The sequence below is a fragment of the Streptomyces sp. NPDC093252 genome (assembly GCF_040683675.1).
Taxonomy (GTDB): domain Bacteria; phylum Actinomycetota; class Actinomycetes; order Streptomycetales; family Streptomycetaceae; genus Streptomyces.
Window position 1 is genome coordinate 339,501 of record NZ_JBFBEM010000003.1, and the last position, 56,716, is coordinate 396,216.

43 protein-coding genes and 12 pseudogenes (2 of these 55 only partly in view) are annotated in these 56,716 nt (G+C 73.4%); 21 read left to right on the top strand and 34 right to left on the bottom strand.

The features are described 5' to 3' along the window. From AB0O01_RS07530 to AB0O01_RS07540, 3 genes are all read right to left on the bottom strand, one after another. A protein-coding gene (locus AB0O01_RS07530; RefSeq protein WP_365311538.1) for a hypothetical protein crosses the window boundary here: on the bottom strand, positions 1-53 show its 5' portion. 79 nt of this gene lie to the left of the window's left edge; 53 of the gene's 132 nt are visible here — the first part of the coding sequence; its start codon is at positions 51-53; its stop codon lies beyond the left edge, outside the window. Between the two features lie 211 nt (positions 54-264). Beyond that, the gene (locus tag AB0O01_RS07535; RefSeq protein ID WP_365311539.1) at positions 265-456 is read right to left on the bottom strand and encodes a hypothetical protein; all 192 of its coding nucleotides are present in this window, start codon (positions 454-456) and stop codon (positions 265-267) included. Between the two features lie 218 nt (positions 457-674). Next, complete coding sequence (locus tag AB0O01_RS07540) at positions 675-3,560, bottom strand: BTAD domain-containing putative transcriptional regulator (RefSeq protein ID WP_365311540.1); 2,886 nt, start codon at positions 3,558-3,560, stop codon at positions 675-677. Between the two features lie 632 nt (positions 3,561-4,192). Here AB0O01_RS07540 and AB0O01_RS07545 point away from each other — a divergent pair. After that, positions 4,193-5,190, top strand: a pseudogene (locus tag AB0O01_RS07545) (hypothetical protein); the annotation flags it as partial. Further along, positions 5,189-5,371: pseudogene (locus tag AB0O01_RS07550) on the top strand (aldehyde dehydrogenase family protein); the annotation flags it as partial. The pseudogenes AB0O01_RS07545 and AB0O01_RS07550, both read left to right, overlap by 2 nt. Here the strand turns inward: AB0O01_RS07550 and AB0O01_RS07555 are convergent. Together AB0O01_RS07555 and AB0O01_RS07560 are read right to left on the bottom strand one after the other, a co-directional pair. After that, a complete protein-coding gene (locus AB0O01_RS07555; RefSeq protein WP_365311541.1) occupies positions 5,299-5,961 on the bottom strand; it encodes a DUF6415 family natural product biosynthesis protein in 663 nt (220 codons plus the stop codon). The pseudogene AB0O01_RS07550 and the gene AB0O01_RS07555 overlap by 73 nt on opposite strands. Positions 5,962-6,087: 126 nt before the next feature. Further along, positions 6,088-7,329 (bottom strand): helix-turn-helix domain-containing protein, encoded by a 1,242-nt coding sequence (locus AB0O01_RS07560; RefSeq protein ID WP_365311542.1) that lies wholly within the window; start codon positions 7,327-7,329, stop codon positions 6,088-6,090. 353 nt (positions 7,330-7,682) lie between these two features. Between AB0O01_RS07560 and AB0O01_RS07565 the strand changes: the two genes are divergently transcribed. Next, on the top strand, positions 7,683-8,108 hold the full coding sequence (locus AB0O01_RS07565; protein ID WP_365311543.1) for a pyridoxamine 5'-phosphate oxidase family protein: 426 nt from the start codon (positions 7,683-7,685) through the stop codon (positions 8,106-8,108). Positions 8,109-8,166: 58 nt separating this feature from the next. Beyond that, the gene (locus tag AB0O01_RS07570) at positions 8,167-8,913 is read left to right on the top strand and encodes a pyridoxal 5'-phosphate synthase (protein ID WP_365311544.1); all 747 of its coding nucleotides are present in this window, start codon (positions 8,167-8,169) and stop codon (positions 8,911-8,913) included. A 96-nt stretch (positions 8,914-9,009) separates the two neighbouring features. Here AB0O01_RS07570 and AB0O01_RS07575 read toward each other — a convergent pair. Then, positions 9,010-9,126: pseudogene (locus AB0O01_RS07575) on the bottom strand (DoxX family protein); the annotation flags it as partial. A gap of 569 nt (positions 9,127-9,695) precedes the next feature. Between AB0O01_RS07575 and AB0O01_RS07580 the strand changes: the two are divergent. The 5 genes and pseudogenes from AB0O01_RS07580 to AB0O01_RS07600 all read left to right on the top strand — a co-directional run. Beyond that, on the top strand, positions 9,696-10,841 hold the full coding sequence (locus tag AB0O01_RS07580; protein WP_365311783.1) for an NAD(P)/FAD-dependent oxidoreductase: 1,146 nt from the start codon (positions 9,696-9,698) through the stop codon (positions 10,839-10,841). Positions 10,842-10,918: 77 nt separating this feature from the next. Further along, positions 10,919-11,184 (top strand): annotated as a pseudogene (locus AB0O01_RS07585) (CoA-binding protein); the annotation flags it as partial. A 230-nt stretch (positions 11,185-11,414) separates the two neighbouring features. Next, positions 11,415-12,485 carry an NADP-dependent oxidoreductase gene (locus AB0O01_RS07590; protein WP_365311545.1) on the top strand — a complete coding sequence of 357 codons (1,071 nt, stop codon included), beginning with the start codon at positions 11,415-11,417 and terminating at the stop codon, positions 12,483-12,485. Between the two features lie 70 nt (positions 12,486-12,555). Then, positions 12,556-12,747 (top strand): annotated as a pseudogene (locus AB0O01_RS07595) (MerR family transcriptional regulator); the annotation flags it as partial. A 285-nt stretch (positions 12,748-13,032) separates the two neighbouring features. Further along, positions 13,033-13,209: pseudogene (locus tag AB0O01_RS07600) on the top strand (flavin reductase family protein); the annotation flags it as partial. Between the two features lie 22 nt (positions 13,210-13,231). On the opposite strand, the gene AB0O01_RS07605 reads toward AB0O01_RS07600, so the two are convergent. Then, complete coding sequence (locus tag AB0O01_RS07605; protein ID WP_365311546.1) at positions 13,232-14,245, bottom strand: questin oxidase family protein; 1,014 nt, start codon at positions 14,243-14,245, stop codon at positions 13,232-13,234. Positions 14,246-14,418: 173 nt separating this feature from the next. Next, positions 14,419-15,834 carry an MFS transporter gene (locus AB0O01_RS07610; protein WP_365311547.1) on the bottom strand — a complete coding sequence of 472 codons (1,416 nt, stop codon included), beginning with the start codon at positions 15,832-15,834 and terminating at the stop codon, positions 14,419-14,421. Between the two features lie 44 nt (positions 15,835-15,878). On the opposite strand from AB0O01_RS07610, the gene AB0O01_RS07615 reads away from it, so the two are divergent. Beyond that, entirely contained in the window at positions 15,879-16,934 is a 1,056-nt protein-coding gene (locus tag AB0O01_RS07615) for a helix-turn-helix domain-containing protein (protein ID WP_365311548.1), read from the top strand. A 37-nt stretch (positions 16,935-16,971) separates the two neighbouring features. On the opposite strand, the pseudogene AB0O01_RS07620 reads toward AB0O01_RS07615, so the two are convergent. Together AB0O01_RS07620 and AB0O01_RS07625 are read right to left on the bottom strand one after the other, a co-directional pair. Continuing rightward, positions 16,972-17,561: pseudogene (locus AB0O01_RS07620) on the bottom strand (acyl-CoA dehydrogenase family protein); the annotation flags it as partial. A gap of 213 nt (positions 17,562-17,774) precedes the next feature. Continuing rightward, positions 17,775-18,405, bottom strand: a pseudogene (locus AB0O01_RS07625) (hypothetical protein). A 160-nt stretch (positions 18,406-18,565) separates the two neighbouring features. Between AB0O01_RS07625 and AB0O01_RS07630 the strand changes: the two are divergent. Next, positions 18,566-18,924, top strand: a pseudogene (locus tag AB0O01_RS07630) (cyclase family protein); the annotation flags it as partial. Between the two features lie 612 nt (positions 18,925-19,536). Here the strand turns inward: AB0O01_RS07630 and AB0O01_RS07635 are convergent. From AB0O01_RS07635 to AB0O01_RS07645, 3 genes and pseudogenes are all read right to left on the bottom strand, one after another. Next, on the bottom strand, positions 19,537-20,046 hold the full coding sequence (locus tag AB0O01_RS07635; RefSeq protein ID WP_365311549.1) for an ATP-binding protein: 510 nt from the start codon (positions 20,044-20,046) through the stop codon (positions 19,537-19,539). 479 nt (positions 20,047-20,525) lie between these two features. Further along, positions 20,526-21,440 (bottom strand): annotated as a pseudogene (locus AB0O01_RS07640) (acyl-CoA dehydrogenase family protein). A gap of 73 nt (positions 21,441-21,513) precedes the next feature. Beyond that, positions 21,514-22,382 (bottom strand): annotated as a pseudogene (locus tag AB0O01_RS07645) (acyl-CoA dehydrogenase family protein). A gap of 59 nt (positions 22,383-22,441) precedes the next feature. Between AB0O01_RS07645 and AB0O01_RS07650 the strand changes: the two are divergent. Continuing rightward, a pseudogene (locus tag AB0O01_RS07650) lies at positions 22,442-22,660 on the top strand (cyclohexanecarboxylate-CoA ligase); the annotation flags it as partial. Between the two features lie 513 nt (positions 22,661-23,173). Here AB0O01_RS07650 and AB0O01_RS07655 read toward each other — a convergent pair. Together AB0O01_RS07655 and AB0O01_RS07660 are read right to left on the bottom strand one after the other, a co-directional pair. Continuing rightward, positions 23,174-23,686: an EF-hand domain-containing protein gene (locus tag AB0O01_RS07655; protein WP_365311550.1), complete on the bottom strand. Its 513-nt coding sequence runs from the start codon at positions 23,684-23,686 to the stop codon at positions 23,174-23,176. A gap of 146 nt (positions 23,687-23,832) precedes the next feature. Continuing rightward, positions 23,833-24,258: an STAS domain-containing protein gene (locus AB0O01_RS07660; RefSeq protein WP_365311551.1), complete on the bottom strand. Its 426-nt coding sequence runs from the start codon at positions 24,256-24,258 to the stop codon at positions 23,833-23,835. 367 nt (positions 24,259-24,625) lie between these two features. Between AB0O01_RS07660 and AB0O01_RS07665 the strand changes: the two genes are divergently transcribed. Together AB0O01_RS07665 and AB0O01_RS07670 are read left to right on the top strand one after the other, a co-directional pair. Then, positions 24,626-25,261: a sigma-70 family RNA polymerase sigma factor gene (locus tag AB0O01_RS07665; protein ID WP_365311552.1), complete on the top strand. Its 636-nt coding sequence runs from the start codon at positions 24,626-24,628 to the stop codon at positions 25,259-25,261. Between the two features lie 197 nt (positions 25,262-25,458). After that, the gene (locus AB0O01_RS07670; RefSeq protein ID WP_365311784.1) at positions 25,459-26,664 is read left to right on the top strand and encodes a zf-HC2 domain-containing protein; all 1,206 of its coding nucleotides are present in this window, start codon (positions 25,459-25,461) and stop codon (positions 26,662-26,664) included. Between the two features lie 134 nt (positions 26,665-26,798). Here the strand turns inward: AB0O01_RS07670 and purU are convergent, their stop codons facing one another. Continuing rightward, entirely contained in the window at positions 26,799-27,701 is a 903-nt protein-coding gene (gene purU / locus AB0O01_RS07675) for a formyltetrahydrofolate deformylase (RefSeq protein ID WP_365311553.1), read from the bottom strand. A 61-nt stretch (positions 27,702-27,762) separates the two neighbouring features. Next, positions 27,763-28,263 carry a hypothetical protein gene (locus tag AB0O01_RS07680; protein ID WP_365311554.1) on the bottom strand — a complete coding sequence of 167 codons (501 nt, stop codon included), beginning with the start codon at positions 28,261-28,263 and terminating at the stop codon, positions 27,763-27,765. Positions 28,264-28,605: 342 nt separating this feature from the next. Between AB0O01_RS07680 and AB0O01_RS07685 the strand changes: the two genes are divergently transcribed. Further along, a complete protein-coding gene (locus AB0O01_RS07685) occupies positions 28,606-29,883 on the top strand; it encodes an ABC transporter substrate-binding protein (RefSeq protein ID WP_365311555.1) in 1,278 nt (425 codons plus the stop codon). A 99-nt stretch (positions 29,884-29,982) separates the two neighbouring features. Here the strand turns inward: AB0O01_RS07685 and AB0O01_RS07690 are convergent, their stop codons facing one another. Then, entirely contained in the window at positions 29,983-31,821 is a 1,839-nt protein-coding gene (locus AB0O01_RS07690; protein ID WP_365311556.1) for a hypothetical protein, read from the bottom strand. 200 nt (positions 31,822-32,021) lie between these two features. After that, complete coding sequence (locus AB0O01_RS07695; RefSeq protein WP_365311557.1) at positions 32,022-33,407, bottom strand: transcriptional regulator; 1,386 nt, start codon at positions 33,405-33,407, stop codon at positions 32,022-32,024. Between the two features lie 368 nt (positions 33,408-33,775). Between AB0O01_RS07695 and AB0O01_RS07700 the strand changes: the two genes are divergently transcribed. The 3 genes from AB0O01_RS07700 (at position 33,776) to AB0O01_RS07710 (ending at position 36,964) form a co-directional block, all read left to right on the top strand. Further along, positions 33,776-34,429: a bifunctional DNA primase/polymerase gene (locus AB0O01_RS07700; RefSeq protein ID WP_365311785.1), complete on the top strand. Its 654-nt coding sequence runs from the start codon at positions 33,776-33,778 to the stop codon at positions 34,427-34,429. A gap of 172 nt (positions 34,430-34,601) precedes the next feature. Then, positions 34,602-35,372 carry an ABC transporter ATP-binding protein gene (locus tag AB0O01_RS07705; RefSeq protein WP_365311558.1) on the top strand — a complete coding sequence of 257 codons (771 nt, stop codon included), beginning with the start codon at positions 34,602-34,604 and terminating at the stop codon, positions 35,370-35,372. Then, a complete protein-coding gene (locus AB0O01_RS07710) occupies positions 35,369-36,964 on the top strand; it encodes a transporter (protein ID WP_365311559.1) in 1,596 nt (531 codons plus the stop codon). The genes AB0O01_RS07705 and AB0O01_RS07710 overlap by 4 nt, the downstream gene beginning before the upstream one ends. Before the next feature lie 294 nt (positions 36,965-37,258). Here AB0O01_RS07710 and AB0O01_RS07715 read toward each other — a convergent pair whose 3' ends face one another. Together AB0O01_RS07715 and AB0O01_RS07720 are read right to left on the bottom strand one after the other, a co-directional pair. After that, positions 37,259-38,137, bottom strand: a complete 879-nt coding sequence (locus AB0O01_RS07715) for an alpha/beta hydrolase (RefSeq protein ID WP_365311560.1) — start codon at positions 38,135-38,137, stop codon at positions 37,259-37,261. A gap of 616 nt (positions 38,138-38,753) precedes the next feature. Then, entirely contained in the window at positions 38,754-39,446 is a 693-nt protein-coding gene (locus AB0O01_RS07720; RefSeq protein WP_365311561.1) for a metal-dependent transcriptional regulator, read from the bottom strand. Positions 39,447-39,694: 248 nt separating this feature from the next. On the opposite strand from AB0O01_RS07720, the gene AB0O01_RS07725 reads away from it, so the two are divergent. After that, complete coding sequence (locus tag AB0O01_RS07725; protein ID WP_365311562.1) at positions 39,695-40,450, top strand: SIS domain-containing protein; 756 nt, start codon at positions 39,695-39,697, stop codon at positions 40,448-40,450. A 342-nt stretch (positions 40,451-40,792) separates the two neighbouring features. On the opposite strand, the gene AB0O01_RS07730 is transcribed toward AB0O01_RS07725, so the two are convergent. The 3 genes from AB0O01_RS07730 to AB0O01_RS07740 form a co-directional block, all read right to left on the bottom strand. Then, on the bottom strand, positions 40,793-42,277 hold the full coding sequence (locus AB0O01_RS07730) for a PAS domain-containing protein (protein WP_365311563.1): 1,485 nt from the start codon (positions 42,275-42,277) through the stop codon (positions 40,793-40,795). Positions 42,278-42,423: 146 nt separating this feature from the next. Next, the gene (locus tag AB0O01_RS07735) at positions 42,424-43,332 is read right to left on the bottom strand and encodes a GNAT family N-acetyltransferase (protein ID WP_365311564.1); all 909 of its coding nucleotides are present in this window, start codon (positions 43,330-43,332) and stop codon (positions 42,424-42,426) included. Between the two features lie 335 nt (positions 43,333-43,667). After that, complete coding sequence (locus AB0O01_RS07740) at positions 43,668-44,804, bottom strand: citrate synthase 2 (protein WP_365311565.1); 1,137 nt, start codon at positions 44,802-44,804, stop codon at positions 43,668-43,670. Positions 44,805-45,187: 383 nt separating this feature from the next. On the opposite strand from AB0O01_RS07740, the gene pdxH reads away from it, so the two are divergent. Next, a complete protein-coding gene (gene pdxH / locus AB0O01_RS07745) occupies positions 45,188-45,865 on the top strand; it encodes a pyridoxamine 5'-phosphate oxidase (RefSeq protein WP_365311786.1) in 678 nt (225 codons plus the stop codon). 10 nt (positions 45,866-45,875) lie between these two features. Here pdxH and AB0O01_RS07750 read toward each other — a convergent pair whose 3' ends face one another. The 5 genes from AB0O01_RS07750 to AB0O01_RS07770 all read right to left on the bottom strand — a co-directional run bounded on the left by AB0O01_RS07750 (position 45,876) and on the right by AB0O01_RS07770 (position 49,156). Next, entirely contained in the window at positions 45,876-46,163 is a 288-nt protein-coding gene (locus AB0O01_RS07750) for a hypothetical protein (RefSeq protein ID WP_365311566.1), read from the bottom strand. A 243-nt stretch (positions 46,164-46,406) separates the two neighbouring features. Beyond that, a complete protein-coding gene (locus tag AB0O01_RS07755; protein WP_365311787.1) occupies positions 46,407-47,024 on the bottom strand; it encodes a TetR/AcrR family transcriptional regulator in 618 nt (205 codons plus the stop codon). Positions 47,025-47,133: 109 nt separating this feature from the next. Continuing rightward, positions 47,134-47,877 (bottom strand): enoyl-CoA hydratase family protein, encoded by a 744-nt coding sequence (locus AB0O01_RS07760; RefSeq protein WP_365311567.1) that lies wholly within the window; start codon positions 47,875-47,877, stop codon positions 47,134-47,136. 143 nt (positions 47,878-48,020) lie between these two features. Continuing rightward, complete coding sequence (locus AB0O01_RS07765) at positions 48,021-48,239, bottom strand: DUF397 domain-containing protein (protein ID WP_365311568.1); 219 nt, start codon at positions 48,237-48,239, stop codon at positions 48,021-48,023. Further along, complete coding sequence (locus AB0O01_RS07770; RefSeq protein WP_365311569.1) at positions 48,236-49,156, bottom strand: helix-turn-helix transcriptional regulator; 921 nt, start codon at positions 49,154-49,156, stop codon at positions 48,236-48,238. Before AB0O01_RS07770 ends, AB0O01_RS07765 begins: the two co-directional genes overlap by 4 nt. Positions 49,157-49,335: 179 nt before the next feature. Here AB0O01_RS07770 and AB0O01_RS07775 point away from each other — a divergent pair, with 179 nt between their 5' ends. Continuing rightward, positions 49,336-49,773, top strand: coding sequence for an ATP-binding protein (locus AB0O01_RS07775; protein WP_365311570.1), 438 nt, complete (start codon positions 49,336-49,338; stop codon positions 49,771-49,773). Between the two features lie 63 nt (positions 49,774-49,836). Here AB0O01_RS07775 and AB0O01_RS07780 read toward each other — a convergent pair whose 3' ends face one another. The 5 genes from AB0O01_RS07780 to AB0O01_RS07800 all read right to left on the bottom strand — a co-directional run. Next, a complete protein-coding gene (locus AB0O01_RS07780) occupies positions 49,837-51,057 on the bottom strand; it encodes an acyl-CoA dehydrogenase family protein (RefSeq protein WP_365311571.1) in 1,221 nt (406 codons plus the stop codon). A 79-nt stretch (positions 51,058-51,136) separates the two neighbouring features. Then, entirely contained in the window at positions 51,137-52,999 is a 1,863-nt protein-coding gene (locus AB0O01_RS07785; protein ID WP_365311572.1) for a biotin carboxylase N-terminal domain-containing protein, read from the bottom strand. A gap of 29 nt (positions 53,000-53,028) precedes the next feature. After that, positions 53,029-54,627, bottom strand: a complete 1,599-nt coding sequence (locus tag AB0O01_RS07790; protein ID WP_365311573.1) for a carboxyl transferase domain-containing protein — start codon at positions 54,625-54,627, stop codon at positions 53,029-53,031. Positions 54,628-54,673: 46 nt separating this feature from the next. Then, positions 54,674-56,395 (bottom strand): acyclic terpene utilization AtuA family protein, encoded by a 1,722-nt coding sequence (locus tag AB0O01_RS07795; protein WP_365311788.1) that lies wholly within the window; start codon positions 56,393-56,395, stop codon positions 54,674-54,676. Between the two features lie 140 nt (positions 56,396-56,535). Then, positions 56,536-56,716, bottom strand: the 3' portion of a protein-coding gene (locus AB0O01_RS07800) for a TIGR03084 family metal-binding protein (RefSeq protein ID WP_365311574.1). 623 nt of this gene lie beyond the right edge of the window; only the last 181 of its 804 coding nucleotides appear in the window; its start codon lies beyond the right edge, outside the window — the gene reads right to left on this strand; it ends in the stop codon at positions 56,536-56,538.

Below are 56,716 nucleotides of genomic sequence, written 5' to 3' on the forward strand. Positions count from 1 at the left end.
GTGATGCCCAGGACGAACACCAGGGCGGCGAGGAACTTCTTGGTCCGGCTCACTGCGCGACTCCTCGTTTCTCGTTTCCTCGTTGATGTACGGCGGCGGCCGTGCGGCGGATGCACGTCACGCTAACCGCGGGCGGTCGCCTTCCGCGCGGTGCGCGCGGGTTCCCGCCAGGATGTGGCCGGGGCCGGGGTCTTGACGGACCGGACCCGGGCCGCGGCGGCGCCCCCTCCCTGCCGCCGCGGCCGTCCCCGTAGAAGTGGTGGTCTACTTGCCGTCGCGGGTGAGGTCCAGGGCCGGCGGGGCGGGCATCTGGTTGTCCTTGGTGACCAGCGGCTCGTCGCCCTTGGGCGGCGACGGCATCTGGTTGTCCTTGGGGACGATCAGCTCGTCCGCCGCGGGCGGAACCGGAACCTGGGTCTCCGGCGGAGTGGTGGGTGTGGCCTTCTGCTCGCTCATCGGTTGTACTCCTCTGCAAGAACGAGGGCGTTGTGACGAACGTCCGCCCGGCGATTCCCCCGAAGGACCGCCGGGCGGACGCCCGGAGCCGCACACTACCCACGCAGCTCCCCGTCCGGCCGTCTGCCCCCCGACGCGACGACCCGACGGATATGAGCATGTCGGGCCGGGATAAACGAACGCTGAACGCCCCTACAGGGGGACGGTGTCCGACCCGGTCAGGCCGCCGCTGCGGGGGTCAGCAGGGCGCGCACCTGGTCGGCCTCGACGGCGCCGTTCTCCTCGAACAGCCGCAGTGCCTCGCGCCAGCAGACCTGGGCGCGGTCCACCTGGCCGAGCGCCTCCAGGGCCCGGCCCAGCAGGGTGAGGACATGGCCCCGCATCCGGTCGCCGCCGATGCAGCCGATGGCCAGGGACTGTTCGGCGTGCTGGGCGGCGGGGGCCGGGCGGCGGGCGGCGAGGTGCGCCTCGGCGATCCGGAAGTGCGTGGTGCCCTCCCACAGCCGCTGGCGGTGGTGGACGAAGACGGTCAGGGCATCGCCGAACTGGCCGAGCGCGTCCGCCGGGCGGCCCGCGGCGGTCAGCGCCATGCCCAGCGCGTAGTGCCCGTTGGCCAGCCGCATGGTCCGGCCCAGCTCAGACAGCAGGGCCAGCCCGTACTGGGCGATCTCCACGGCCCTGGCGATGTCACCCATGGACAGATGGGCGCGGGAGAGGTTGAACAGGGTCGTGGCCTCCCCGGCCCGGTTCCCGGCCGTGCTGTAGCCGCGGATCGCCTGCTCGAAGAAGATCTCGCCGTCCCGGTAGCGGTGCTGGTGCAGGGCGATCAGGCCCCGGTCGTTGGCCGCCCAGCTCCCGGCCGCGAGGTCCCCGGCCTCGGCGGCGCGCTCCATGGCGAGCCGGGCCTCCTCCCCGGCCTGCTGGATCCGGCCGGAGACGAGCAGGGCGTTGGTGAGCGTGGTGCGGGCGCGGCCCTCGGCGCGGATGTCCCCGGCGGTCTGCGCCGCCTCGCAGGCCGCCACCGCCGTCGCCTCGTACTGGCGGGCGTTGGCGCCCGACTCGGTCAGGTCCTTGGCCGCCCACAGCAGATCGACCGCGCGGCGCAGTCTGCCGGTGACGACCGACTGCCGGACGCAGGCCAGCAGGCACTCGCCCTCGGCGTACAGCCAGTCCAGGGCGGCGCCCGCGGTCTCGAAGCGCAGCCCCGCGTGCTCGGTGGGTTCGAGGTGGTCGACCAGCAGGTCCCCGGGCCGCTCGATCGCGTACACCCCCGCCGCCGTCGCCAGATAGAAGTCCAGCACCCGCGACATCGCCGCCGCCCGCTCGCCGGGCGGCTGTTCGTCGCGTTCCGCGCAGGCGCGGGCGTACAGGCGGACGAGGTCGTGGAAGCGGTAGCGCCCGGGTGCCGCCGACTCCAGCAGGGACGTGTCCACCAGGGACTCCAGCAGGTCCTCGGTGTCGTGGGCGGGCAGGTCGAGGACGGCCGCGGCGGCGGCCAGGGAGATGTCGGGGCCGTCGGCGAGGCCCAGCAGACGGAAGGCGCGGGCCTGGGCGGGCTCCAACTGGCCGTAGCCGAGTTCGAAGGTGGCCTCCACCGCCAGGTCACCGGCCTGGAGTTCGTCCAGCCTGCGGCGTTCGTCGGCGAGCTTGGCCGCCAGCACCGACACCGTCCAGGTGCGCCGGGCGGCCAGCCGGGACGCGGCGATGCGGATCGCCAGCGGCAGGAACCCGCACGCGGCGACCACGTCGAGCGCCGCCTCCCGCTCGGAGCGCACCCGCTCCGCGCCGACGATCTTCGTGAACAGGGCCAGCGCCTCGTCCGGGGACATCACGTCCAGGTCGACCAGGTGCGCGCCCGCGAGGTCCACCATCCGGATCCGGGAGGTGACCAGCGCCGCGCAGCCCTCCGTGCCCGGCAGCAGCGGTCTGACCTGGGCCGCGTCCCGGGCGTTGTCCAGCAGGACCAGCACCCGGCGCCCGTCCAGCAGGGAGCGGTAGAGCGCGGCGCGCTCCGGGAGGGTGTCCGGGATCGCGGCGTCCGCCCGGCCGAGCGCGCGCAGGAACGCGCCCAGCACCGCCTCCGGTTCGGCCGGGCGGGGGCCGGTGCCCTGGAGGTCGATGTAGAGCTGGCCGTCGGGGAAGGCGGTGCGGGAGCGGTGGGCCACGTGCACGGCGAGGGTGGTCTTGCCGACGCCGCCGATCCCGGCGACCGCGGAGAGCGCCATCACCCGGCCCTGAGCCGAGGCGAGCACCTCGCTCAGCTCCTGGACGAACCCGGTGCGCCCGGTGAAGTCCGGGACCGTCGCCGGGAGCTGTGCCGGGCGCACCGCCGCCACCGTGGGCCGCACCTCCGGTGCCGACGGCTCGGCGAGCGCCGGGTCGGCGCGCAGGATGCGCTCCTGGAGTTCCGCGAGCCCGGCCCGGGGGTCGACGCCGAGTTCCTCGCGCAGCAGGCGGCGGGTGTCGGCGTAGACGGCGAGCGCCTCGGCCTGGCGTCCGCTGCGGTACAGGGCCAGCATCAGCAGTTCGCGCAGCCGTTCGCGCAGGGGGTGGGCGGCGGTGAGCGCGGTCAGTTCGGAGACCGCCTCGGCGTGGCAGCCCTGTTCCAGGTCCATGTCGAGGCGGGATTCGAGGAGTTGCAGCCGCCACTCCTCCAGGCGGACCCGCTGGGCGTCGGCGTAGGGGCCGGGCACCCCGGCCAGCGGCTCGCCGTCCCACAGGGCGAGGGCCCGGCCGAGCGCCTCCCGGGCCCGGCCCAGGTCGCCGGAGCCGCGCGCCTTCTCGGCGTCGCCCGCCAGTTCCTGGGCGACCGCCAGATCGAGGGTGCCGCCGCCTGCCGTATCGAGGGTGCCGCCACCTGCCGTCCGGATCGCGTAGCCGCCGGACTCGCTGACCAGCGCGCCCGCGTCGAGGACCTTGCGCAGCCGCGAGGCGTAGGTCCGCAGCGCGGCCAGCGCCTGCGGCGGGGGCTCCTCACCCCACAGCGCGTCGATCAGCTCGGCGGCGGTCGCGGTCCGGCCCTCGCGCAGCAGCAGCGCGGCCAGCAGCGCCCGCTGCTGCGGGGAGCCGGTGGGCAGCGGTTCCCCGCCGCGCCAGGCCCGCACCGGCCCGAGCACCCCGAAGCGCAGACCGGGTCCCCGCCCACGGTCCCCGAAGCCCACCGGAACGCCCGGACTTCCCGGAACGCCCGGGACTCTCCGATCTCCCGGACCCCCCGGACCTGCCGGATCTCCTGGACCTCCCGGATCTCCTGGACCTGCCGGACCTGCCGGATCTCCCGGGTTCCCCGAGCCGCCCGGGTGCGCGTCCGCGCGTCCGCCGGATCCCGCTCCGCCCGCGTCCGGACGCCGCTGTGCCGGCACCCGCGGCGGTACCCCGTCCATCGCCCGTCCCCCTAGACATCCTGAACACCCCTGTCAGTTTGCCCTGCGCGGGGCGCATGCGTCAGCTCTGCGAGACGGCGCTCACAACCCGGCACGCGGTATATCACAAGTCCCTCACATCCTCTTCGCCCCTTTGCGCCCAATTCCGGCTCCACCCACCGCCCCACACAGACATGATCCCGAACACCCGCTCCAGATACACCCGCCCGATCCGGGCACATCCACCCGAACCCGCGCACCTGACGGACCGTCAGTCGAGGCAGACGCTGGTCCCTCCCGCCCCGCAAGATCCTCCCCAAGCCGTACGGGAGGTCCCACCCGGCGATGCGGTGTGCGGCCGGTTCGCCGCCGTCGAACCGGTCCCGCGCCAGTTCCTGGCGAGCGCACGGGCCCGGGAGGCGGGCGGCCGGATCGTCGCCCTCACCATGCCGATCCTCACGCCCATGAACATGTCCCTGGGCGCGTTCTGCGCGCTGAACCCGATCCCCGGCTGGGGCGAGATCCTCGCGCTGCCCGCCCCCGAGCGCGTCGGCGGACTGCGGGACGCGCGGGTCCGGGCGGAACTGCCGCGCCGGGCGGACGCGAAGGAGGCGGGGGTGGTGTTCCGCCGCCTGGCGGACTTCGGCCGGTATGTCATCGGCGCCACCTACAGCGCGGCCAACAAGGGTCCGAAGAGGGCGAGTTGGTGATCGGCGCCCTCTCGCTCGCCCTGCCCCGGCCGGGTCGTGGCGGACATCGCCCGCGAGCGCGGCGCCCCGGACCCCTTCGCCTGCCTGGTGGAGATCTGCGCGCGCGACGGCCTGCGGACGGTGCTGTGGCCGATGCCGACCGACGACGACCCGGCGTCCCGGGCGCTGCGCGCCGAGACCTGGCGCCACGAGGATGTCCTGCTGGGCGACTCGGACGCGGGCGCGCGTCTGGACCGCAGGTGTGGGCCCCGTACACGACCCGTTTCCTGGGCGACTGCCTGCGCGGCAGGCGTCTGGTGGGCCTGGAGCAGGCGGTGCGGATGCTCACCGGCGACCCCGACCGGCTCTTCGGCCCGCGCGACCGCGGCCGGATCGAACGGGGCGGGATCGAGCGGGGCGGGATCGGGCGGGGCCGGATCGAGCGGGGCGGGATCGGGCGGGGCCGGATCGAGCGGGGCTACCACGCCGACCCGGTCCTCTTCGACCCCGGGCGGATCGAGGCGGGCCCGGCGACGCTGGTCCACGATCTGCCGGGCGGCGGCCCGCGCCTGGACTCCCGGGCGCTCGGGGTGCGGGCGGTGTGGGTCAGCGGGGTGGAGGCGATCCGCGACGAGCGGGTGAGCGGGGCGGTAGGGGGCCGGGTGCTGCGCTCGGGCCGGAATGCGGGTCGTACGGGAGGGGGTCTTCGGCCCGGTGGTGTGCGTGCTCTCCTTCGGGGACGAGGAGGAGGGCATCGCCCTCGCGAGCGACTCCGAGTATGGCCTGATCGACTACGTCTGGTCGCCGGACCCGGCCCGCGCGTTCAGGGTGGCGCGACGGCTGCGGGCGGGAGGGGTGGGGGTGTGGCTGAGGGTGGGGTGCGGGTCTGAAGGGGGGTGGGGTGTGGGGCGTGGGTAGGGGTGGGGGATTGCTGGTGTGGTGAGGGTGTCGTAGTGGTCGCAGAGGGCCATGACGGAGTGGGCGAGGCGTTGGACGCGGGTCAGTTCTCGGGTGGGTTCGGTGGGGTGTGGGGGTTCATTGAGTCGGCCCCGCGCGGTGGTGATGGTGGTGAGGGCGAGGGTGGCGGGGATGTCGTCGGGAGGGAAGGAGAGGGCGAGGTGTTCGGTGGGTGGGATGAGGGCGGTGAGGTAGGTGGGGAAGTCGCGTGCGAAACGGTGGGTGGTGGCGTTGCGGGGGAGGGTGGTGCGGTCGAGGAGCCAGGAGGCGTAGGCGCGCATGATGGCGGTGGAGGAGGGGAGGGGGGAGGGTTCGGTGACGGGGTGGTGGCGGTGGAGGGGGCAGGCGCAGGGGGCGAGTTGGGGGCCGCGGATGTCGGGTGGGGGTTCGTAGCCGTGGGGGACGATGACGGTGGTTGTGGGGGTGGTGGCGGTGCCGTCGGGGGTGACGGTGTAGACCTCGATGGTCATTTTGGCGCTGGGGGTGTTCGTCGTCATGTGGGCGTTCCCTTGCTGCTGCAGGGGGGTGGGGCCCCGGGCCGTCGCTGGAGGCGGTCGCCCGGGGCGTGCTGCTGCCCCGCAATGGAAGCGTCCGGACACGCGGAGTGACAGGGACGTGACGTCCTAGTTTGTCGACGTTGTTGGGTGCCGCTGCGCGTCGAGGCCCAGGAACTCCGCCAACGCCCGCAGCCCCGGCGGATGGTTGGGAAGCGCCCAGAGGTCGCGGACGATGGCCACGGCGAGGGTGTGGTGCCGCATCCAGGTCGGGGCGGCCCGGCGGAGCGATGCGAGCGCCCTCACCGCGCCCGCCGCGTCGCCGAGGTCGGTGTGGGCGCGGGCCACGTCGAGCAGGAGCCAGGTGCGCCAGGACGGCGGGACGTCCTTGTCCAGCCGCATGCCCTTCGCCAGGTCCAGGGCGTCCTGCGGATGTCCGTACTGAACGGCCAGCCGGACCCGCTCGATCCGCACGGACGCCGGGCTGAACACACTGACCATGCGGTGGTCGCCGCCCTGCGGCAACCCCGCCACCCGGGCGGCCTCGGTCTCGGCGTGCGCCATCAGCGCGTTGGCCCGGTCGTAGTCGTTGCCGCGCGCGGCGGACGTGGCGGCGGACATGGTGAGCGCGCCCCAGACCTTGAGGCCGTCGGCGGTGGTGGTGTGCCCGTCGTCCCTGATGCGGTCGGCGGCGTGGAGGGCGATGCCGAGGGCGTCGTCGAGGCGCCCCTGCCGCTGGTAGGTCCAGGCGACGGAGTTGACGATCATCGGTGTCAGCAGAGGGTCGGCGGCGCGGCCCGCTGCCTGTATCGCCCGCTCCAGGCTGATGAGCGCGAGATCGGTCTTGCCCATCCGTACGGCCACATGACCGGCCAGTTGCAGGGCCTTGCCCAGCGCCGCGAACCCGGCCGCCCTGTCGTCGTCGCCCGGCGAGGCGGCGGCCGTGCGCGCGTCGGCGATCAGATCCGGCAGGGCCTTCATCACGGTGTCGAACTCGGCGGAGTGGTACTGCGTCCAGCCGTCCGCGATCCGCTCGCGCAGGGTGTCCGGCGAGAAGCCGGGCCCCGGCGGCTCGGGCTCGGGCCCCCAGAGCACCGGCATGACGGCCCGGCGCACGGCCACGAACCGCGGGCCGTCGTTCTCCCCGGTCGAGCCGAGGGCGGGCGGGTCGCCCAGAAGCGTGGTCAGCTCCACGCCGAGACCGTTCGCCAGCGCGTGCAGGGTGGGCAGCCGGGCCGAGTGCTTACGGCCCTGTTCGAGCTGTCGGATCACATCGACGGACACCTCTGACCGCTCGGCCAGTTCCTCCTGCGTGAGGGAGGCCAGGCGGCGCAGGCGTCGGAGGGTTCGTCCCAGGTCTTCGGTCGCCACGGGGTCACGGTACGCCGCCGGGGCCTTCGCCTGACCGGGTCGGGGTCTCCCCTCACCGGGGCGGGGTGGGGTCCGGGGTCCTGGCACGGGTGCCAGCCGAGGTGTGCGGGATCGAGGCCCCGCCCGGTCCCCGCCGCCCTTCGGCCACCGTCACCCAACCGGACCACGCTGACCGGCCCCGGACGAAACACCTGACGGACGATGACTGTTGTGAACGGCAGGACATCGACGAGCAATGCCCAGCCGTGGCCGGCAGTGGCCGGCAGCTACCGGCAGTGGCCGACGACGACGGCCGATGACGGCCGACGACGACAAGCAATGACGAGCGCTGAGCCGTTGGAGGCGATCCGCAGATGGCCCTGAGCCATGAAGAGCGTGAACAGTTCCTCGCAGAACCCCATATCGCCGCGCTGGCGGTCGACGCGGGCACCGGCCGCGCCCCACTCACCGTACCGATCTGGTACAGCTACACCCCCGGCGGCGACCTCTGGGTCCTGACCGGCCGGAACTCCCGCAAGCACCAGCTCATCAAGGCCGCCGGACGCTTCTCGCTACTGGTCGACCAAGTGACCCCCACGGTCCGCTACGTCTCCGTCGAGGGCCCCGTCGTGGCGGAGACCCCGGCGACGATCGACCAGCTCCGCGAGATGTCGGCCCGCTACCTCCCGCCGGAGAAGGTGGAGGAGTACGTCGACTTCTCGTGGAAGAACCACGGCGAGGCGGTCGTCCTGACACTGCGCCCGGAACGGTGGGTGTCGTCGGACCTGAGGTCGCTGTAGGGGCGCGGGGCGATCAGGAGGCGCGTGGAGGGGGCGGCCCGCAGCGCATACTCCCCCCATGCAGCCCCGCGATCTCCACGAACCCCAGAACCCCCACGAACCCCAGGAACCCCAGAATCCCCAGGAACCCCCGGATCTCCACGAACTCCTGAAATCCCTCCGGGTCTGGGCCCCGGAGCACACCACACTCCCCCCGTTCACCCCGGACACCGCCCCGGCGACCCCGCTCCCCCTCTTCGCGTCCTGGCTCGCGGAGGCCGTGGCGGCGGGCCAGCCGGAGCCGCACACCATGTCCCTGGCCACGTCGGACGCCGACGGACACCCGGACATCCGTACCGTCATGCTGCACGGCGCGGACCCGGACGGCTGGTCCTTCGCGACGCACGCCACCAGCCGCAAGGGCCGTCAGCTCGCCGCCACTCCGTACGCCGCCCTCGGTTTCTACTGGTCCGCGCTGGGCCGCCAGGTGCGGGTGCGGGGCCCGGTGGAGGCCGCCCCGGCGGCGCAGAGCCAGGCGGATCTGCACGCCCGGTCGACCGGCGCACTGGCGGCGGCACTGACGGGCGGGCAGAGCGAGACGCTCGGGTCGCTGGCGGAACTGGCGCTGCGCTCGGCCCAGTCATGGAAGCGTGCACGGGCCACACCGGACGCACCCGCGCCGAGCTGGACCCTCTACCGGCTCCACCCGGACGAGGTGGAGTTCTTCCAGGGCGACGCGGACCGCCGCCACGTCCGCCTGCGGTACCGGAGAGAGCAGCAGCGGGACGAGGGAGAAGGCTGGACCAAGGAGCTGCTGTGGCCGTAACCCCACCTCCGACAACAGCGCCGAACCCACCGCATTCCTCACCCCTCACCCCTCACCCCTCACCCCTCCCCCATCCACCACCCGAAACACCGGCACCCCCTCGGCCCACGCCTTCTTGTCCTTGCGCCGCCAGCTCTCCAGCCACCACACCCCGAGCCCGATCCGCAGCACGGCCTGCCACTCCGCCCCGCCGAACCAGATCGTCTCGACCATCCGCCCGCCCCCACACGTCATCTGACGGTACGTCAATTCAGCCCATCCCCGGGCCGTCCGCGAGGACGTCAGCACCAACCCCTCTCCTTTCACCCGGCATTTCCGGACAACGAACCAGCACCCCTCCCTCACAAATCACGCATGCGTGACCAACCCGCAATCAATTCCGGTCTTGACCGAGACCAATCAACCCCAGGGGTGATTACGCTCCGACCATGGCCGACCCCACAGCGCCCCCGACCGCAACTCCCGACCCCGCGCCGCCCACCGTGCCGGAGACGGACCCGACCCCATCCCAGCCCCAGAACCGGGAAGGGACCACGGCCGGGAACAGGAACCCGGCGAGGGACACGGCCAAGGACCAGGACCGGGGCCAAGGCCGGGAGCAGGGCCTGAAGCAGGAGCGGGAACAGGCCGAGGAAGGCCCGCAGGACGCCAGGCCCGCCGAACCCACCAAGACCACCAAGACCGCCGAGCCCACAAAACCCACGAAGCCCACAAGGCCCGCAAGGCCCACCGCCAGCCCGGAGGGCCCGCCCACCCCCGCCCCCAGCCACCCCACCCACCCCATCTACATCATCGGCGCCGGCCCCGCCGGACTCGCCGCCGCCCACGCGCTGCGCTCCCGGGGACTGCGGGCCGTCGTGCTGGAGCGCGCCGACCGGGTCGGCGCCTCCTGGCGCGGCCACTACGAACGGCTCCACCTGCACACCACCCGCCGCCTCTCCGCCCTGCCGGACCTGCCGATGCCCCGCCGGTTCGGCCGCTGGGTCTCGCGCGACAACGTCGTGCGCTACCTGGAGAAGTACGCCGAACACCACGAACTGGAGATCGTCACCGGCGTCGAGGTCTCCCGCGTCGAACCCGCCCCCGACGGCACCGGCTGGCTGCTGCGCGCCACCGGCGGGCGGGAACTGACCGGCGCCGCCGTCGTCGTCGCCACCGGCCTCAACCACACGCCCCGCCTCCCCGACTGGCCCGGCCGCGACTCCTTCACCGGCGACCTGCTGCACGCCGCCGCCTACCGCGCCCCCGCCCCCTACGCCGGGCACGACGTCCTCGTCGTCGGGGTCGGCAACACCGGTGCCGAGATCGCCGTCGACCTGGTGGAGGGCGGCGCCGCCCGGGTCCGGCTCTCGGTGCGCACCGCGCCGCACATCGTCCGCCGCTCCACCGCCGGCTGGGCCGCCCAGTACACCGGCCTTTGGGTCCGACGGCTGCCCGTCGGCCTGGTCGACCGGCTCGCCCGCGTGCTCGCCCGGGTCAGCGTCCCCGACCTCGCGGCCCGGGGTCTGCCCCGTCCCGATACCGGCCTCTACAGCCGGGTGCGCGAGGGCGCGATCCCGGTACAGGACGTCGGCATCATCGACGCCGTCCGCACGGGCCGGGTCGAGGTGGTCGCCGCCGTGACGGAGTTCGACGGCGCCGATGTCCTGCTCGCCGACGGCAGCCGGATCACCCCGGACACCGTCGTCGCCGCCACCGGCTACACCGGCGCCCTGGAGCGGCTGGTCGGTCACCTGGACGTCCTGGACGACCGGGGCGGCCCCGTCACCCACGGCCCCCGCACCCCCGCCAACGCCCCCGGCCTCTACTTCACCGGCTTCTCCCTTCCCCTCAGCGGAACCATCCGCGAAGTCGGTCTCGACGCCCAGAAGATCGCCCGGTCGATCGCTGGCCAGAAGGGGCTCCGGGTGTCCCGAGTGGTGGGGTAGGGCCACCACGGGTAGGGCACCCCCGGGGTAGGCCACCCCGCCCCCGTCACCGCACCTCCCCCTCTCCGCACCTTCCCCTCCCCTGCTCCCTTTCCGTCACCGATCTGCCCGAACCGGTCGGCCTCGCCGCCCTGCTGGTCTCCGACCCCCTTCCCCTGGTGCCCGAACTCGCCCAGGCCGAGGTGCGGTTCGCCGACGCCTTCGCCTCCGGGTTCGCCGAGACCGGCGCGGACGGCGCCGCCGCCCAGGAACGGCTGGCCAGTCAGGACACCAGGGCCGCCCGCTCTACGCCCTCCAGGAGCTGGGCGTACGCCTCTCGCACTGGGCACCCACCGGCAACGAGCCGGCATCTCACCCTCCACCGCCCCGAATCCCTCAATGCCATCATCCCTGACCTGCGGGAACAGCTCATCGAGCGGCTGGCGAAGGCGTCCGCCGACCCGCCGCCCGTGGAGGGGACTTGACCCTGACGTGTGGGTCAGGGGCTAGCGTCGGCCCATTCCGAACGCGGCCCTTCGCCGGGCATCGCCTCTCCTTCCCCACCCCTCCCCACCCCTCCACAGGAGCCCACCCATGACCACGCGCCCCTCCCGTACCGGCCGCGAGGTACGGCTCGCCACCGTGCCCAGCGGACTGCCCGAGCCGACCGACCTCACCATCACCGAGGTCCCGCTGCCCGAGCCCGCCCCGGGCGAGATCCTCGTACGCAATCACCAGTTCCTGGTGTTCGGCGGTCTGCGCACGCTGCTGGGCGGGGACGCGAAGGACACCCCCGTACCCACACTGCGGCCCGGTGACACGCTCTTCGGGCCCGCTCTCGGCGAGGTGGCCGAGGCGCCCGCGGGCAGTGCGGTGCGCCCCGGCACCCTGGTCTCCCATCCGCTGGGCTGGCGCGAGTACGCCGTCGTCCCGGAGGCGGACTGTGTGGTCGTCGACCCGGCGCATCCCGACCCGGTGGCCGGGCTCGCCTCCGGGTCCACCGCCTATGGGGCGCTGACCCGGCTGGCACGGGTCCGCGAGGGGGATGTCGTGCTGGTCACCGGGGCAGCCGGTGGCGTGGGGTCGCTGGCGGGGCAGATCGCGCGGCTGCTGGGCGCCGCACGGGTGATCGGCACCACCGGTTCTCCGGCCAAGGCCGGGCGGCTGGTGGAGGAGTTGGGCTACGACGCCGTGGTGACGGCCGGTTCCTGGCGCGGGGCGGCGGCCGGCGAGGAACCCGGGGCCTTCGGGGCGCGCCTGGCGGAGGCCGCCCCGGACGGCATCGACGTCCTGCTCGACAACGTGGGCGGCCCCCAGCTCACCGCGGCGGTGGCGGCGGCCCGGCGGGGTGCCCGGTTCGCGCTGGTGGGGGCCCTGTCGGGGCAGTTCGCGGCGGACGGTTCGGGGGCCGCCGCCCCGTCCGAGATCGACGCGTTCCAAGTGATCGTGAAGGGGATGACGGTCCGGGGGTACACCGGTGTCGATCACCCGGAGATGGAGGCGGAGTGGGCCGGGCGGCTGGCCGGCTGGCTGCGGTCCGGCCGGATCCGGGTCCCCCTGACCCGGGTTCCGGGCATGGACGGGGCCCCGCGCGCGTTGCGGGAGATGATCGACGGACGGCATTTCGGCACGGTCGTCGTGGAACTGCCGAAGTCGTCCCCCTGACGCCGGGCGGTGTCGCTCGCCGGGCAGGGGCGACCGGTGGGCGGCCGAGGTCACGGAGGAGGGATCGACCATGCGGATCGGCGACGCGGCGGCGGCCGTCGGAACGACACCCAGGGCACTGCGGTTCTACGAGCAGCGCGGACTGCTGCCACCCCCGCGCCGCACGCATTCCGGGCAGCGGCACTACGGGCCCGACGAACTCGCCCTGCTGCGGGTCATCCGGGATCTGCTGGCCCATGGGCTCACCGTGGAGGACGTCCGCGCCCTGGCCGACCGGCTGCCGCTGCTGGCGGCCGACCCGCCGGTCCGCTGCGTCCCCCCGCCGCCGACCGCCCCGGCCCCGCGCACCAAGGCCGGGCTGGTGGTGCAGCGCCGCCTGGCCGCGCTGAACGCCGAGATCGACCGCCTCACCCGCGTACGGGACGCCCTGCTCGCGAGCTGTGCGATGACCCCGCGGGACGACGGCCCACCGGCCGACGGGCCCGCCCGCACAGGAGCCGGAGTGAGGGCGCCGAGTTCCGGCGGGTGCTCGGGAACTTCGCGACCGGCGTGACCGTTCTCGGGCTCCCCGCGCCTTGGGGGCGCGCTCGCGTGGATCGACTGCGCGGTGCACTCCGTCCACCCGGGCGGCGACCATCTGATCGTGGCCGGGCGGGTGGAGGCCCTGGGGACGGGCCCGGGGGCGCCGGAGGCGGAGCCGCCGCTGTTCCACCGGGGCAGGTTCCGCCAAACGCCGACCTGGGAGATCAGCCCCCCAACGGCACGCTCATCTCCACCGACCGCAGCGCCGCCGTCAGCGCGCGTTCGTCGCCCACGTCCAGGGCGGTGTCCGTCAGCTTGATGACATGCTCGTCGCCGTGCGCGAGAGCCCGCTCGAAGACCTCCTCGGCGGTGAAGGTGCCGGGCGGGGTCCAGTCGGCCGGCGCGGCGGGACCGTACATCGCCGTGACCGCCGCCGAGGCCGTCCAGGCGGCCCGCAGGCTCGGCACCCACAGGGCGCGGGGCAGCGCGGGCAGGGTGCGCAGGACGGCGTTGGGGGCGGTGGCCGCGTGGACCAGCATCGTCGGCTCACCGTGGCCATGGGTGGCGTACCGGTGGGTGGCCGCCCGGACCAGTTCGGTCAGCCGGAGCCGGGCCTCGTCCGGGTCCGTCACGGTCGCCGCCCACCCGGGCACACCGGTCACCCGGCCCAGCCGTACGTCGAACCCGCCGTGCTGCACCCCGATCGGCCGTACGGCGTCCAGCGCGGCCAGGGCGCTCGCCCCGCCCGGGAGGGGGGCGAGACCCTCCACGGGGTGGTGGCGGGCGGCCCAGTAGGCGAGGGCGTGGGCCAGTTCGGCGCGGCGGGGCGCGGTGTCCTCGGTGGTGAGCAGGGTGCGGACGGCGTGGCCGACCCGGATCACGGGGTGGGTGGCGCCGCCGTACAGACCGGGCAGCAGCCGGGGCCACCAGGTGATGAGCACCTCGCGCCAGGGCCGGTCGGCGAGTTCCCGGTCGAAGTGGTCGGTCCAGTCGGCGGCGCGGCGGATGTCGCCCAGCGCTTCCCGCCAGTTGGCGCCGGTGACGGGCTCCACGCGCGCGGGCGGGTCCTCCAGCTTGTCGGCGTAGCGGTCGAGCCAGCGGTGGACCGCGCCCGCCTGTCCGTGCGCGGCGAGGGCCTCCACGGCCATCGGCGCGTGGTTGCTGAGCCAGCCGAGCCGCTCGGGGCCGGTGCGGTGCAGCCGTTGCAGTGCCTCGTCGAGGATCCCGGTCGTGTCCATGGCTGCGACGGTAGGCGCCCGCGCCGGCCGGCGTAACGGGCTGCGGCCCTAGGTGCCGGGTCCTAGGTCGGGTCCACGGGCCCTCCGGGGGACCCGGCAGGGAACCACGGGGACCTCCCCCGGGACTCAGGCCAGGACCACGACCCGACCGTGCCCGCGGGCCCTCCCGGGGCTCAGGCCAGGACCGCGTCCGTCACGCCCCGGCGCCGGATGACCAGCACCATGAGCGCCGCCGCCGCGCACAGCGCGCCCGACGCGTACCAGACCATGTCGTAGGAGCCGAAGACATCGCGGGCGACGCCCCCCAGGAAGGCGATGAGCGCGGCGCCCACCTGGTGGGCGGCCAGGACCCAGCCGAAGACGATGGCGCTGTCCTCGCCGTAGTGCTCACGGCACAGCGCCAGGGTGGGCGGCACGGTGGCGACCCAGTCGAGGCCGTAGAAGACGATGAAGAAGATCATCGGCGGGTGGACGCTCGGGGCGAGCAGCATGGGCAGGAAGAGCAGCGAGACTCCGCGCAGGGCGTAGTAGACGGCGAGCAGGCGGCGGGCCTCGAAGCGGTCGGTGAACCAGCCGGAGGCGATCGTTCCGACGACGTCGAAGACCCCGATGACGGCGAGCAGCGAGGCCGCCGCCGTGATGGGCATGCCGTGGTCGTGGGCGGCGGGCACGAAGTGCGTCTGGATCAGGCCGTTGGTGGACGCCCCGCAGATCGCGAAGGAGCCCGCCAGCAGCCAGAACGGGCCGGTCCGCGCGGCCGAGACGAGCACGGTGACCGCCCGCCGGGCCGCCCCGGGCACCGGTGGCGGCTTCGGGACGAACTCCCGCGCCCCGTACGGCTTCAGGCCCACGTCGGCCGGGTGGTCGCGCAGCAGCAGCCAGACGAAGGGCACGACGGCGAGCGCGGCAAGGGCGACGGTGACCGCCGCCGGGCGCCAGTCGTGGTGCTCGACGAGCCAGGACAGGACCGGCAGGAAGATCAGTTGCCCGGAGGCGGAGGCGGCGGTCAGGATGCCGGTGACCAGACCGCGCCGGGTCGTGAACCAGCGGTTGGTGACGGTCGCCGCGAAGGCCAGCGCCATGGAGCCGCTGCCGAGCCCGACCAGCAGCCCCCAGCAGAGCAGCAGTTGCCACGCCGACTCCATCCACACGGTGAGCCCGGAGCCGAGCGAGATGATCACCAGGGCGACCGCGACGACCCGGCGGATGCCGAACCGGTCCATCAGCGCGGCGGCGAAGGGCGCGGTGAGGCCGTAGAGCGCCAGGTTGATGGAGACGGCCGCGCTGATCGTGCCGCGCGACCAGCCGTACTCCTGGTGCAGCGGATCGATCAGCAGGCCCGGCAGGGAGCGGAAGGCGGCGGCGCCGATGATCGTCACGAAGGTGACGGCGGCGACGAACCACGCCCGGTGGATCCGCCGCCGACGCCGGACGGAACCGGGCCCCTGGGCGGCACCAATGTCCTGCGCCGCACCGGCGTCCTGCGCGGCACCGGTGGCCTTCGCCGCGCCGGGCTCCTCCTCGCCCGGACCGGTGGCCGTGGCATCGCTTGTCTGGGTCACGTCCCCCAGCATCCGGCCGGCGATCATCCCGCTCCACTGGCCCGAAGGACAGCCTTCGCTAGGATCGGGCCATGCCCCCCGACCGCACGACGACACCCCCTTCCGCGCCCCCGCCGCCGCCCCCGTATCGGCCCCCTGGTGCCCCGTTCCGCCCGCACCGGATCGTCGTGCTGGCGCTGGACGGGCTGCTCCCCTTCGAGCTGGGCATCCCGCACCGGATCTTCGGCCGCCCGCGCGACCCGCTGGGCCGCCCGCTGTACGAGGTCGTCACCTGCTCCGTCCGCCCCCCGGGCCCCGTCCGCACGGACGCCGATTTCGCCATCCAGGTGCCTCACGGCCCGCAGGCCCTGGCCACCGCCGACACGGTGATCGTCCCGGCGTCGTACGAACTCGGACCGGTCTACGAACGCGGCGAGCTGACCCCCGCGCTCACCGCCGCCCTCGCCCTGATCCGCCCCGGTACCCGCCTCGCGTCCATCTGCACCGGGGTCTATGTGCTCGCCGCCGCGGGCTACCTGGACGGCCGTCCGGCCACCACGCACTGGTCCGACGCGGACCGCTTCCAGCGGATGTTCCCGGCGGTCGGGGTGGACGCCGATGTGCTGTTCATCGACGACGGGGACGTGCTGACCTCGGCGGGAGTGGCGGCCGGGATCGATCTGTGCCTGCACATGGTGCGCCGCGACCACGGTACGGCCGTCGCCAACGAAGTCGCCCGCAGGACCGTCGTACCGCCGCACCGCCACGGCGGGCAGGCGCAGTACATCGAGCGCCCGGTGCCCGATCCGCAGCAGTCGTCCACGACGGCCGCCCGCGCGTGGGCGCTGGACCGCCTCCATGAGCCGCTCCAGCTCCGGGACATGGCGGCCCAGGAGGCCATGTCGGTACGGACCTTCACCCGCCGCTTCCGCGAGGAGGTCGGCGTCAGCCCCGGCCGGTGGCTCACCCAGCAGCGCGTCGAGCGCGCCCGCCATCTCCTGGAGTCCACCGGCCTCTCCGTGGACCAGGTGGCCCGGGACGCCGGTTTCGGCACCGCCCAGTCCATGCGCCAGCACCTCCAGACCGCGCTCGGGGTGACCCCGACGGCCTACCGGCGGACATTCCGGACGGAGACGGGGGCCCTATAGGGGGCCCTGTAGGGGGCCCTGTAAAGGGGCGTTCGCCCGCGGGTGCCCCGCGCACCTCCACGGCCAGTTCGCCGAGCCGCTGGTGCCAGCCGCCCCACAGCAGCTTGGCGACGCTGGGGACGCCCGCGTCGGCCGCCCCGCCGAGGGTGCGCAGCGCGTATCAGCGCATGGTCCGCAGTGCGGCCCACTGAGGGGTCAGCCGTGCCCGGAGGACGGGGTCGGCGGCGGCGCCCGAGGCGAGGGCCGCGCGGACCACCTCCGCCGGCTCCCGAGCGAGGCCGATCTGCTGGGCGAGGGGCGACGCGCCCCGTTCGAGGCCGAGCAGGCTCATGGCGACCCGCCAGCCGTCGCCCGCGCGTCCGACGAGATGGTCCCCGCGCGCGTGGGCGCCGTCGAACCGGACCTCGTTGAAGTCGCCGGCACCGGTCAGTTGGCGGATCGGGCGGACCTCGATCCGGCCCGGCTGGTCCATGGGCACCAGCGGGAACCCGGGGCCGTGGTGGCGCCGTGAGCCGGGCTCGGTACGGGCCGGGACGAAGCACCAGTCGGCCCCATGGGCGAGGGAGGTCCAGATCTCCTCCCCGGTGCCCGGTAACCGTCGCCGTCGCGCTCCGCCCTGGTACGGACGCGCCTCGTCCTCCTGCGCGAACCCGAACTCCACGATGCCCTCCCGAAATACGCCTGGTGAACGTGAACGGAGAACCGGCACCCACGCGGGACCCGGCTCCACCCCGAACCGGCATCCCCGGACCCGGCACCCATACGCGGGACCCGGCTCCGGCTCCCCCGAACCCGGCACCCGCGCGCGAGCGCCCGCCCCGCCCCGCTCTGCCCCGCCCCTCACACGTTCGGCCGTGCCCCCTCCCGGGCCGCCCGTGCCATCTGCTCCCCCCGCTCCAGCATCGGCATCGGATCCGTGCCGACCGTCCCCGGCAGCAGGTCGGCGATCCGCTGCGGCGTCCAGGAGCCCTGCGCGGCATAGGCGGCCCACAGCTCCCGGGGCTGCGCCCATACGGCGATCTTGGGTCCAGCGACGGTGTAGACCTGCCCGGTGATCCGCTGCTCCCGTGCCCGGTCGGAGAGCAGCTAGACCACGAACGCGGCCACGTCCTCCGGTTCGCCGATCCCTGCCGGCTCCACGGGCACGTTCGCCGATATCCGGGTGCGGGCCGCGGGGGGACGGCGTTGGCGGTCACGCCGTACTTGTGCAGGCCCAGGGCGGCGCTGCGGACCAGCGAGATGACCCCGAGATGTCGTCGGCGACGGCGACTGCCTCCCCGCCGGCCGCCTCGATCTCCTCGACGACGCCGTCCGCGATCCCGCTCACCGGCGCGGTGCCGTCGGTGGCGACACCGTGGTCGTTGACGACCACCCGCGCCCCCTGGGCCGCCGCCCCGAGCGCCACGGCACGGCCGAGGTCCCGCCCGGCGCCGGTCACGAGGACGGCCTTGCCTGCCAAGAAGCTCCCCACGCCCGGCCCCTTCTCGCAGGATCTGACGACCCGTGAGATTTCATGACCCGTCAGACGCACGGAGACAAGCCCCAGGGAGGCACGGAAGTCACTGCCGGACGCGTTCCACGAGATCGCCAGGCGCGTGAACAATTGGGGGCGCTGGGGAGCGGACGGCGACGTTCTCATCCGCACCGGCCGGATCCGGCTCCTGCCGGCCGGGGACCGGCCCGCCTGCGGATCTCCGTCGCCGGGGCTGTCGATCCGCACCCGGCGTGGTTCGACGCCTAGGGTGCGGCGGCGGTCGCCAATGACACGCTGACCTTCGAGATCTTCCCGCCGGAGATCGAGGACCTGTGGCTGCCCGTGCACGCCCTGCATCTGGTCGAGATGGGGATGCTCCAGGGCCAGAACTGGAATCCGGAGCAGTTGTCCACAGCCTGTGGAGAAACCGGGCGCTCCGAGATGCCTCTGTCGGCGATGCCCGAACCGTTCACCGGTGCGACGGGAACTCCGGTGGCACCGACGGCCGTTCTCTGAACATCCGGCCGTGATCGGCCCCGGATCCGCAGCTTGACCCGAGAACAGAGAGCCACAGCCACCATCACGGCCGGCCGCCGCCCCCACCCCGGCTGCGGCCTACGGCCCGGCCAAGGGCCGGACGGCAGCGCGCACCCCTTGCCGACCGCACCCGGGCGGGAAGGACCCGACCCTGCCCGAGCGCGGCACCACGCGCCGCCGTCCGGCTTCCGGCGCTCCCGCCCCAGCCCCTCGAAGCCCTGAGGGAACGGCGCCGAATTCACGACCCACACTCGCCGAGGGCTCCCGTCACCGAAACCCCCGCCGTCCCCTCACGGCGAATCGCTGTCCACAAGCGTGATCAAACGGACACGGGACGTCAACACCCGATCGTTGGTTTATTACTTGCGCCCGTTTCGCAGCGGGCGCGCATGGGAGCACATACAGGCGCACGACCCCCCGCACAGACACACGGGACCACCCACCAGGAACCAACCAGCAGGGACCCCACCAGGGACCGACCGCCTGGCACCCCCACCAGGGATCAAAACCGCCGGGAACACCCGCCATGAACGCCCGCTGACGACACCCGCCATGGACCGGCCGAGGCACCCCGCACCGCCTCACACCGCCTCAGACCGCCTCGTAGGCCAGCCCTTCCAGTCCGCCGAACCCCTCGAAGCCCTCGAACCCGTCGGGGCTCTCACAGCCCTCGTAGCGCACTCCGCCCCCGCAGGCGAGCCTGGCCTCGTCCCGTTCGCAGCGGTCGAGTTCGCACCACACGCGCTTGCCGCCACCGTCGCGACTCCAGCCCCAGCGATCGGCGAGCCCGTCCACCAGGGCGAGTCCCCGCCCACCCGTCTCCTCGCCGTCCGCGAGCCGGGGCAGGGGCACCCGGGGGCTGCTGTCGGCCACCTCCAGCCGGACCGGGACCTCGTCCGCCGCCTCGCACGGCAGGGACAGTCTCAGCACAGCCGTACGGCCGGTGTGCACCACGGCGTTGGTGACCAGTTCGGAGACCAGCAGGACCAGGGTCTCCGCGAGCGGTTCGTCGGGCCGTATGCCCGAACCGGCGAGCCGCGACCGGGCCCACCTCCGGGCTCGCCCCACCTCCGCGGGGTCGGGCCGGACCTCCAGTTGCATTTGAAGCACCTGCACCGCTCACACCATCCGAACCGGCGGACACAAAGGCTCACGCCTCATGAGGGCCACGATCGTAGCCATTTTCTGCATGCGCAGAACAACGACCTGAGCAAGGTTCACGGAACGTGAATCCGTTACGGGACAGCTTGATTGACGCTCCGTCGCCCCAACAAGCGCTTCAGGCATATTCCAACGTGAAGGAGTACCCGTGCGCCATACTGTGCGACCCGCCCCGGCGGGGGGCGGTACGGCGGGGGCGCGACGCCCGTCCGCCCCGCGAGCAGCGGCGTGCACGGCCCGGTCCCGGGACGTCCCGGGAATCCCACCGGTATGGCTCGTGCTCGGAACCACTCGCATCTCACACAAGGTACCCGAGCCGACCGACCGTTCCGGCCGTTGCGCGCCCCGCGCAGGACACAACCCGATATCAACGCTCTGTGACACCGGGATGCCACGATCCGCGACATCACGGCACCGGTTCAGCCCGCCGGCGCCACCAGATCCGCCGCGAGCAGCTCCGCGGCGCGGTCCCCGCCACCCGCCCGGCGCTCCCGCACCCAGGCCCGTTTCAGATGCAGATGCACCTCCGACTCCCAGGTGAAGCGCATACCGCCGTGCACCTGGAGACAGTCGCGTGCGCCGCGTACGGCGGCCCGGTCGGCGAGGAGGCGGGCCGCCGCGATGTCCACCGGGTCGGCGGTGACGGCCGCCGCGTAAACCGCCACCTGGGCCGTCTTGACCCGCGCCAGCAGATCCGCGCGCAGATGCTGGACCGCCTGGAGGGCCCCGATCGGCCGCCCGAACTGCTCCCGCACCCGGGCGTGTTCCACCGCTATCGCACAGGTCCGCCCGGCACTGCCGAGCTGCTCGGCGGCGGTGAGCAGAACGGCAACGGGATCGCCCACCGCGTCCTCACCACCGAAGACCTCCCCGGCACCCGGTGCAGCGGCGTCAGCGGATCGACCGACCGCACCGGCCCCACGGCGCGACGCACCTCCGCCGCGGCCCTCTCCGCACCCCCACCACCCCGCCGTCCGCTTCCCCCAGCCACTCCGCGAACGGCCCGTCGGCCGAGGCCACGACCGTCTCCCCGGTCGCCGCCCCCGGTACCGAACCGGCTGCCAGCCCGCTCGCGATCAGCGGGCCGGGGAGCAGGACCCGCCCCGCCTCCTCGAAGGCCAACACCGCCTACGGCAGCCCGAGTCCGACACCCCCGTCCGCCTCCGGCAGCCGCAGGGCGAAGAAGCCGCCGCGTCCAGCTCCCGCCACAGTTCCCGGTGCAGCCGCCCCGAGGCGACGGCCGCCCCGCGGGCCTCCCGCCCGAACCGCCGCTCCAGGAGCCCCCGTACACCGTCGCGCAACGCGCGCTGGTCGTCGGTCAGCCGAGATCTCATCCCCGCACGCACCACCCTCCGTCTCCGCCACCCTTCAGTCCCCGACGCCCATCCGCCCCAGGAACCGACCCGCTCACCCCCGGCCCTCCCCCAGCCCCAGGATCCGTTCCGCCACGATGGTGCGCTGGATCTGGGAGGTGCTCGCGGCGATCGTGTACGACAGGGAGGACAGCCGGTCCAGGGTCCAGGGCCGGTCCCGCTCGAAGGCGTCCGGGCCGAGGACGTCCGCCGCCGTGTCGTACAGCTCCTGGCGGGCTTGGGAGTAGCGGAGTTTGAAGACCGATTCGCCCGCTCCCGGCACCCCGTGCGAGGACGCCTCCGCCTCGCTGCCGTTCTCCTGGGTGAGCCGCCACAGCGCGCGGAACTCGGCGTGCAGGGCGCCGAGCCGCCGCCGCAGCCCCGGGTCGTCCCAGCGGCCGTTGCGGCGGGCCTCGCGGGCGAGTTCGCCCAGCACCCGGCGGCAGGCGACGACCTCGCCGGCGAAGGCGGTGCGCGTTCGAAGGAGAGGGGTCACCATGGTGACCCGCCAGCCGTCGTGCTCGGCACCGACCCGGTGGGCGACCGGGATCCGGACCTCATCGAGGAACATCTCGGCGAACTCGGCGGACCCGGCGAGCGTGCGCGCTGCTCGTCCGTGCCCTCGGCGGCGATGGTGGGGCCCGCGTGGAGCAGTCCGACGAAGTTGGCGTCGGCATTGGGGGCGCCCGCGGTCTCGGTTTCGGTCTCCTCCAGGAAGATCGGCTGGGTGGTCGGCGAGGCGTCCCAGTGCACATCGGCGTACCGGGCGTCCTGGAGCATGCGCTGCCAGCCGAGGTCGTGGGCGCGGCGGGCGGGCCAGCCGCCGGGGGACGGCTTGGGCGGGAGACCAGGCAGCACGCGCGCGAGCCAGGCGCGCAGCCGGGCCCGGAAGTCCTCTTCCTCGGCCGTACAGGCCAGTTCCACTACCGATCCCGATCCAGGTGCAGGTCCAGACCCCGGCCCAGGTCCAGACCCCGGTCCCGGTCGGCCTCCCGGACGCCGAGCGCGGTGAGTTGGTGTGCACGGTGGTGAAGGGCCCTCCGGGGGCGGATCCGCTGACCCCGGAGGCGATGACCGCGCATCTGCGCGGGGTGGGGCTCGCACCGCACAAGCTGCCGGAGCGACTGGAGGTGGTGGACGCGCTGCCGCGCGGGGAGACCCTGCGCAAGGTGCTCAAGTACCGGCTGCGCGGGCGGTATGGGGCGGGGGTGGCACGGGGCACGGGGCGGGATCCCGCCTGGGAAGGGGGCGGGGGTTCCGCTCGGGGCGGGACGGCGGCTCGCGGCAGGGGAGGGGCAAGGGCTCGCGCCCGGTGCAGGGCAGGGGGTCCCGCCAGGGGCGGGGCGAGGGCTGGCGCCCGGCATGAGGCAAGGGCCACCACCGGGCACGGGGCAAGGGCCCCCGCTCGGCACAGGGCTCGGGCTCGCACCTGACACGGGGCAAGAGCCCCGACCGGTACGGGGCGGGGACTCCCACCCGGCGCGGGACAAGAGCCCCACTCGGTACAGGGTGGGGCCTCGCGCCCGGCATGAGGCAAAGGCTCCTCCGACACGGCGCAGGGCCTGGCGCCCGGCATGGGGCAAGGGCTCGCGTCCAGCAGGGGGCAAGGGCCCCACCAGGCACGAGCCAAGGGCGGGGCCCCTACCCGGCACTAGCCAGGAACCCCTACCCGGTACCAGACAAGCCCCCCACCCGGTACCGCAGCGGAGCCCCCCCTACTCCGGGACCGTGAAGTAGCGGGCGAACGCCTGGACGATCTCCTCCTCGCCGACCCGGCCGTCCCCATCCGTGTCCAGCGCGGCGGCGGCCGTGCGGCAGAGGTCGTCCTTGACGCCCAGGATGCGCAGCACACGCACGGTGTCGTCGACCGTCGCCGAGCCGTCACTGTCGGTGTCGGCGACCGCGAGGGCCGCGTGCAGGAAGGGGCGGGCGATCTCGGCGAACCGGTCGGGGTTGTCGCGCAGCCGCTTGACGGCGCTGCTCACGAACTCCTCGCGGCTGATGCGCTGATCGCCGTCCCGGTCCGCTATCCCCGCCATACCCTGCCAGAACGCCTCCGCGCCGACATACAGAGCCTGGCCCTTGTCGGAGCGGGCCGCCGTGGTGAACTCCGCGAGCAGCGCCTTGGCCGCGCCGCTGAAGTCCTCCCGGTCGATGTAGCCGTTGCCGTCCTGGTCGAAGGTGGCGAATCGGGCCGCGATCCTGCGCTCGTACTCGCTGCTGACCATGTCTCTTCGGGCCGCCTTACGTCACGTGGGGTGCATCCGTGCTGGAGCGTACGACGTCCCGGGGGCTCGCGGAGCGGAAAACGACGGTTGTGCCAAGACCGGGGGAATTTTGGGACAACGGCACGGCCGGGCCGGGTCCCGCGCGGTCAGGCCGACAGGGTGCGGGGCGCCCCGGCCCCGGTGCTGTCGGCGCCGGACCGGTCACCCTGGGTGACGGCGGTCTTGACATCGGGCTGGACGTCGAAGAGGCGGCGCACACCGAGGGCGTTGATCACCCGGTTCACATGGGCCCCGCCGGGACCGGCGTCCATCCCGTCGGCGGGCAGGATCAGCCGCAGCCGCCCCCGACAGGAGCGCAGCAGCCGGCGGGTGGCGATCAGCACGCCGACCCCGCTGGAGTCGCAGAAGACCACCTCGGAGAGATCGACCACCACCCGGTGCCGCCCCTCGGCGACGGCCTCGTGCACCTGCTGCCGCAGCAGCGGTGAGGACACCAGATCCAGCTCGCCCGACACCCGGAGCACGGTCCAGTCCCCGTGCTCGTCACCGGTCACCTTGAACGCCACCACCATGCCTCTCGCTCGCCGGAAACCCCGGACCGCCGGGCAACCGGAAGCCGTACCTGCGCTTCCCTGCCGGACGGCTGCCCAGCCGCCGTTCCCTGAAACACTCTCGCGAAAACGAAAAGCAGTCGATAAAGGCTTGTTTCAGTCGACATCGATCCTGTTCGATCGCATTGCCAATGCGTCTGGTCATTAGGGCGGTGGGTAGGCGAGACAGAAGCCGTGAGGTGTACCAAAGGTCGCCGGACACTCTTGGCCCGTCGGGGGCGTGCGTTGCCACAAAGGGGCGTGCGTTGTCAGACGTGCCGACTACATTCGAGAGCAAGGCAGGCGCACTCTGATCACGGCACGGACACCGGCACGGGGAGGGGGCCGCATGGCGCAGCAGGGGACGCCACTGCGCTGGGACCGCAAGATGCAGCAGCGGCTGGCCCGCGGTGAGGCCGCCGCCCTCGGCGAGCTGTACGACCGCTTCGCCTCCCTGGTCCACGGCCTGGCCCACCGCGTCCTGGACGACGAGCGCGCGGCCGACTCCCTCACCCGCGAGGTCTTCGCCCACGTCTGGGAGCACCCGGACACCTACGACCCCCGGCAGGGCCCGCTGCGCACCTGGGTGGCCACGCTCACCCACCGCCTCGCCGTCCAGCGGCTGCGCGCCACCGTGGCGGCCACCCTCGCCGAAGGCGACAACGACAGCGACAGCGACAGCGACAGCAATGGTGACGGTTACGGCGGTGGCGGCACCGAGGAGGCCGAGGAGTTGGAGCGCACGGTGCGCAGCGCCTCGGTCGCCGCCCGCGCCGACTACATCGTGCAGTCGATGCCCGCACCCCTGCGGGCCGCCCTGGAACTGGCCTACTTCCAGCGCCGCGACTACCGCCAGACCGCGACCGACCTCGGGGTCACCGAGGACGAGGCCCGCCGCCGGCTGCGCCTCGGCCTCCAACTCCTCGCCACCGCCCACGACGCCGGGAACCCGGGCACCCCGCCCGGGTACGGAGGTGCCGCGTGAGCGCGTACGACGAACGCGGCGGCCCGGACGACGGGGAGGGCCGGGAGGACCGAGAGGGCCGGGAGGACCAGGAGAGCCGGGAGGGCGGCCGGGAGGGCCGGGGGTACGGAGAGAAGCGGGGCGGCGACGAGTTCTCGTCCGGCGGCGGCCCCGGAAACGCCGGTACCGGCGCCCGGCCGGGCTCCCCGACACCCCGCATACCGCTGCCGCGCACCTCGCTGGAGGACGGCGGCGGGTCGCTGCCCGCGCTGCCCGGCGCCGGGGCGGCCGGCCCGCCGCCCGTACTGGGGCACCGGGTGCTGAAGTCGCTGCTCGGCGCCTGGGCGCTGGCCGCCTGCTCGGCGGAGGAGGCCAGGGCCGTGGAGGAGCACCTCGGCACCTGCGGGACCTGCGCCGACGAGGCACTGCGGCTGCGTGACGCCGTCGGGCTGCTGCATCCGCCGGAGACCCTCGACCTGGACCCGGCGCTGCGCGCCCGCGTCCTCGACCACTGCCTGGACCGCCGCCCGCCGCGCATCCCGATCCCGGCTTGGGCGAAGCCCTTCGACGCCGAGGCCGCGCGGCTGGACGCGCTGCTCCAGGACTTCGGGGACGCGGAGTGGCACGCGCCGGTGCGGCTGCGCTGGTTCGACGGCGTGGCACCGGCCAGCCGCCGGACGACGGTCGCCGGTGTGATCGCCCATCTGATGGCCGTCGACGGTCTGGTCGCCGTGGCCCTCGGTCTGAAGGACCCGCTGGGCGGCGCGGCGCCGGACGGCGTCCCCGGCCCGGCGGACCGTACGGAGGCGTACTGGAAGGGGTCGCACTTCCCGCCGACCCGGTCGGTGCGCGGGCCCTGGCGCGACCAGGTGCACGGCATCGTCCGGACGGTGGCGTTCACCGGCGGCGGCGCGGGGAAGCTCGCGGTGTCGTACGGGGACTTCACACTGCCGCTGCACGACGCGATGACGGACCGGGCGTTCGAGTGCTGGGTGCACGCGGAGGACATCGCGGACGCGGTCGACTATCCCTACGACCCGCCCGCGCCACGCCATCTGCACGACATGATCGACCTCGCGGCGCGCATGCTGCCGAGTGCGCTGGCCGCGCGGCGGCGGGCGGGGCTGTCCGGGCCGGGGGACGGGGCGGCGGCCCGGCATCTGGTCGCGGCGGGGGCGCCGGGGCGCAGTGTGCGGCTGGAGATCGAGGGGTCGGGCGGTGGGGAGTGGCTGGTGCCGCTGGACTCACCGGCGGCGGTGGGCTCCTCGGCGCACGAGGTGGCGCATGTCGCGCTCGACGGCGTCGAGTTCTGTCACCTCGCGGCGGGGCGGATGGAGCCGGAGGAGGCGGTGGCGGGCCAACTGGGCGACCGCGCGGCCATCAAGGAACTCCTCTTCGCCACGGCGAGCTTGAGCCGGTTGTAGGGCGGAGTGGGGGAAGAGGCTTCCAGGGGCACTGGGGTACCGCCCCCCTCTGGGGGAGGAACCGCGCGACCAGCCCCCACCGACCACCACCGGCCCGCACCCGACCCACCACAGCCCCCAGGGACGCCCTCCCCCTACGCAAACACCACAGTCCGGCGCCCGTTCAAAAGAATCCGGCGTTCCGCGTGCCACTTCACGGCCCGCGCCAGCGCCTGGCACTCCACATCCCGCCCCACCGCCACCAACTGGTCCGGGGTGACCCCGTGCCCCACCCGCTCGACCTCCTGCTCGATGATCGGCCCCTCGTCGAGGTCGGCGGTGACATAGTGCGCCGTCGCCCCGATCAGCTTCACACCCCGCGCATGGGCCTGGTGATACGGCTTCGCGCCCTTGAAGCTCGGCAGGAAGGAGTGGTGGATGTTGATGATCCGCCCATTGAGCTGCTTGCACAGATCGTCCGACAGCACCTGCATGTAGCGCGCCAGCACCACCAGCTCGACGCGCTCCTCGCGGACGATCTCCAGCAGCCGCGCCTCCGCCTCCGCCTTGGTGTCCCGGGTGACCGGAATGTGGTGGAAGGGGACGTCGTAGGAGCCCACGAGTTCGGCGAAGTCGGTGTGGTTGGAGACCACCGCGGCGATCTCCACCGGCAGGGCCCCGATCCGGGCCCGGAACAGCAGATCGTTCAGGCAGTGCCCGAACCTGCTGACCATCAGGACGACCCGCATCTTCTCGTCGGCCCGGTTGATCTGCCAGTCCATCTGGAAGGAGTCCCCGATCGCCGCGAAGCTCGCCCGCAGCTTGTCCACCGTCACCGGCGGCTCCGCCGAGAAGTGCACCCGCATGAAGAACAGCCCCGTGTCATGGTCACCGAACTGCTGGCTGTCCTCGATGTTGCAGCCGGTCATGAACAGATAGCTCGACACGGCGTGCACGATGCCCTGCTTGTCCGGGCAGGAGAGCGTGAGGACGTACTGATCGGCACGGGAGGCGGGGGCGGCGGGTACCGCGCCCCGGCTGGGGGGCTGCTCGTTCATGCAGCACAGGGTCCCATATCCGGGCCCCCGGGAGCCGTGCCGCCGGGCGGCCCGGCGGGGATCACGCCGAGCGCGTCATGATCCGCAGCACTTCCAGGGTCCGTGGCGGCGCGTCCGGGTCGTCCCCGTCGCTCACGGCCAGCCGCACATGCGCGTCGCGCGCCGCGCGGACCGCCTCCGGCCAGGCGGCGTGGTCGACGTAGGAGGAGACCGGGGCGTCGGGGCCGACCTGGTGCATGATCCGCAGGACCCGCAGCACGGCGGTGTCGACGAGCGCCGCCTCCTGCGAGTCGCGGAATATCGTGCCGACGTACTTCTCGGCGGACCAGTTGTCCAGCCAGGTGTCCTCGACCAGGCGGTACACGGCGTCGGTGACGTCCCCGTACCCCTCGGTGCCGGCCAGCCAGACCTCGCGCTGGAACACCGGGTCGGAGAGCATGTGCAGCGCCGAGCGCACATTGCTGCGCCAGCGCCACCAGGGCATGTCGTTGAGCGGCATGCCGCCCATGGTGGAGGAGCGACGGCCACGACGGGAAGTGTTCTCCGAACCTTGCACGGTCACCGATCGTACGTTCCTCGCCCACCACCCCGTACCGACCCCCGCAATTCACCTGCGCGTCACCGGGTATTGACCAAGGGTCGCGCTCCGGTTAGCGATGTGGCGGAATCGTGCGGAACCATGACCGGCAGGCGCCTCCCCCGAAGCACATTCCCTCCCGCCTCACCCGCCGCACCCTCCCCATGTCCGGCGACCGGGTCCCCGACCGCCCCGGCGAGCGGACCCACCACCGGACCCGGGACGAAACCCTCCACCGGACCCGGGGCGAAACCCCCGACCGGCCCCGGGACGAACCCGGCAACGGGACCCGGGACGAAACCGGCGACCGGCTCCACGACCGGGGCCGTGCCCCGCACGACGGCCCGGTCCGCGCGACCGGGTCTGCGCGCGGCGGCGGCCCTGATCGCCTGTGCCTCGCTCACCGTCGGCTGCGGAGCCATCCCCGGCCTCGGCGGCGACGGCTCATCCACCGACATCACCGTGATGACCTGGGCCCCGGAGGAAACCGACGCGACCAACAAACCCGGCATGCCGGCCTTCGCCAGCGCCTATGCCCGCTGGATCAACGCCCACGGCGGCCTCGACGGCCGCAAGCTGCGCGTACTGACCTGCAACGACGAGAACAGCGGCGTCGGCGCCGCCAAGTGCGCCCGGCGCGCGGTCAAGGAGCAGGCGGTCGCCGTCGTCGGCTCCTACAGCCAGCACGCCGACTCCTTCTTCCCGATCCTGGAGGGCTCCGGGATCTCCTACATAGGCGGCTACGGCACCACCAGCGACGAGTTCACCTCGCCGCTCTCCTACCCGGTCAACGGCGGCCAGCCGGTCCTGCTGGCCGCGCTCGGCAACGAGTTGTCCAAGCAGTGCGACGCGACCGTCCTGGTCCGCCCCGACACCATCGCCGGCGATGAGCTGCCGACCCTGCTCAACGCGGGCCTGACCGCCGGGAAGAGCACGGACGCCACCGATGTCCGCGCCCCCGAGGACGCCACCGCCTACAACAACGCCGCCCACGAGGCGCTCCAGCAGGCCACCGCCGACGAGACCGTCCCCGGCTGTGTGGTCCCCGCGCTCGGCGACCGCACCAGCACCTTCATGGACTCCTTCCGCCGGGTCCGCGAGGAGTACCCGGACGTGGCGACCGGCACCGTCCTCGGCAGCGTCGACCAGACCGTCATAGACGCCTCCGGCGGCAGCTCCGGCCCCTACGAGGGGTCGTATGTGACGAGCTGGTACCCCGGGGCCACCGATCAGCGCTGGGATGCGATGAAGAAGGTGATCAGCGAGCAGGCGTTCACCGACACCCGGATCGACACCGGCGACGCGGGGGTGCAGACCACCTGGATCGCCTACACCGTGTTCAAGGCGGTCGTCGACCACATCGGCAGCGGCGATGTCAACGCCGACACCGTGCGCCGCGCCCTGGACTCCGGGATGAGGATCGACACGGGTGGGCTGACGCCCGAGCTGCGCTGGCAGTTCTCCGACAAGCTGGGCTCGGTCGGTTTCCCGCGCCTGGTCAACGCCAACGCCACCCTCCAGGTGGTGCGCGAGGGCCAGCTCGTCTCCGCCCGCGAGGGCTTCATCGATGTGACGCAGACCCTCTCCACCGCCGACACCGTCTGACCCGGTTCCGGATCCGGTTTCCGGATCCGGTTTCCGGACCCGGTTCCGGAGCGGACCCCGCCCCGGACCCCGGCACCGCCCCCCGACCCCGGCCCCGCCTCAGAGCTGGGCCGGGGTCCGTTCGGTGAGCCCGTAGCGCTGCGCGACGGAGTTCCACAGCGCCGCCGCCTTCTCCTTCTCGGCGGTGGCGGTGCCGCTGGCCTGGTTCCCGGCCCGGGTCTGGTCGGTGGACTTGGCCTCGCCGCCCTTGCGGCAGGACTTCTTGTCCGCGGCGACCTGGTCGGCCCAGGAGGCGTAGTGGTTGTCGGCGGACGCGGACGCCTGCCACGCCTTGGTGAGCGCGGTGGTCAGCGCCGCGTTGTCGGGCAACTGGTCGACGGAGATCCCGGACAGCCGGGTGACCAGCCCGGTGCGCTGGGTCGCCGCGTCCCGCAGATCCTTCGCCGCCCGGCCCAGGTCCTTGCACGCCTTCACATCCGCGACGGCGTTGATCACCGTCGTCCGGCTGGCACCGCTGTCGGCGAGCAGCTTGTCCAGCTCGACGGCCTGCGCCTCGGCCGGGTCCGCGGACGCGGACGGGGACGGCGGCGCCGACTCCTCCGCAGTCGCGGGCGCGGTCGCCGACACGGTCTTCGGCGCGTTGTCGCCGCCGCTCCCGCCGCCGCCCATCAGCGCGCCCGCGCCGACCCCGACGACGGCGATCCCGACGCCGACGGCCGCGAACAGCGGCACCTTCGAGCCGGTACGGGCGCCGCCGCCCCGGCGTCCGCCGCCGCTGCCGTCCCGCCCGCCAGCTCTCCGGCGGCCACCGGGGCCGTCGTACGGTCCGGCGGGCGACGCGTGCCCGGGGCGGCCGGGGGGCGGGGCGTGCGGGTCGATGCGCGGGAGCTGCTGGGTGGAGGCGGGGGCGTCGCCGGGTTCCGCCCGGAAGAGACCGGCGAACTCGGCGGGCGGCCCGGCCGGAACACCGGCACCCACGCCGGGAGCGGGAACGGGAACGGGAACGGGCGGGATGAACTGCGTCGCCTCGGAGTCGGCCCCGCCGCCCTGCGGCTGCGGCTGCCGGGGGCCGGTGCCGAGGTACGCCGTGGTCTCGGCGGGCCGCGGTACGGGCGCCCCGCCCGCCGGAACCTCGGGCGGCAGCGCGCCCGGCCCGACCGGCGGCAGATACCGCGTCGCCGCGGAGTCCCCGCCGGGAACTGGGGCGATGAACTGCGTCGCCGCGGAGTCCCCGGCGGGGGCGGCCGGAACCGGGGGAACCGGGGGAATCAACTGCGTCGCCGCGGAGTCGGTGATCGGCGCGGCCGGACCCGCGGGGACCGGCGGGATGAACTGCGTGGCCCCCTCGTCGCCGCCCCGCACCGGGGGCAGGTAGTGCGTCGCCGGGTCGTGCGCGGGCGGCAGCGCGCCCCCGTGCGCCGCCGGGACCGGGGGCAGCCCAGGACCGCCACCGGGCTGCGACTGCGGCTGCGGCGGCTGAGCACCGTAACCGGGTCCACCGGGACCACCGGGACCACCGGGACCGGCGTAAGGCTGATCCGCGTACCCGGGCCCGCCGGGGTCATAGGGCGGCGTGCCGTACGGCTGCGGAGCCGTCCCGTACGTCTGCGCGCCCTCCGGTGGGAGGGGCCCCGGGTGCGGTGGAGTCGGCGGGGCGGGGGTGCCCCAGGGTTCGCCGGTCGCGGCCGGCGGCGTCTGCCAGGGCTGGTCGGCCGGGGGGACGCCCGGCCGGTCCGGGCCCCACGGCTGCTGGTCCCAGGACGGGGCGCCCGGGGGCGCCGAGGGAGGTATCGCGCCCCCGCCGGGCGGTACCGGCGCGGGACCGCCCGGCTGGTGCAGCGTGCCCGGCAGCAGGGGCTCACCGCCGTCGGAGGGCAGCACGATGCCTTCGCGCGCGGGCCGCGCCGAGGGCTCCTCGCCCTGTCCACTCTGCGTCACCGGGACTCCTACGAATGGGGGACCTTCGGGATCGTCGGCTCACGCTACCGGGTCCCCGGAGCCCGGTGCCACGCAGCACAGGGCGGGACGCCGCGCCCTGTGACCGGCGTTACGCGACCGGCCCGTCGTGTGCCGCTGACGTCACCTCCCGCTCGTCCGGCCGGTGTTACCCATCGGTTCACCCGGCGCGCCGGGAGCGTTCACGCCGCCTGCTGGAGATCCAGCCGCGCCCCGAACTCCCGGACCACCGGCTCCTCCCGGTACGGCTCCAGCCGCTGCTGGAAGTCCTCCAGATACTCGGCGCCCCGGTTGGAGCGCAGCGAACCGAGCAGTTCCACCGCCTTCATCCCGGTGGTGCAGGCCTCCTCGATCTCCCGTTTCTGCACCTGGGCGGTGGCCAGCAGGACATAGCCGATGGCCCGCCTGCGCGCCCGGCCCACGGGGTGCCGGTCCAGGGACTCCTGGGCGCAGCGGGCCGCCGCGTCGGCCTGGCCGAGGTCGCGGTGGCAGTGCGCCAACTCGTCGGCGAGGTAAGCCTCGTCGAAGTGGGCGATCCACACCGGGTCGTCCCCGGACTCCGGTTCGGCCCGGTCCAGGGCGCTGACCGCCCGCCCGGCGGCGTTCTGCGCGGAGCGCGCGTCCCCGAGCAGCGCGTGCCCGCGCGCCTCGGCGGCGTGGAACATCGCCTCCGCGCGCGGGGTGACCTGCCCCCGCGCCCCTTCCTGCGCGGCGCGCGCCAACTGGGAGATCTCGCGCGGGTTTCCGAGCTGCGCGGCGAGATGGCTCATGGACGCGGCCAGTACGTACCCGCCGTACCCGCGGTCGCCCGCGGCCTGGGCGAGGCGCAGTGCCTGGATGTAGTAGCGCTGGGCGAGGCCCGGCTGGCCGGTGTCGACGGCCATGTACCCGGCGAGTTCGGTCAACCGGGCGACCGCGGCGAACAGTTCCCGGCCGACGGCCTCCCGGTAGGACCCGGCCAGCAGCCCGGAGACCACGCTGTTGAGGTAGTGCACGACGACCGGGCGCACATGCCCGCTCCCGTACTGGTGGTCGAGATCGACGAGGGCCTGGGTCATGGCCCGTACGGCGGCGACGTCGGACTGGCCCACGCGGGGGCCCGCGGAACGGGCGACCTGGGTGTCCGGGGTGGAGATCAGCCAGTCCCGGCTGGGTTCGACCAGCGCGGAGGCGGCGACGGAGGAACCGGACAGGAAGTCCCGGCGCCCCACATCACTGCGCCACAGCTCGCAGACCTGCTCGATGGCTCCCAGTACTGTCGGCGAGAACTGGAGTCCGACCCCCGAGGCGAGGTTCTTCCCGTTGGCCATGCCGATCTCGTCGATCGTGACCGTACGGGCGAGTTTGCGGCCGAGTGCCTCGGCGATGATCGCGGGGGCGCGGCCCCGCGGTTGCTGTCCGCGCAGCCAGCGGGCCACGGATGTCTTGTCGTAGCGCAGATCGAGTCCGTGCTCGGCGCCGCACATGTTGACCCGGCGGGCGAGCCCTGCGTTCGAGCAGCCCGCTTCCTGGATGAGCGCTTGCAGCCGTTCATTGGGCTGCCGCGCGACGAGTGGCCTAGCGGCCATGGGCCTACCCCCTGCTTTCTGGCGACAACGGTGCTTGCCCTCGCACCTGGTTGACGTGACTTTCTGACCGGATCTCTTCGCATCCAGCCCGTCTCGCGCCGGTCTCTCGTCCGTCTGTCCACGGGAAGATGCCGAAAATTTCCGGCTGTGAAGATCAGTGCCCAGCGGACATACCGCTAATGCGAGGCATGCGAGGATTGCAGCAGTAAAAGCGGATGACGCCCCCACCACTGGCTACCCAGCGCCCATTGCGGATCCTCCCGCGCGCCCCCACCTGTGCACCCATGCGCCCCGGACGCCGGAGCGATGCCCCTCCCCGGCGCGCGCAACGGCCGTAACCCGCGATTAGCCTGGTAGTTGTGTTGAGCGTGGAAGAGACGATCGCGGGCCCCGAAGCCGCCCAAATCCCGCAGCAGCGCGGGGAATCCCTGCTGGAGACAGCCGTACGGTATGCCGAGGAGCGCCATTGGGATGTGTTCCCCGGCACCTGGCTGGAAGCAGTCGACGGGATGCAGCGCTGCTCGTGCGCCGACCCGGCCTGCGATGCGCCCGGTGCGCACCCCGCGCGCCCCGACTGGGCGTCCCAGGCCACCGGCAGCGCGACCGTCGCCCGGCGGATGTGGCAGAAACAGCCCACCGCGTCGATCCTGCTGCCGACCGGGCGGACCTTCGACGCGATCTCCGTCCCGGAGACGGCCGGGTTCCTGGCGCTGGCGCGGATGGAGCGGATGGAGCTGACGCTCGGGCCGGTGACGCTGACGCCGGACCGGCGGATGCGGTTCTTCGTGCTGCCGGGCGGCGCGGTGAAGATCCCCGACCTGGTGCGCAAGCTGGGCTGGCTGCCGTCGTCGCTGGATCTGATCACGCTGGGCGAGGGCGGCTATGTGGCGGCTCCGCCGACGCGGTTCGGGTCGCGGGGTGCCGTGCAGTGGGCCTGCCGGCCGACTCCGGCGAATCGGTGGCTGCCGGATGCGGAGGAGTTGATCTCGGCGCTGGCGTATGCGTGCGGGAGGGATCGGTAACGGGGCGCGCACTGCGGGTGCGTGGGTGATCGTCCGAGGCGACTGTCCCTTTGGGGATGGTCGCCTCTCGTTTGCCTGGTTGGTGGTTGTTTGCGGCTTTCCCTGTGTTGTGGCTGGTCGCGCAGGCCCCCGCGCCCCTTAAGGGTCAGATAAGTACACGTAGGGTGCATCCATGACCTCTGCTGTACGTATTGTCGGTCTCTGGAAGCGGTTCGGGGATCAGGTGGCCGTTGGGGGGATCGATCTCGATCTGCCCGCGGGGAAGTTCATCGGACTGGTGGGGCCGAACGGGGCCGGGAAGACCACCACGCTGTCGATGGTGACCGGGCTGCTCCGGCCCGATCAGGGATCCGTCGAGATCGTCGGGCACGACGTCTGGCGGGACCCGGTGGAGGTCAAGGCGCGGATCGGGGTGCTGCCCGAGGGGCTGCGGCTGTTCGAGCGGCTGTCGGGGCGGGAGCTGCTCGCCTACACCGGGCGCCTGCGCGGACTGCCCGGCGACGAGGTCGACAAGCGGGCCACCCAGTTGCTGGACGTGCTCGATCTCGCCGGGGCGCAGCACAAGCTCGTCGTGGACTACTCGACCGGCATGCGCAAGAAGATCGGCCTGGCCGCCGCGCTGCTGCACAACCCCGAGGTGCTGTTCCTGGACGAGCCCTTCGAGGGCGTCGACCCGGTGTCGGCCCAGACCATCCGGGGCGTCCTGGAGCGCTACACCGCCTCCGGCGCCACCGTGGTCTTCTCCTCGCATGTGATGGAGCTGGTGGAGTCGCTGTGCGACTGGGTGGCGGTGATGGCGGCCGGGCGGATCCGGGCGCGCGGGCCGCTGGCCGAGGTGCGCGGGAACGCCCCGACGCTTCAGCAGGCGTTTCTGGAACTGGTCGGCGCGGGTGCCCGTGACACCGGCTCCGAGCTGGACTGGCTGGGCGGCGGGGCCCGGTGACCGCGCGGACCACACTGACGTCCACCTTCGTCCGTCTGAAACTCTCCCTGCTGCGCAATGGGCTGCGGCAGTCCGGCGGGCGGCGGTTCGCGTTCATCTCGTCGGCGGTCGTGGTGCTGCTGTTCGCGGTGCTCCAGTTGCTCGGGCTGATCGCGCTGCGCGGGCACGAGCACGCCGATGCCGTGGTCGTGCTGCTGGCGGCCGTGCTGGGGCTGGGCTGGGCGGTGATGCCGCTGTTCTTCCCGGGCGGCGACGAGACGCTCGACCCGACGCGGCTGGTGATGCTGCCGCTGCGGGCCCGGCCGCTGGTGCGGGCGCTGCTGGTGGCCTCGCTGGTGGGGATCGGGCCGGTGTTCACGCTGCTGCTGTTCATCGGGTCGGTGATCGCGGTGGCCCACGGTCCGGCGGCGTATGCCGTCGCGGTGGTCGCGATCGGGCTGGGGCTGCTGGTGTGCGTGGCGCTGGCGCGGGCCGTCGCCGCCGCGAACATCCGGCTGCTGAGCAGCCGCAAGGGCCGTGATCTGGCGGTGCTGAGCGGGCTGGTGATCGCGGTCGGGGCGCAGCTCGTCAACTTCGGGGTGCAGCGGCTGGGCAGTTCCGGGCTGGGGCAGCTCGATCCGGCGGCCGAGGTGCTGCGCTGGATCCCGCCGGCGACGGCGGTGGGCGCGGTCGACGCGACGAGCCGGGGGGCGTACGGCACGGCCGCGGCGCAGCTCGCGCTGAGCGCGGCGGCGGTGGGGGTGCTGGTGGCGGTCTGGGCGCGGCATCTGGACCGGCTGATGACCTCGCCGGACGGCTCCACGCTCCGCACGGCGGGCGAGAAGGCCGTACGGGAGCGGTCGTCGGCGGGCGGGCTCGCGCGGCTGCTGCCGGGCGGGCGGACCGGGACGGTGATGGAGCGCAGCCTGCGGTATGTGTGGCGGGATCCGAAGACCAAGGCGGCGTGGGTGACCTCGCTGGCGATCGGGCTGATCGTGCCGGTGTTCAACGCGATGCAGGGGACCGGGTCGATCTACTTCGCGTGCTTCGCCGCGGGGATGCTCGGGATCCAGATGTACAACCAGTTCGGGCAGGACACGTCCGCGTTCTGGATCGTGGCGATGACCATCTCGTCGCGGCGGGACGCGTATGTGGAGCTGCGGGGGCGGGCGCTGGCGCTGCTGGTGATCACGCTGCCGTACACCGCGCTCGTCACGGTGGTGACGACGGCGATGCTGGACGACTGGGAGCGGCTGCCGGAGGCGCTGGGGCTGTCGTTCGCGCTGCTGGGGGCGATGCTGGCGACCGGTGCGTGGAGCTCCGCTCGGTATCCGTACTCGATTCCTCAGGAGGGGTACAAGAACGTTGCTCCGGGGCAGAGTGGGCTGGCGTTCCTGTCCATCTTCGGGGGGATGGTGGCGGCGGCGGTGTTGTGTGCGCCGGTGATCGCGTTGACGGTGGTGGTGCGGGTGGGGGACGTCGGGTGGGCGTGGGTGGTCTTGCCGGTGGGGGTGGCGTATGGGGTTGCGGTGGGGTGGCTGGGGTTGCGGCTGGCCGCGCCTCGGGCGGCGGGGAAGCTGCCGGAGATTTTGATGGCGGTGAGTAAGGGGTGAGGGGAGCGGGGGTTGAGGGTCGGGGGTTGAGGGTCGGGTGCGGGTGGGTGGGGGCTGGGCGCGCAGTTCCCCGCGCCCCTGGGGGGTGTCGGCACGGGGGCGGGTGCGGGGCGGATGTGGCTTGTCGCGCAGTTCCTCGCGCCCCTGGGGGGGTGGGGGTGAGGGCGTAGTGCCGGGTGCGGGTTCGTTGTGGTTGGTCGCGCAGTTCCCCGCGCCCCTGAAAGCCCTGGCGCACACCCCGCCTTCAAGGGTGCTGGGGATACCCCCTGGGGGAGGAGCTGCGTGAGCGGAGCGTCATCCCATGCGGTCCAGGAAGGGTTCGATCGCTGCTCGCCAGGCGCGGGGCTGGTCGTAGTGGACGAGGTGTCCGGCGTCGGGGACCTCCGCGTACTCCCCGTGGGGGAGGACACGGACCATTTCCTGGGCCTCGGCCCGCCCCAGCTCGCCGTCCAGGCCCCGGACGACCAGGGTGGGGCAGCGGACGGAGGACAGATCGTCCCAGTGGGCGTCGTAGACCCAGGTCTCGCGGGTCTTCAGCATCTGCTCCGGTTCGAAGACCGGGCGCCAGCCGTCCGCGGACTCCTGCATGACCTCGGCGTAGAACTCCCCGCGCGCCGCGCTCGGCCGCTCCACCCAGGGGTCGTCCTCACCGAACCACTTCCGTACGTCCGCGAGCGTCGCGAACGGCAGGGGCCAGGAGCGGAACCAGTCGGCCCACTCGCGCTGCGACGCGGCGCCCAGCGCGGACGCCCGCATGTCGCAGATGATCAGCCCGCGCACCAGATCCGGCCGCTTCGCGGCCAACTGCCACCCGGTGAGCGCCCCCATCGCATGGCCGACGAGCACGACCGGCGCGAGCCCGAGCTGCTCCAGCGCCGCCTCGGCGTCCTCGACGTACGCCTCACGGGTGAACGCGGCGCCCGGCGGCTTCGCGCTCCGGCCATGGCCCCGCTGGTCGAGCGCCACCGCGCGATGCCGTTCGGAGAGCCAGCGGGCGGTGGCGGACCAGTGCGAGGCCCTGCCCATCAGGCCGTGGAGCAACAGCACCCCCGGCGCACCGGTGCCGTGCTCGGTGGCGGAGCGGTCCCGGCCCCCCGGCTTCTGCGGGTCGCCGAACTCCCAGGCCGCCAGCCGTACCCCGTCCGTTCCGGTTACGTCGATGCGCCGCGCCATTGCTCTTGGTACCCCCCAAGCTCCGCTCGGCCCGCCCGCCCGCTCCGCCGGATCACTCGGAGGGGCGCGGTCCTGTCCGCCGCGTCCTGTCTGCCGTAGTACCGCTCTCCTGTTTCGGGCCGATGTCCGTCACCGGGTCAGGGGCGAGTGGCCGTCCCCCCGTGCACATTATCGAATGCGCATTCGAAAGTGGCGCTTGCGCGGGCAACACCCCTCGTACGAGTGACCCCTCGCCAGGAATGATCGCCGCGGGCCCGGGGAGACCTTTTGCGGGAGGCGGACCGCTCGGGGAAATCGGTCCGTGGGGGACGACCCTGAGAGCTCGGGGCTCCGGGTCGACACCGGGGAGGACAGGCCCCGGCGCCACACGGCGCCGGGGCCTCTGTGTGTCTGCGGCACATCCGCCCACCCCCTGCCGGTCATATGCCTCTCGCGACAGCGTGACACGGGATCCGCCCCGGCGCTGCTGTTCGGGCCCGGCCGGACCGGGATTTGACGCAACGATGAAGGTGTACGGCGGGGGTGGGTTCAACTGCCGTCCGGTGCGGGCGAGTTGATGCGCCGGAGTTGCGGCCGGTGGGTCCTTCGGTCCTCCGGCCGGGGCTGCGGCTCCGGCTCACCGCTTGGCCACGAAGACATGCGACGCGACGTCCGACTCCAGCTCCGCCGCCTCGCCGCCGCTGCCGACCAGCACCCCGCCCGCGGACTCCGTGACACTCACCACCGAGCCGGGCTGCACTCCGGCGCGGCGCAGGGTGTACATGAGCTGCGCGTCCGTCTGGATGGGCTCGCCGATGCGGCGGACCACGACCGTCTTGCCCTCCATGCCCGGGTCGAGGTCGGCCAGCGAGACCATGCCCTCGTCCAGGAAGGGGTCGGCGCCGTCCTTCTCGCCCAGCTCCTCCAGGCCCGGGATCGGGTTGCCGTACGGCGACTCGGTGGGGTGGCGGAGCAGCTCCAGCACCCGGCGCTCCACCGCCTCGCTCATCACATGCTCCCAGCGGCACGCCTCGGCGTGGACCTGCTCCCACTCCAGCCCGATGACGTCGACCAGCAGGCACTCGGCGAGCCGGTGCTTGCGCATCACCCGGGTGGCGAGGCGGCGGCCCTCCTCGGTCAGCTCCAGATGGCGGTCGCTCGCCACGGACACCAGGCCGTCGCGCTCCATCCGCGCCACCGTCTGGCTGACCGTCGGGCCGCTCTGGTCGAGCCGCTCGGCGATCCGGGCGCGCATGGGGACCACACCTTCCTCTTCCAGTTCGAGGATGGTGCGGAGATACATCTCCGTCGTATCGATCAGTCCGGACATACGTGCCCCTCGATGAGATCTGCCGGAGGCTCGACGGCTCTCCGGAGCGTGCGCTGGCCCTGGACCCAATTCTGACGCATACCACTGACAAGCGTGCCGGGCCGGCGGAACGGGGCCGTACCGGGGACCCCGCGACCGCCACCACCGTACGCGCACCGGGCCACTCGCCGTATTGACAGCGCGTTGGTCCAGACCGCACGGTGATCCGCGACACAGGGTCAGGCACTGCGAGGGCGAAGGGGCTCTGCATGAGCGACGGCAAGCTGGCCGACCAATTTTTCGACGCCGCGATCGACCTGCTGCGACAGGTCCGGGACGAGGACGCGGAGGCGATCACGGCCGCCGGGACCCTCATCGCCGACACCGTCGCCGAGGGCGGGCGGCTGTTCGCGTTCGGCGCCGGTCACTCCTCGCTCGCCGCGCAGGACATCGTCTATCGGGCGGGTGGACTCGCCCTGATGAATCTGCTGACGGTACCGGGCGTGGTCGGGGTCGATGTGATGCCCGCCACACTCGGCTCGGCGCTGGAGCGGGTGGACGGGCTGGCCGCCGCGGTGCTGGACTCCTCGCCGCTGCGGTCCGGCGACGTACTGATCATCATCTCGCTGTCCGGGCGCAACGCGCTGCCCGTCGAGATGGCGCTGAACGCCCGCGCGCTGGGGGTGCGGGTGATCGGGGTGACCTCGGTGGCGTACGCCGGGGAGACCTCGTCGCGGCATGTCTCCGGGACGTATCTCAAGGACCACTGCGACATCGTGCTCGACTCGAAGATCCCGGTCGGGGACGCCGAGCTGACCCTGGAGAGCGTTCCGGCGCCGTTCGCGCCCGCGTCCACCGTGGTCACCTCGGCCCTGCTCCAGGCGGTCATGGCCACCGCCACCGGTTCCCTCGCCGACCGCGGCATCGAACCGCCGATGCTCCGCTCCGGCAATGTGGACGGCGGGCATGAGTGGAACGGGCGGATCATGCGGGAGTACGGGGACCGGATCTTCTACCGGCACTGAGGGGTCCGTCGCCGACAGCGGTCGACCGGTCCTGCCGGTACCGCTGACCGTCCCTGCCGGTACCGCCGACCGGTCCTGGCGGACCCGCCGACCGGATCCGCCGGTACCGGCCGCTACCACCGACCGGAGGCGCCCGTACCCGCCGCTACCGCTGACCGGACGCGCCCGTACCCGCCGACCGGACCCGGGGTTGCCGGGCCCTTTTCCGGGCGGGCCCGGCAACCCCGGGGCGCCGCCCGCCCCGGGTACCCCGGGAACCGGCCCCCGGAACAGTGGCCGATCCCGGGACCCCGGGAACAGTGGCCGGCCCCACCCCGCCCCGCCCCGCCCCGCGCGGCAGCGCTACCCCGCTCCCGTCGCCTCCGAAAGGTCCAGTGCCGTCGCTATGCGGACCGCCACGTCCTCGGCGTAGCTGCTGTCGGTGCGTGCGAACTGGGTGCGGCCGGGGCCGCGCAGGAAGGTGACGACGCCCAGGGTGCGGCCCCGGCTGCGCAGTACCGCGCACAGGGCGTGGACGGAGTCCTCGGGCCACTGCCGGGACAGTGCCCAGGCGCGGGCCTGCTCGGCGGGTATGGACCCGGCACCGGCCCGCACCGACCCCGCCCGCTCCACGCACTGGAGCGCCGGATGCCCGGGGGCGTAGCGGGCGGGCAGCCCGGCCCGGCCGCCGAACCGGCTGGGGCCCGGCGTCCCGGCGGGCGTCTCGGCGACCCGCACCAGCCGGACCGGGCCGGAGGCCGCCGCCCCCGTACCGTCGGCCAGGGGGCCGCCCGCCACCCGGTCGATCAGGGCGTGGTCGGCGAAACCGGCCAGCGCGAAGTCCAGATGGACGGTGGCCGCCTCCGCCGGGTCCTCGCACTCGGCGGCGGCGCGGGCCGCGCGGTGGAGCTGATTGGCGCGGAAGCGCAGCAGCGCGGCCTCCTGCTCGCCCTGCTTGGCCTCGGTGACGTCCTGGAACAGCCAGCCCACCCCGAGCGGTACCGGCTCCTCCGCGAGCGGGGAGGCCAGCCGCAGGAAGCCGCTGCGCCAGCAGCGCCGCCGCTCGCCCTCGGGGGTGCGTACGGTCACCCAGATCTCGGCGGGCGCGGGGGGCGCGCCCTCGGCCAGGACATGGGTGAAGGCGCTCTCCAGTTCCTCCACGCCGGTGGCGAGGAGTTCGCCCAGGGGGCGGCCCAGCAGGCTGGTACGGCCGCTGCCCAGCGCGCGGGCGGCGTGTCCGTTGACGACGGCGGGGCGCAGGTCGACATCGACCAGGACGACCCCCCAGCTCGCGTCCTCGAAGAGGGCCTCGCTGAGGGCGATGGACCGCTCCAGGTCTATCTGCGCGTGCACCTCGCTGAAGGCGCAGTACACCCCGGCGGGCTTGCCGTCGGGGCCGCGCACGGCGGCGGACTGGGTGCGCACCAGGACCCGGCCGCCGTCCTTGGTGAGCAGCGCGAACTCGTGGACCTGGCGTCCGGGGGCGTGCATGGCGGACAGCAGCCGGCCCTCGACCTCCTCGGCGTCCGCCGCGCGCACCGCCCAGCCGGCCAGTCCCCGGCGGCCGACCGCCTCGGCGGCGCTCCAGCCGAGGATCCGCTCCGCCTCGCGGTTCCAGTGGGTGATCACCCCGTCCGCGTCGAACGCGCACAGCGCCGCGTCCATGCCGTCCAGGAGGGCGGCGAGCAGATCCGGGCCCCGGGTGCCGCCGGGACCGCCGGAACCGGGGTCCTGGCCCGCGCCGGAGCCCGAGCCGGAGCCCTGGGGGCCGTCCGCTCCGGAGCCCGAGCCCTGGGGGCCGTCCGGGCCGATCTCGTCCGTGGCCCCACTACGCCGGGAAGCACTCATGTAGACCCCCTGCACGTCGGCGTCCGCACGGACGGCGCGTCGGTTCGCTCACTGGCCATCATTCAACTCGAACGTGATGCAGCACACATCTGGTTCCCACAAGATTGCGGGGAATCGTTGTAGGCCGGAGACCCCTGTCGCACGGATCATGGCGCGGCGCCGGTCCGCCGCAGGTCGACCCACTCGGCGCGCTCCCCGGACGGCACGAAACGTTCGCTCTCGGTGAAGCCGCGGGCGAGCGCGAAGCGCAGTCCGTCGGCGCTGCCGGCCGCCACGACCGTCCTGATCTCCCGGGCGGACAGCCCGCGCGCGTGGGCCAGGCCGTCGGCCCACAGGGCCTGTCCGATCCCGCGTCCCCGGTGGGTGGGCAGGGTGCGGGCAATGACGGTCACCACGCCGTCGGGGGTCGGCGGGCGGACGGTGGAGCAGCCCACCGGTACGCCGCCGAGGGTGGCGTTGACCAGCCGGTACCGTTCCGCCCGCTCCCGTACCTCCGCCGGAGTGAGCGCGGCCGACGGGACGACGGTGTTGTGCACCGCGCGCCACTGCTCCAGCCCGGTGTCCCCGGACGCCGGTACGAGCCGCAGCTCGCGGACGGGGCCGCGGCGGGCGTCCACCTCGATCTCGATCCGCATCCGGGGGTCGGCGAGGCCGCACACCATCATCGTGGCGGCCGGGCGCACCCGGCCGAAGACCGCGCGCAGCACGGGCCAGCAGGGCTCGAAGTCCTCCCGGGCCGGGAGCAGGTAGCGCACGCGGACGACGTCCTCGAACCCGCAGCCCGCCTCCGCGAGCGCGGTGCCGATGTTGCGCAGGCACTGCTCGGCCTGGGTGACCACGTCGTCGGAGATCGTCATGGTGGCGTAGTCGTAGCCGGTGGTGCCGGAGACGTGCACCCGGTCGCCGTCCACGACGGCACGGGCGTAGCCGATGCGCTCCTCGAACGTCGACCCGCTGGAGACGGCCCGCCGGGGGACGTCCGTCCTGGGTGCGGGCCCGGGGAGGCGGTCAGGGGCGGAGCCGGGGTCGGGGTCGGGGGCGGGCCTGTCGGTCATGGTTCCGACGCTAGATGATCAAGCGGCCGTCCCACAGGTCCCGGTGGGGAAAGGAAAAAACAGTTGATCGGCGGGCGGGGTGGTTCCTAGGGTGGCGAGCACACGAGAAGGGAGGTGGTTCGGCAGATGTATGAGAACCGGACGCGTGAGGTGGCTGCGGGCTAGCGGCTCGCCACCACACTCTGTGCGGTGCCGGACCAGCGCGTGACCGAAGCGCGCAGCCGGCCCAATCCCAGCAGTCACCCGACCCGCGAGTCGCCGGTAACGTCCGGCCGGCTCCTCTCCGGAGGAACCCGACTCGCGGGTCGTCTGCGTGGTCCGTCGGAAAAGGCGGGTCAGTCGGTGACACCGGACCGGCCGCCGATGCCGCCTCGGTCGGCGATACCCGACCAGCCCTCGATCTCCCGGGGGTCGCGGACGCCGGGCCCGGTGTAGCGGGCCGAGGGGCGCACCAGGCGTCCCGTGCGCTTCTGCTCCAGGATGTGCGCGGACCACCCGGCCGTGCGGGCGCAACTGAACATCGAGGTGAACATGTGCGCCGGGACCTCCGCGAAGTCCAGCACGATCGCCGCCCAGAACTCCACGTTCGTCGCCAGCACCCGGTCCGGGCGGCGGCTGTGCAGCTCGGCCAGGGCCGCCTTCTCCAGCGCCTCGGCGACCTCGAAGCGCGGGGCGCCCAGCTCACGGGCGGTACGGCGCAGGACGCGGGCGCGCGGGTCCTCGGCGCGGTACACCCGGTGCCCGAAGCCCATCAGGCGCTCGCCCCGGTCCAGGGTCCGGCGGACATAGGCGTCGGCGTCCCCGGTGCGCTCGATCTCCTCGATCATGTGCAGGACGCGGGAGGGGGCGCCGCCGTGCAGCGGGCCGGACATGGCGCCGACCGCGCCGGAGAGGGCGGCGGCCACGTCGGCGCCGGTGGAGGCGATGACGCGGGCGGTGAAGGTGGAGGCGTTCATGCCGTGCTCGGCGGCGGAGGTCCAGTAGGCGTCGACGGCGGCCACATGGCGGGGGTCGGGCTCGCCGCGCCAGCGGATCATGAACCGCTCGACCACGGACCGCGCCTTGTCGATCTCCCGCTGCGGCACCATGGGCAGGCCCTGCCCGCGGGCCGACTGGGCGACGTAGGACAGGGCCATCACGGCGGCGCGGGCGAGGTCCTCGCGGGCCTGGGCGGCATCGATGTCGAGCAGCGGTTTCAGGCCCCACACCGGGGCGAGCATGGCCAGCGCGGACTGGACGTCGACCCGGATGTCACCGGAGTGCACGGGGATGGGGAACGGCTCGGCGGGCGGCAGCCCGGGGTCGAAGGCCCCGTCGACGAGCAGGCCCCAGACGTTGCCGAAGGAGACCTGGCCGACCAGGTCCTCGATGTCGACACCGCGGTACCGGAGGGCACCGCCCTCCTTGTCCGGTTCGGCGATCTCCGTCTCGAACGCGACGACTCCTTCGAGTCCGGGTACGAAATCGGACATCAGGCGGCTCCTCAGATGTGTACGGACATGTACGGGTTTGTACATATGTACCGATGATGTGTACGGGCGGTGCGAGGGCGTGTACGGGATGCGGCTCCGCCCCCGGTGGAGGTACGCGGGTACGGGACGACGGCCGTCCGGTGGTTCCACGGTCCGGCTCTGGGACTCGCGGTCCTGGGCGACCCGGTGCTTCGCGTCTTCGAATGGTGGCGTCTTCGAGTCTTCGAACAGGTCCTGGGGTCATGCCCCGTGCGGCCGGGGGTCATCCCACCGGACGGGCAGGAGAACGATATCCCCGAGTGCCACCTTTGGGGAGAGGGGGCGGCACTCAGTGCCAGGCCGTGACCAAGGACACCGTGCGGGCGGGCGGGCCCGTGGGGGCGATGGGGCAGGATGACCGCGTGACCGACCCTGATCTCGATCCCGCCGCGATGCGCCGGCAGTACCGGGCCACGGGCCTGGCCGAGGACGAGCTGGCGGCGACGCCGGTGGAGCAGTTCGCCCGGTGGTTCCGGCAGACGGCGACCGAGGCCGGGCTGTTCGAGCCGAACGCGATGGTGGTGTCCACGGCCGACGCCGCGGGCCGCCCCAGCTCGCGTACGGTCCTGCTGAAGCACTTCGACGAGGACGGCTTCGTCTTCTACACCAACTACGGCTCCCGCAAGGCCCGTGACCTGGCGGAGAACCCGTACGTCTCGCTGCTGTTCCCCTGGCATCCGATGGCCCGGCAGGTCATCGTCACGGGCACGGCCCGGCGCACCGGGCGCGACGAGACCGCCGCGTACTTCCGCACCCGGCCGCACGGCTCCCAGCTCGGCGCCTGGGCCAGCGCCCAGTCGACGCCGGTCGACGGCCGGGCCGCCCTCGACACCGCCTACGCCGAGCTGAACGCCCGCTACCCCGAGGGCGAGCAGGTCCCGGTGCCCCCGCACTGGGGCGGCTTCCGGGTGACCCCGCTGACGGTGGAGTTCTGGCAGGGCCGCGAGAACCGGCTCCACGACCGGCTGCGGTACGAGGCGGCTCCCGCGGGCACCTGGACGATCCGGCGGCTGGCGCCCTGACCGGGGCGGACTACCCGACGCGCATCCACAGGTTGTAGCTGGAGTACCAGGTCTTCTGGCGGCTGTCCCAGTACCCGGCACCCTGCGCGCAGTAGTACCAGACGGAGGACGGGAAGGTGGCGTTGTAGGAGTTCGCCCGTGACTGGCAGGACGCCTTGGCGCCGTCCCAGGTGGGGGCCCAGTGGGTGCCGACGTGGTAGTTCGCCGCCGCGGACGCCGGGGCCGCGCCCGCCATCAGGGCCCCCGCGGCCATCATGCCGGCCAGGCCGGTTGCGGCCAGCGTCTTCTTGAGCTGCATGGTCGTTCCTTTCCGCTGGCTCCTCCGGGCCTTCGGCCGTCCGTTCCCGGGCTCCCGCGTTCCCGCGTTCGTCCGCGTTCCCGCGTTCGCCGGGGCGTGCGGAGGAGTGTCTGCTGCGGAACGTAATGCGCGCCGGCCGGGTTTCCCGCCGGGGACCGGGTCATGTGCCCCACCGGGCCGCTCCCTTGCCCCAATGGGTGTGGCCATGGACACAGCCGGGCCGGGAAGCGCGCGAGCGCCGGGTCAGTCCAGCGCGCGGGCCACGATGTCCGCCCACTGGGCCACCACCCGCTCGCGGCGCGGGGCGTCGTCCGTGAGGAGGTTGGCGAGGCCGAGCCCGCGGGCCATGTCCAGGAGGCCCTGGACGGTCTCGCGGACGCCGGGGCGGGTCTCGTCGGCGGTGAGGAGGTCGACGGCGATGCGGTGGGTCTCGCGGCCGACGCGGGCCTCCAGCTCGGTGACCCGGGTGCGCAGTTGCTCCTCGTCGGAGGCGGCGACCCAGAGGTGGAGGGCGGCGCGGAAGAGGGGGCCGGTGTAGAGGTCGACGAGGGCGGCGACCACGGCCCGGCGGTCACCGCAGGCGCCCTCGGGGAAGAGGGCGCGCAGGGCGAGGGAGCGTTCCTCGGCGACGTACTCGACGGCCGCCGTGAACAGGTCCTCACGGGTCGGGAAGTGGTGCTGGGCCGCGCCCCGCGACACCCCGGCGCGCTCGGCGACGACGGAGACCGTGGAGCCCGCCCAGCCGTACTCGGCGAGACAGGCCACAGCCGCCTCCAGCAGCCGCTGCCGGGTGAGCCTGCTGCGGTCCTGCTTGGGCGCCCGGTCGGCCGTGCGGTCACCCGTCCGGTCGGCCGGAACCACGTCGGGACCCGCCACGCGGTCGCCCGTGTCCTGTGTGGCGCTGTCGTGTGTGGCGCTCACTCGCCGCTCACCTCCGTGCCGGCCCCGGTCGGTCCGTCGTCGTCCGTTCTCATCGCGTCCAGGACGGATCCCGCCGTGCCAGGAAGGCCGTCATCCCCTCGCGGGCCTGGGGCGAGGCGAACAGCCGGGCCGAGAGCGCGGTCAGGGTCTCCGCGTCCCGGTCGAAGGACTCCAGCACCTTAGCCGTGAGCAGCCGTTTCGTCTCCGCCAGGGCCTGTGGGGCGGACGCCCGCAACCCGTCGAGGACGGGGGCGAGGACGGCGTCCACCTCGCGCTCGTCGTCCCCAGCCGCCGTCACCAGGCCGATCCGGGCCGCCTCGGCGGCGTCGAAGCGCTCCCCGGTGAGGCAGTAACGGGCGAGGGCGCGCGGGTCGGTGCGCGGGAGGAGGGGGAGGGAGATCACGGCGGGCGCGACCCCGATCCGCACCTCGGTGAAGGCGAAGCTGGCCGCGGGCGAGGCCACGGCGATGTCGCAGGCGGCGAGCAGTCCGAGGCCGCCCGCGCGGACATGGCCGGTGACCCGGGCGACGACGGGCTTCGGCAGCTCCACGATCGCCCGCAGCAGCGCGACCAGCGCCTCGGGCGCGGGCGGGTTGCGCAGATCGGCGCCCGCGCTGAAGGTGGTGCCGGTGTGGGTGAGGACGACGGCCCGTACGTCGTCGTCCCGCCCGCAGTCGGCGAGGGCGTCCGCGAGGGCGGCGACCAAGGGCGCGGACAGGGCGTTGCGGGTGCCCGGGGAGTCCAGGGCGAGGGTCTCGACGGCTCGGTCGCGGGTACGGGTGATCAGGGTCATGGCTGTTCCTCCGGCTCCGTCAGGTCCTCGGGTACTTGGGTCCTCGGGTCCTTGAATGAGCCCGAGGCCGCTGCTGGAAGAGCAGTGCCTCCCCCACCGGCGCAGGGGCCGCCGGGGGAGGCACTCGACACGCGCATGACGCTCTAACGCTGTTCGAACGCACCCGACTTGATGCCGGTCACCAGACCGGAGAACTGGGTGCGGGTGAGCAACAGGGCGGGCCCCGTAGGGTTCTTGCTGTCCCGCAGGGCGATACGCCCGGGATCGACGACAGCGCACTCGACGCAGTCGGACTGCGCACCGGACGCCGACGACTTCCACCACGTCACAGGCAGTGCCGACGCGTTCTGGATGGTGTTCATTCCGTCTCTTCCCTTATCTGTGTGATGCGTTCTGCGGACAGCTCGGGCGACAGCGCGACAGTGCGCAGCCGCTCGAAGGCGTCCCGGTAGACGCCCACGTGCTCGGCTTCCTCGACATACAGGGCTGAGGCCAGCGACTCCACATGCACAACATCGAGATCGGTCTGCTCCTCGAACGAAAGGATCGAGTAGCTGCCCATCTGCCCGGCGTGTGGCGGGGCGTCCAACGGGAGGATCTGGACCGTGACGTTCGGCCGTCGAGACCGCTCCAGCAGCCGCGACAACTGGTCGCGCATGACGCCCTCACCGAGGCACCTGGCCCGCAGGGCGCCCTCAGCGATGATCGCGCACAGCTCGACCGGCGTCTCGCGGGTCAGGACCACCTGGCGGGCAAGACGCACCTCGACCAGCGGGTCGATCAGGTTCTCGACCGGCGCGGACATGGCGGTCGCCGTGATGATCTCCCGCGCGTACTCGGCGGTCTGAAGCAGGCCGGGAATGACCCCCATCTGCCACGACCGAACCGACGACGCCTCATGTTCAAGGCTGATCAGATCCTCGTACACAGGTGACAGAACGCCTCGGTAGCTATGCCACCATCCGCGCTGCGCGCCCTCGCGGGCGAGGGACAGCAAGGCGCCGCGCAGTTCGGCGTTCTCGGCTCCGTAGAGGTCGAGCAGAGCCTCCACGTCAGCGGCCTTGGCCGCGCTCCGGGCCGTCTCCAGCCGGGACAGTTTGGCCACGGTGAAGACGCCGTGGCTCTTCTCGGCCACGTCCTCAAGGGTGAACCGCTGGGCGTCGCGCAAGGCGCGCAACTTCTTACCGAGCCTGCGTCTCCGCACGGTCGGTCCGCTCAACTTGGGCTCCCCTCCTGAGTTCTGCACGCCAGTCTGACGCTTCCCCTCCAACGATGTCACCTGATGTGGACCTCCCGTGAACTGCCCCTATCGCGGGCATCTGCAAATTCTCACTTCACCCTTGAGAGGCTTGCACATCAACTACTGCTAGTGCACTCTCGTTTCACGAAATGTGATCGTGCCATCGATTGGCGCTGCAACACACTGCGCCGAGTGGCACCTTGGCCGTAGGAGTTTGCATGGCACACATGCAGCCGGACTCATTAGGGCAGGGGAACGCGCGGCCACCCGGCCCCTCGACTCAAGCCGCGTTCCCGACCGACGGGAAGGCGGCGGGGCAGGCCCGCACATATGTGCGCGAGCTGCTCGCGAAGGAAGACCCGCCCCTCGGCGACGACACCCGCGACGACGTGCTGCTCGTGGTGTCCGAGTTGGTGACGAACGCCTACCGGTACGGCACCGAGCCCGGTGACTCGCTCCTCGTGGCCGTCCGCACCACGCCCACGTGCGTACGCGTCGAGGTCCATGACCCCAGACGGCGGCACCCGCGGCTGCGCACCGCATCCGGTGAACGGGCGCGCGGGCGCGGACTGCACATCGTCGCGGCGCTCGCGACGCGGTGGGGCGTCGAGGACCGGCCCTTCGGGAAGGCCGTGTGGGCCGAGGTGGACCGGTGACGGGCCCACGTCCGTGAAGGGGTCCGGGATGGGCACGGAGCACGCCCGACGCGCATCCCCCGGTCAATACGACTTCGGCAGGCCCAGGCTCTGATGGGAGACGTAGTTGAGGATCATCTCCCGGCTGACCGGCGCGATCCGGGCCACCCGCGCCGCCGTGATCAGCTTGGCCAGCCCGAACTCACGGGTCAGGCCGTTGCCGCCGAGGGTGTGCACGGCCTGGTCGACCGCCTTCACACATGCCTCCCCGGCCGCGTACTTCGCCATGTTCGCCGCCTCCCCCGCGCCCGCGTCGTCGCCCGCGTCGTACAGCGCCGCCGCGCGCTGCATCATCAGCCGGGCCAGCTCCAGTTCGATGTGCGCCTGGGCGAGGGGGTGGGCGATGGCCTGGTGGGCGCCGATCGGGGCGTTCCAGACGGTCCGTTCACGGGCATAGTCGACGGCCTTGGCGAGCGCGTACCGGCCCATGCCGATCGCGAACGCGGCGGTCATGATCCGCTCCGGGTTCAGCCCGGCGAAGAGCTGGAGCAGCCCGGCGTCCTCGTCGCCGACCAGCGCCTGCGGCGGCAGCCGTACCTCGTCCAGGACCAGCTCGAACTGCTTCTCCGCGGCCTGGAGTTCCATGTCGATGGGGTGCCGGGTGAGGCCGGGGGCGTCGGTCGGGACGATGAAGAGGCAGGGCTTGAGACGGCCCGTGCGGGCGTCCTCCGTCCGGCCGACGATCAGGACGGCGTCGGCGAGGTCGACGCCGGAGATGAAGACCTTGCGGCCGGTGAGGATCCAGTCGCCGGTGGCGGCTGTGCTGCCAGTGCCGTGGGTGCCGCCGGTGCCGTGGGTGTCGCCCGTGCCGTGGGTGTCCCCGGTGCCGTGGGTGTCGCCTTCGCGGCGGGCGGTGGTGGTGATGCGGTGGGAGTTGGACCCGGCGTCGGGTTCCGTGATCCCGAACGCCATCGTCTTCGAACCGTCGGCCAGCCCCGGGAGCCAGGCCCGCTTCTGGGCCTCGGTGCCGAAACGGGCGATGACCGTGCCGCAGATCGCCGGGGAGACGACCAGCATGAGGAGGGGGGCGCCCGCGGTGCCGAGTTCTTCGAGGACGATGGAGAGTTCGGAAATGCCCCCGCCGCCGCCTCCGTAGGCTTCCGGGAGGTTGACGCCGAGGTAGCCGAGTTTCCCGGCCTCGGACCAGAGGGCCTCCCGGTTGTGGGCGGGGCCGTGGCGGGTGCCGAGGGCGGCCACGGCGGCGCGGAGGGTGCGGTGTTCTTCGGGTTCGGTGAGGGTCGGCATCTCATTCCTTCCGGGTGCGGGTCGGCTGTGGTCGCTCGCTCGCGCAGTTCCTCCCCCAGAGGGGTTGTCCCCAGCGCCCTCAAGGCGTCGGCTGCACCACCGCCAGCAGCATGTCCATCCGCACCTGCTGTCCCGTCGTGACGTGCAGGGCGTCCAGAGTCCCCGTCACGGGGGCCGTGATCCGGTGTTCCATCTTCATCGCCTCCAGCCACAGGAGCGGGTCGCCGGCCTTCACCGGGGCCCCCTCGGTCAGGCCCTCGGCGACGCGGATCACCGTCCCCGGCATCGGGGCCAGCAGGGAACCCGGGGCGTGCTGGGGGGTGGTGGGGTCGGGAAAGCGGGGCAGCGCGGTCAGGACGGTGTTGTTGACGTGGATCCGGTCGCCGTAGCGGGCGACGGCGTACGTACGGCGCACCCCCGCCACCTCCAGCACCACCCTCCCCGCGTCCACCGACACCACCCGTACGCCCTCCGCCTCCCAGCCGCCGTCCCGGGTCGGGCGGTAGGCGGCCTCGTGCTCCTCGCCCACCATCAGATAGCGCTTGGTGCGCGGTGGGGAGGGGAGGTTGCGGAAGGCGCCGAAGCGGGAGCGGCCGTGGGCGTCGGCGAGGGCGGCGGCGAGGGGGGCGTGGGGGTCGGGGGCGGGGGTGGTGAGGCCGGGGAGGTGACGGTCGTAGAAGCCGGTGTCCATGCGGGCGGCCGTGAACTCCGGGTGGCGCAGGGAGCGGACGAGGAGGTCGCGGTTGGTGGTCGGGCCGTGGATCTCGGCCCGGTCCAGGGCACCGGCCAGCCTGCGCAGCGCCTCCGCGCGGGTCGGGGCGTGGGCGACGGCCTTGGCGAGCAGGGGGTCGTAGTGGACGGGGATGGCGTCGCCGTCCGCGTACCCCGTGTCCAGGCGGACCGCGTCGGGCACGGCGAGGCGGTGCAGGGTGCCGGTCCCGGGGGTCCAGTCGCGGGCCGGGTCCTCGGCGTAGAGGCGGGCCTCGACGGCGTGCCCGCGCGCGGGCGGCGGCTCGGGCGGCAGGGCCTGGCCCTCGGCGATCCGGAGCTGCTCGGCGACCAGGTCCAGGCCGAACACCGCCTCGGTGACGGGGTGCTCGACCTGGAGGCGGGTGTTCATCTCCAGGAAGTGCGCCCGCCCGTCGGCGACCAGGAACTCCACCGTCCCGGCACCGACGTACCCGACCCGGCGGGCGGCGCGCTCGGCCAGCGCGTACAGCTCGGCGGTGAGATCCGGGCCGAGGCCCGGCGCCGGAGCCTCCTCGATCACCTTCTGGTGGCGGCGCTGGAGCGAGCAGTCGCGGGTGCCGAGCGTCCACACCGTGCCGTGGGTGTCCGCGAGGAGCTGCACCTCGACATGGCGGCCCCGCTCGATGTACGGCTCCACGAACACCTCGCCGTCGCCGAACGCGCTCGCCGCCTCCGCGCGGGCCGCCTCCAGCGCCGCGCCCAGTGCGGCCCGTTCGCGCACGATCCGCATCCCGCGCCCGCCGCCACCCGCCGCCGCCTTCACCAGCACCGGCAGATCGGCCTCGGTGACCTCGCCCTCGCCGAGCGGGGCGAGCCCCAGCAGTTCCTTGGCGCGGGTCTTGGACGCCATCGCCGCGATGGCCTCCGGCGGCGGCCCGACCCAGGTCAGCCCCGCGTCCAGGACCGCCCGCGCGAAGTCCGGGTTCTCGGAGAGGAATCCGTAGCCCGGGTGCACGGCGTCGGCACCGGCCGCCAGCGCCGCCGCGACGATCAGATCACCGCGCAGATAGGTGTCACCGGGCGCGGCCCCCGGCAGCCGTACGGCTTCGTCGGCCTCCCGGGTGTGCAGGGCGTCCGCGTCGGCGTCCGAGTACACCGCGACCGTCCGGATGCCCAGCTCGCGGCAGGTGCGGAAGATCCGGACGGCGATCTCCCCCCGGTTGGCGACCAGCACCGAGGAAACCGTGTTCATACTCACCGTGTTCCTGCTCATCATGTGCCTCACATCCGGAAGACGCCGAAGCCGCCGCGCACGCCCTCGTAGGGCGCGGTGTGCACGGCGGACAGGCACAGGCCGAGGACGGTACGGGTGTCGCGCGGGTCGATGACCCCGTCGTCGTACAGCCGTCCCGACAGGAACAGGGGCAGCGACTCCGATTCGATCTGCCGCTCCACCATCGCGCGCAGCGCCGCGTCCGCCTCCTCGTCGTACGGCTGCCCCTTCGCGGCGGCCGACTGGCGGGCGACGATGGACAGGACCCCGGCGAGCTGCTGCGGCCCCATGACGGCGGACTTGGCGCTCGGCCAGGCGAACAGGAACCGGGGGTCGTAGGCCCGCCCGCACATCCCGTAGTGCCCGGCCCCGTACGAGGCGCCCAGGAGCACGGACAGATGCGGGACGCGGCTGTTGCTGACCGCGTTGATCATCATCGCGCCGTGCTTGATGATGCCGCCCTGCTCGTACTCCTTGCCGACCATGTAGCCGGTGGTGTTGTGGAGGAAGACCAGCGGGATGTCCCGCTGGTTGGCGAGCTGGATGAACTGGGCGGCCTTCTGCGACTCGGCGCTGAAGAGGACGCCCTGCGCGTTGGCGAGGATGCCGACGGGGTAGCCGTGCAGGGCCGCCCACCCGGTGACCAGGCTCGTCCCGTAGAGCGGCTTGAACTCGTCGAAGTCGGAGCCGTCCACGATCCGGGCGATCACCTCGCGCGGGTCGAAGGGGATCCGGAGGTCGCCGGGGACGATGCCGAGGAGTTCCTCGGGGTCGTACGTGGGTGGCTCGGCCGGGCCCGGGTCCTCGTACGCCTTGCGGTGGTGGAGGCGGGCGACGACCCGGCGGGCCTGGCGCAGGGCGTCGGGTTCGTCCACGGCGAAGTGGTCGGCGAGTCCGGAGGTGCGGGCGTGCATCCCGGCGCCGCCGAGCGACTCGTCGTCACTCTCCTCGCCGGTCGCCATCTTGACCAGCGGCGGGCCCCCCAGGAACACCTTGGCCCGTTCCTTCACCATGATCACGTGATCGGACATCCCGGGGATGTAGGCGCCCCCGGCGGTCGAGTTCCCGAAGACGACGGCGACGGTCGGGATCCCGGCGGCGGAGAGCCGGGTGAGGTCCCGGAAGATGGCCCCGCCGGGGATGAAGATCTCCTTCTGCGACGGCAGATCGGCGCCGCCCGACTCCACCAGGCTGATGACGGGCAGTTGGTTGGCGAGCGCGATGTCATTCGCACGCAGGGCCTTCTTCAGGCTCCAGGGGTTGCTGGCGCCGCCGCGCACGGTCGGATCGTTGGCGGTGATCAGGCACTCCACGCCCTCGACCACCCCGATCCCGGTGACCAGCGACGCGCCGACCGCGTACTCGCTCCCCCAGGCCGCCAGCGGCGACAGCTCCAGGAACGGGGTGTCGGGGTCGAGCAGCAGCTCGATCCGCTCCCGCGCGAGCAGCTTCCCGCGCTCCCGGTGCCGCCGCACATACTTCTCGCCGCCCCCCGCCAGCGCCTTGGCGTGTTCGCCCGCCAGTTCGGCGAGCTTGTCGAGCATGGCGGCGCGGTGGGCCCGGTAGTCGGGGCCGTCGGGGTCGAGGGCGGTGCGCAGAACGGTCATGGGGTGGGCTCCGCATCCATGCAACGGGGGTCGGGGGGAGGGGCGTTCACAGCAGGGCCTCCGGGATGTCCAGGTACCGGGAGCGCAGCCATTCCCCCAGCCCCTTGGCCTGCGGATCGAACCGGGCCTGCGCGGCGACCCCTTCGCCGAGAATCCCCTCCACGACGAAGTTCACCGCCCACAGCCGGGGCAGCACATGCCGGGTGACGGGCAGCCCCCGCGTCTCCGGCAGCAACTCCCGGAACCGCTCCACCGTCAGCTCATGAACCAGCCACCGCCAGGCGTCCTCGCTGCGCACCCACACCCCGACATTGGCGTCCCCGCCCTTGTCCCCGCTCCGCGCCCCGGCCACCAGCCCGAGGGCCGCCCGCCGGGTCGGCCCACCGGGCAACGGCTCGGGCACCCCCGGCTCCGGCACGGCATCGAGTACGAGGGTGTCGGCGGCCGGTGCGATCTCCACCCGGCGCCCGTCCGGGACCACGGCCACCTGCCCGACCGCGCCCTGCGGCACGTACTCCGCCGCGAACACCCCGTAGGGGGCGCCCTTCCCCGGCGGGGCCAGCACATGGAACCCGGGGTAACTGCCGAGCGCCAGCTCCACCGCCGCCCCGCTGAGCACCCGCCCGACCTTCCGCTCGTCCGGGTCGCGCACGACGAGCCGCAGCAGCGCGCTCGCCGTCTCCTCGGTCCCGGCGTCGGCCCGGTCGGTACGGACCAGTTCCCACCGCACCCCGGCGGGCCGGTCCTCGCCCATGGCCTCCTCCACCTGCCCCCGCACCAGCTCCGCCTTGGCCTCGACATCCAGCCCGGTGAGCACGAAGACGACCTCGTTGCGGAATCCGCCGAGCCGGTTGATCCCGACCTTGAGCGTCGGCGGCGGGGCCTCGCCCCGCACCCCTTCGATCCGCACCCGGTCCACCCCGTCCGGCACGAGCCGTACGGTGTCCAGTCGCGCGGTGACATCCGGCCCGGGGTAGCGGGCGCCGCCCGTCTCGTAGAGGAGCTGCGCGGTGACCGTCCCGATGTCGACGAAACCGCCGGTGCCGGGGTGCTTGGTGATGACGCTGGACCCGTCGGCGTGGATCTCCGCGACCGGGAACCCGGGCCGCCGGACGTCCCCCTCCGCGAAGAACGCGTAGTTCCCGCCGGTGGCCTGCGTCCCGCACTCCAGCACATGCCCGGCGACGACCGCTCCCGCGAGCCGGTCGAAGTCCCCCGGCCCCCACCCGAAGTGCGCGGCGGCGGGCCCGGTCACCAGCGCGGCATCGGTCACCCTCCCCGTCACCACGATGTCGGCACCCTCCCGCAGACAGGCGGCGATCCCGAACCCCCCGAGGTAGGCGTGGGCGGCGAGGGTGCCGGGGTGGGGGTGCGTGAGAGGCGGGCCGGGGTGGGGGTGCGTGACAGGCGGGCGGGGGTGGGGGTGCGTGACAGGCGGGCCGGGGTCTGCGGGAGTGACAAGCGTGCCGGGGTGGGCGGACGCGATGAGGTCGTCCCCCTCGACATACGCGACCCGCACCGGCACACCGAGCCGGTCGGCCAGCTTCCGCACGGCGTCCGCGAGCCCCGCCGGGTTGAGCCCTCCGGCGTTGGTGACGATCCGGACGCCCCGCTCCCGGGCGATGCCGAGGGTGTCCTCCAGTTGCCGCAGAAAGGTGCGGGCGTATCCGGCGCCGGGGTCCTTGAGCCGGTCCCGGGCGAGGATCAGCATGGTCAGCTCGGCGAGATAGTCGCCGGTGAGGATGTCGAGCGGACCGCCGGTGAGCATCTCGCGCAGGGCGTCGAAGCGGTCGCCGTAGAACCCGGAGGCGTTGCCGATCCGCAGGGGTGCCGGAGGGACCGGGGGCGGGGTGGCCGAGGGCGGGGTGACCGGGGTCGGAGTGACCGGGGGCGGAGTGGCTGGCGTGCTCACTGGTGATCCCCTCCCCTCGTCCTCGCCGGGCGCCCGGCGCCGGGGGGTCCGGCGAAGGTCTGCGCGATGTCCAGCCAGGTGTCGGCGTCCCGCCCGTCGGCCCGGACATCGAGGTCGTCGCGGTGGGCGCGCCGGGTGACGAGCAGGCAGAAGTCGAGCGCGGGCCCGCTGACCCGC

Coding starts and splice junctions, on each gene's coding strand:
- AB0O01_RS07615 (WP_365311548.1), top strand. CDS start 15,879: ATGCCCCCCGACCGCACGACGACACCCCCTTCCGCGCCCCCGCCGCCG.
- AB0O01_RS07695 (WP_365311557.1), bottom strand. CDS start 33,407: ATGGCCGCTAGGCCACTCGTCGCGCGGCAGCCCAATGAACGGCTGCAA.
- AB0O01_RS07555 (WP_365311541.1), bottom strand. CDS start 5,961: ATGACGACGAACACCCCCAGCGCCAAAATGACCATCGAGGTCTACACC.
- AB0O01_RS07775 (WP_365311570.1), top strand. CDS start 49,336: ATGGCACACATGCAGCCGGACTCATTAGGGCAGGGGAACGCGCGGCCA.
- AB0O01_RS07655 (WP_365311550.1), bottom strand. CDS start 23,686: ATGGTCAGCAGCGAGTACGAGCGCAGGATCGCGGCCCGATTCGCCACC.
- AB0O01_RS07660 (WP_365311551.1), bottom strand. CDS start 24,258: ATGGTGGTGGCGTTCAAGGTGACCGGTGACGAGCACGGGGACTGGACC.
- AB0O01_RS07715 (WP_365311560.1), bottom strand. CDS start 38,137: ATGGCGCGGCGCATCGACGTAACCGGAACGGACGGGGTACGGCTGGCG.
- AB0O01_RS07720 (WP_365311561.1), bottom strand. CDS start 39,446: ATGTCCGGACTGATCGATACGACGGAGATGTATCTCCGCACCATCCTC.
- AB0O01_RS07750 (WP_365311566.1), bottom strand. CDS start 46,163: ATGCAGCTCAAGAAGACGCTGGCCGCAACCGGCCTGGCCGGCATGATG.
- AB0O01_RS07635 (WP_365311549.1), bottom strand. CDS start 20,046: ATGCAACTGGAGGTCCGGCCCGACCCCGCGGAGGTGGGGCGAGCCCGG.
- AB0O01_RS07705 (WP_365311558.1), top strand. CDS start 34,602: ATGACCTCTGCTGTACGTATTGTCGGTCTCTGGAAGCGGTTCGGGGAT.
- AB0O01_RS07790 (WP_365311573.1), bottom strand. CDS start 54,627: ATGACCGTTCTGCGCACCGCCCTCGACCCCGACGGCCCCGACTACCGG.
- AB0O01_RS07725 (WP_365311562.1), top strand. CDS start 39,695: ATGAGCGACGGCAAGCTGGCCGACCAATTTTTCGACGCCGCGATCGAC.
- AB0O01_RS07535 (WP_365311539.1), bottom strand. CDS start 456: ATGAGCGAGCAGAAGGCCACACCCACCACTCCGCCGGAGACCCAGGTT.
- AB0O01_RS07565 (WP_365311543.1), top strand. CDS start 7,683: ATGGCCCTGAGCCATGAAGAGCGTGAACAGTTCCTCGCAGAACCCCAT.
- pdxH (WP_365311786.1), top strand. CDS start 45,188: ATGGGGCAGGATGACCGCGTGACCGACCCTGATCTCGATCCCGCCGCG.
- AB0O01_RS07605 (WP_365311546.1), bottom strand. CDS start 14,245: ATGGACACGACCGGGATCCTCGACGAGGCACTGCAACGGCTGCACCGC.
- AB0O01_RS07610 (WP_365311547.1), bottom strand. CDS start 15,834: ATGATCGCCGGCCGGATGCTGGGGGACGTGACCCAGACAAGCGATGCC.
- purU (WP_365311553.1), bottom strand. CDS start 27,701: ATGAACGAGCAGCCCCCCAGCCGGGGCGCGGTACCCGCCGCCCCCGCC.
- AB0O01_RS07795 (WP_365311788.1), bottom strand. CDS start 56,395: ATGCTCACCGGCGGTCCGCTCGACATCCTCACCGGCGACTATCTCGCC.
- AB0O01_RS07760 (WP_365311567.1), bottom strand. CDS start 47,877: ATGACCCTGATCACCCGTACCCGCGACCGAGCCGTCGAGACCCTCGCC.
- AB0O01_RS07570 (WP_365311544.1), top strand. CDS start 8,167: ATGCAGCCCCGCGATCTCCACGAACCCCAGAACCCCCACGAACCCCAG.
- AB0O01_RS07665 (WP_365311552.1), top strand. CDS start 24,626: ATGGCGCAGCAGGGGACGCCACTGCGCTGGGACCGCAAGATGCAGCAG.
- AB0O01_RS07730 (WP_365311563.1), bottom strand. CDS start 42,277: ATGAGTGCTTCCCGGCGTAGTGGGGCCACGGACGAGATCGGCCCGGAC.
- AB0O01_RS07780 (WP_365311571.1), bottom strand. CDS start 51,057: ATGCCGACCCTCACCGAACCCGAAGAACACCGCACCCTCCGCGCCGCC.
- AB0O01_RS07765 (WP_365311568.1), bottom strand. CDS start 48,239: ATGAACACCATCCAGAACGCGTCGGCACTGCCTGTGACGTGGTGGAAG.
- AB0O01_RS07735 (WP_365311564.1), bottom strand. CDS start 43,332: ATGACCGACAGGCCCGCCCCCGACCCCGACCCCGGCTCCGCCCCTGAC.
- AB0O01_RS07590 (WP_365311545.1), top strand. CDS start 11,415: ATGACCACGCGCCCCTCCCGTACCGGCCGCGAGGTACGGCTCGCCACC.
- AB0O01_RS07740 (WP_365311565.1), bottom strand. CDS start 44,804: ATGTCCGATTTCGTACCCGGACTCGAAGGAGTCGTCGCGTTCGAGACG.
- AB0O01_RS07785 (WP_365311572.1), bottom strand. CDS start 52,999: ATGAACACGGTTTCCTCGGTGCTGGTCGCCAACCGGGGGGAGATCGCC.